The sequence below is a fragment of the Streptococcus sp. 27098_8_134 genome (assembly GCF_041431675.1).
GTDB lineage: Bacteria > Bacillota > Bacilli > Lactobacillales > Streptococcaceae > Streptococcus > Streptococcus sanguinis_R.
Genome location: NZ_JAPVYD010000005.1, coordinates 57,672 through 115,342 on the forward strand (window position 1 = coordinate 57,672; position 57,671 = coordinate 115,342).

Annotated in this window: 56 protein-coding genes (1 of these 56 only partly in view); 42 read left to right on the forward strand and 14 right to left on the reverse strand. The window is 43.3% G+C overall.

All coding sequences use genetic code 11. The features are described from left to right. Positions 1-122: 122 nt before the first annotated feature. A complete protein-coding gene (locus tag O3620_RS10795) occupies positions 123-272 on the reverse strand; it encodes a DUF4947 domain-containing protein (protein ID WP_002919995.1) in 150 nt (49 codons plus the stop codon). A 267-nt stretch (positions 273-539) separates the two neighbouring features. Here O3620_RS10795 and O3620_RS10800 point away from each other — a divergent pair, with 267 nt between their 5' ends. The 3 genes from O3620_RS10800 (at position 540) to O3620_RS10810 (ending at position 5,145) form a co-directional block, all read left to right on the forward strand. Beyond that, entirely contained in the window at positions 540-2,963 is a 2,424-nt protein-coding gene (locus tag O3620_RS10800) for a YhgE/Pip family protein (RefSeq protein ID WP_371601723.1), read from the forward strand. Positions 2,964-3,152: 189 nt separating this feature from the next. Continuing rightward, positions 3,153-3,866, forward strand: a complete 714-nt coding sequence (locus O3620_RS10805) for a polyphosphate polymerase domain-containing protein (RefSeq protein WP_061603039.1) — start codon at positions 3,153-3,155, stop codon at positions 3,864-3,866. Between the two features lie 19 nt (positions 3,867-3,885). After that, positions 3,886-5,145 (forward strand): carbohydrate-binding domain-containing protein, encoded by a 1,260-nt coding sequence (locus tag O3620_RS10810; protein WP_371601724.1) that lies wholly within the window; start codon positions 3,886-3,888, stop codon positions 5,143-5,145. A gap of 83 nt (positions 5,146-5,228) precedes the next feature. Here O3620_RS10810 and O3620_RS10815 read toward each other — a convergent pair whose 3' ends face one another. The 5 genes from O3620_RS10815 to O3620_RS10835 all read right to left on the reverse strand — a co-directional run bounded on the left by O3620_RS10815 (position 5,229) and on the right by O3620_RS10835 (position 8,918). Next, positions 5,229-5,882, reverse strand: a complete 654-nt coding sequence (locus O3620_RS10815) for an HAD family hydrolase (RefSeq protein ID WP_002919990.1) — start codon at positions 5,880-5,882, stop codon at positions 5,229-5,231. Next, entirely contained in the window at positions 5,875-6,828 is a 954-nt protein-coding gene (locus O3620_RS10820; RefSeq protein WP_002919989.1) for a S66 peptidase family protein, read from the reverse strand. Before O3620_RS10820 ends, O3620_RS10815 begins: the two co-directional genes overlap by 8 nt. Before the next feature lie 144 nt (positions 6,829-6,972). Next, positions 6,973-8,013: a DUF4097 family beta strand repeat-containing protein gene (locus O3620_RS10825; protein WP_002917996.1), complete on the reverse strand. Its 1,041-nt coding sequence runs from the start codon at positions 8,011-8,013 to the stop codon at positions 6,973-6,975. Beyond that, positions 8,006-8,605 carry a DUF1700 domain-containing protein gene (locus tag O3620_RS10830; RefSeq protein ID WP_002910970.1) on the reverse strand — a complete coding sequence of 200 codons (600 nt, stop codon included), beginning with the start codon at positions 8,603-8,605 and terminating at the stop codon, positions 8,006-8,008. Before O3620_RS10830 ends, O3620_RS10825 begins: the two co-directional genes overlap by 8 nt. Further along, complete coding sequence (locus O3620_RS10835) at positions 8,580-8,918, reverse strand: PadR family transcriptional regulator (protein ID WP_002913906.1); 339 nt, start codon at positions 8,916-8,918, stop codon at positions 8,580-8,582. Before O3620_RS10835 ends, O3620_RS10830 begins: the two co-directional genes overlap by 26 nt. A 258-nt stretch (positions 8,919-9,176) precedes the next feature. Here O3620_RS10835 and O3620_RS10840 point away from each other — a divergent pair, with 258 nt between their 5' ends. Genes O3620_RS10840 through O3620_RS10865 form a run of 6 tightly spaced genes read left to right on the forward strand, consistent with a single transcriptional unit; the run spans position 9,177 to position 14,165 of the window. Beyond that, entirely contained in the window at positions 9,177-9,308 is a 132-nt protein-coding gene (locus tag O3620_RS10840) for a teichoic acid D-Ala incorporation-associated protein DltX (RefSeq protein WP_002894209.1), read from the forward strand. Positions 9,309-9,327: 19 nt separating this feature from the next. Further along, positions 9,328-10,878 carry a D-alanine--poly(phosphoribitol) ligase subunit DltA gene (dltA, locus tag O3620_RS10845; RefSeq protein ID WP_002917993.1) on the forward strand — a complete coding sequence of 517 codons (1,551 nt, stop codon included), beginning with the start codon at positions 9,328-9,330 and terminating at the stop codon, positions 10,876-10,878. After that, entirely contained in the window at positions 10,875-12,119 is a 1,245-nt protein-coding gene (gene dltB / locus O3620_RS10850; protein ID WP_371601725.1) for a D-alanyl-lipoteichoic acid biosynthesis protein DltB, read from the forward strand. Before dltA ends, dltB begins: the two co-directional genes overlap by 4 nt. Before the next feature lie 19 nt (positions 12,120-12,138). Then, on the forward strand, positions 12,139-12,378 hold the full coding sequence (gene dltC / locus O3620_RS10855; protein ID WP_002894204.1) for a D-alanine--poly(phosphoribitol) ligase subunit DltC: 240 nt from the start codon (positions 12,139-12,141) through the stop codon (positions 12,376-12,378). Then, positions 12,371-13,639, forward strand: a complete 1,269-nt coding sequence (gene dltD, locus O3620_RS10860) for a D-alanyl-lipoteichoic acid biosynthesis protein DltD (protein WP_371601726.1) — start codon at positions 12,371-12,373, stop codon at positions 13,637-13,639. The genes dltC and dltD overlap by 8 nt, the downstream gene beginning before the upstream one ends. Positions 13,640-13,679: 40 nt before the next feature. Further along, positions 13,680-14,165, forward strand: a complete 486-nt coding sequence (locus O3620_RS10865; protein WP_371601727.1) for an N-acetyltransferase family protein — start codon at positions 13,680-13,682, stop codon at positions 14,163-14,165. Between the two features lie 30 nt (positions 14,166-14,195). On the opposite strand, the gene O3620_RS10870 is transcribed toward O3620_RS10865, so the two are convergent. The 3 genes from O3620_RS10870 to O3620_RS10880 all read right to left on the reverse strand — a co-directional run bounded on the left by O3620_RS10870 (position 14,196) and on the right by O3620_RS10880 (position 16,361). Beyond that, complete coding sequence (locus O3620_RS10870) at positions 14,196-15,023, reverse strand: Cof-type HAD-IIB family hydrolase (protein WP_371601728.1); 828 nt, start codon at positions 15,021-15,023, stop codon at positions 14,196-14,198. A gap of 32 nt (positions 15,024-15,055) precedes the next feature. Continuing rightward, positions 15,056-15,802, reverse strand: a complete 747-nt coding sequence (locus O3620_RS10875) for a DeoR/GlpR family DNA-binding transcription regulator (protein ID WP_371601729.1) — start codon at positions 15,800-15,802, stop codon at positions 15,056-15,058. Positions 15,803-15,965: 163 nt separating this feature from the next. Then, positions 15,966-16,361 carry a hypothetical protein gene (locus tag O3620_RS10880; protein WP_125357276.1) on the reverse strand — a complete coding sequence of 132 codons (396 nt, stop codon included), beginning with the start codon at positions 16,359-16,361 and terminating at the stop codon, positions 15,966-15,968. A 280-nt stretch (positions 16,362-16,641) separates the two neighbouring features. Between O3620_RS10880 and O3620_RS10885 the strand changes: the two genes are divergently transcribed. Beyond that, a complete protein-coding gene (locus O3620_RS10885; protein WP_371601730.1) occupies positions 16,642-17,223 on the forward strand; it encodes a DNA-3-methyladenine glycosylase in 582 nt (193 codons plus the stop codon). Between the two features lie 3 nt (positions 17,224-17,226). Further along, positions 17,227-18,489, forward strand: coding sequence for a S41 family peptidase (locus O3620_RS10890; protein ID WP_371601731.1), 1,263 nt, complete (start codon positions 17,227-17,229; stop codon positions 18,487-18,489). Between the two features lie 25 nt (positions 18,490-18,514). Here O3620_RS10890 and O3620_RS10895 read toward each other — a convergent pair whose 3' ends face one another. Both O3620_RS10895 and O3620_RS10900 read right to left on the reverse strand, forming a co-directional pair. Continuing rightward, on the reverse strand, positions 18,515-19,681 hold the full coding sequence (locus O3620_RS10895; protein WP_371601732.1) for a CynX/NimT family MFS transporter: 1,167 nt from the start codon (positions 19,679-19,681) through the stop codon (positions 18,515-18,517). A 38-nt stretch (positions 19,682-19,719) separates the two neighbouring features. After that, positions 19,720-20,241 carry a TetR/AcrR family transcriptional regulator gene (locus O3620_RS10900; protein ID WP_061603047.1) on the reverse strand — a complete coding sequence of 174 codons (522 nt, stop codon included), beginning with the start codon at positions 20,239-20,241 and terminating at the stop codon, positions 19,720-19,722. A gap of 169 nt (positions 20,242-20,410) precedes the next feature. Between O3620_RS10900 and O3620_RS10905 the strand changes: the two genes are divergently transcribed. From O3620_RS10905 to O3620_RS11020, 24 genes are all read left to right on the forward strand, one after another. Continuing rightward, complete coding sequence (locus tag O3620_RS10905; protein ID WP_371601733.1) at positions 20,411-21,292, forward strand: cation diffusion facilitator family transporter; 882 nt, start codon at positions 20,411-20,413, stop codon at positions 21,290-21,292. A 252-nt stretch (positions 21,293-21,544) separates the two neighbouring features. Continuing rightward, a complete protein-coding gene (locus O3620_RS10910) occupies positions 21,545-24,994 on the forward strand; it encodes an LPXTG cell wall anchor domain-containing protein (RefSeq protein WP_371601734.1) in 3,450 nt (1,149 codons plus the stop codon). Between the two features lie 1,237 nt (positions 24,995-26,231). Then, positions 26,232-27,914: a GspE/PulE family protein gene (locus O3620_RS10915; RefSeq protein ID WP_371601735.1), complete on the forward strand. Its 1,683-nt coding sequence runs from the start codon at positions 26,232-26,234 to the stop codon at positions 27,912-27,914. Between the two features lies 1 nt (position 27,915). Next, complete coding sequence (locus tag O3620_RS10920) at positions 27,916-28,980, forward strand: type IV pilus twitching motility protein PilT (protein WP_371601736.1); 1,065 nt, start codon at positions 27,916-27,918, stop codon at positions 28,978-28,980. Between the two features lie 3 nt (positions 28,981-28,983). Then, a complete protein-coding gene (locus O3620_RS10925; RefSeq protein WP_049553038.1) occupies positions 28,984-30,210 on the forward strand; it encodes a type II secretion system F family protein in 1,227 nt (408 codons plus the stop codon). 171 nt (positions 30,211-30,381) lie between these two features. Continuing rightward, positions 30,382-30,870 carry a prepilin-type N-terminal cleavage/methylation domain-containing protein gene (locus O3620_RS10930; RefSeq protein ID WP_049553037.1) on the forward strand — a complete coding sequence of 163 codons (489 nt, stop codon included), beginning with the start codon at positions 30,382-30,384 and terminating at the stop codon, positions 30,868-30,870. Between the two features lie 99 nt (positions 30,871-30,969). Further along, positions 30,970-31,428: a prepilin-type N-terminal cleavage/methylation domain-containing protein gene (locus O3620_RS10935; RefSeq protein WP_049553036.1), complete on the forward strand. Its 459-nt coding sequence runs from the start codon at positions 30,970-30,972 to the stop codon at positions 31,426-31,428. Between the two features lie 72 nt (positions 31,429-31,500). Continuing rightward, positions 31,501-31,995, forward strand: a complete 495-nt coding sequence (locus O3620_RS10940) for a prepilin-type N-terminal cleavage/methylation domain-containing protein (protein ID WP_049553035.1) — start codon at positions 31,501-31,503, stop codon at positions 31,993-31,995. 132 nt (positions 31,996-32,127) lie between these two features. After that, positions 32,128-32,622 (forward strand): hypothetical protein, encoded by a 495-nt coding sequence (locus O3620_RS10945; RefSeq protein WP_049553034.1) that lies wholly within the window; start codon positions 32,128-32,130, stop codon positions 32,620-32,622. A 19-nt stretch (positions 32,623-32,641) separates the two neighbouring features. Then, entirely contained in the window at positions 32,642-34,018 is a 1,377-nt protein-coding gene (locus tag O3620_RS10950; RefSeq protein WP_049553033.1) for a VWA domain-containing protein, read from the forward strand. A gap of 12 nt (positions 34,019-34,030) precedes the next feature. Further along, positions 34,031-35,494 carry a type II secretion system protein gene (locus tag O3620_RS10955; protein WP_002894181.1) on the forward strand — a complete coding sequence of 488 codons (1,464 nt, stop codon included), beginning with the start codon at positions 34,031-34,033 and terminating at the stop codon, positions 35,492-35,494. Between the two features lie 40 nt (positions 35,495-35,534). Beyond that, the gene (gene pilM / locus O3620_RS10960) at positions 35,535-36,947 is read left to right on the forward strand and encodes a pilus assembly protein PilM (RefSeq protein WP_048773764.1); all 1,413 of its coding nucleotides are present in this window, start codon (positions 35,535-35,537) and stop codon (positions 36,945-36,947) included. Continuing rightward, positions 36,947-37,528 carry a PilN domain-containing protein gene (locus O3620_RS10965; protein ID WP_002899352.1) on the forward strand — a complete coding sequence of 194 codons (582 nt, stop codon included), beginning with the start codon at positions 36,947-36,949 and terminating at the stop codon, positions 37,526-37,528. Before pilM ends, O3620_RS10965 begins: the two co-directional genes overlap by 1 nt. Continuing rightward, on the forward strand, positions 37,512-39,098 hold the full coding sequence (locus O3620_RS10970; RefSeq protein ID WP_002894176.1) for a hypothetical protein: 1,587 nt from the start codon (positions 37,512-37,514) through the stop codon (positions 39,096-39,098). The genes O3620_RS10965 and O3620_RS10970 overlap by 17 nt, the downstream gene beginning before the upstream one ends. 264 nt (positions 39,099-39,362) lie before the next feature. Further along, positions 39,363-41,099: an MFS transporter gene (locus O3620_RS10975; protein ID WP_371601737.1), complete on the forward strand. Its 1,737-nt coding sequence runs from the start codon at positions 39,363-39,365 to the stop codon at positions 41,097-41,099. 55 nt (positions 41,100-41,154) lie between these two features. Beyond that, positions 41,155-42,243 (forward strand): hypothetical protein, encoded by a 1,089-nt coding sequence (locus tag O3620_RS10980; RefSeq protein ID WP_343092188.1) that lies wholly within the window; start codon positions 41,155-41,157, stop codon positions 42,241-42,243. 7 nt (positions 42,244-42,250) lie between these two features. Further along, on the forward strand, positions 42,251-43,315 hold the full coding sequence (locus O3620_RS10985) for a hypothetical protein (protein ID WP_371601738.1): 1,065 nt from the start codon (positions 42,251-42,253) through the stop codon (positions 43,313-43,315). A 68-nt stretch (positions 43,316-43,383) separates the two neighbouring features. After that, a complete protein-coding gene (locus tag O3620_RS10990) occupies positions 43,384-44,124 on the forward strand; it encodes an A24 family peptidase (RefSeq protein ID WP_023917077.1) in 741 nt (246 codons plus the stop codon). 34 nt (positions 44,125-44,158) lie between these two features. Next, on the forward strand, positions 44,159-44,758 hold the full coding sequence (locus O3620_RS10995; protein ID WP_002894168.1) for a glucosaminidase domain-containing protein: 600 nt from the start codon (positions 44,159-44,161) through the stop codon (positions 44,756-44,758). A 162-nt stretch (positions 44,759-44,920) separates the two neighbouring features. Next, positions 44,921-45,835 (forward strand): hypothetical protein, encoded by a 915-nt coding sequence (locus tag O3620_RS11000; RefSeq protein WP_371601739.1) that lies wholly within the window; start codon positions 44,921-44,923, stop codon positions 45,833-45,835. A gap of 48 nt (positions 45,836-45,883) precedes the next feature. Next, positions 45,884-46,774 (forward strand): hypothetical protein, encoded by an 891-nt coding sequence (locus O3620_RS11005; protein ID WP_371601740.1) that lies wholly within the window; start codon positions 45,884-45,886, stop codon positions 46,772-46,774. Positions 46,775-46,826: 52 nt separating this feature from the next. After that, positions 46,827-47,861, forward strand: coding sequence for a SepM family pheromone-processing serine protease (locus O3620_RS11010; protein WP_032913030.1), 1,035 nt, complete (start codon positions 46,827-46,829; stop codon positions 47,859-47,861). A 197-nt stretch (positions 47,862-48,058) separates the two neighbouring features. Continuing rightward, complete coding sequence (locus O3620_RS11015) at positions 48,059-48,655, forward strand: hypothetical protein (protein ID WP_002919948.1); 597 nt, start codon at positions 48,059-48,061, stop codon at positions 48,653-48,655. Between the two features lie 2 nt (positions 48,656-48,657). Then, positions 48,658-48,882, forward strand: a complete 225-nt coding sequence (locus tag O3620_RS11020) for a helix-turn-helix transcriptional regulator (RefSeq protein WP_002919947.1) — start codon at positions 48,658-48,660, stop codon at positions 48,880-48,882. 103 nt (positions 48,883-48,985) lie between these two features. Here O3620_RS11020 and rpmG read toward each other — a convergent pair whose 3' ends face one another. Both rpmG and rpmF read right to left on the reverse strand, forming a co-directional pair. Further along, positions 48,986-49,135: a 50S ribosomal protein L33 gene (rpmG, locus tag O3620_RS11025; RefSeq protein ID WP_001265622.1), complete on the reverse strand. Its 150-nt coding sequence runs from the start codon at positions 49,133-49,135 to the stop codon at positions 48,986-48,988. 15 nt (positions 49,136-49,150) lie between these two features. After that, entirely contained in the window at positions 49,151-49,333 is a 183-nt protein-coding gene (gene rpmF, locus O3620_RS11030; protein ID WP_002894148.1) for a 50S ribosomal protein L32, read from the reverse strand. A 288-nt stretch (positions 49,334-49,621) separates the two neighbouring features. Here rpmF and ilvD point away from each other — a divergent pair, with 288 nt between their 5' ends. After that, the gene (gene ilvD / locus O3620_RS11035; protein WP_032909867.1) at positions 49,622-51,325 is read left to right on the forward strand and encodes a dihydroxy-acid dehydratase; all 1,704 of its coding nucleotides are present in this window, start codon (positions 49,622-49,624) and stop codon (positions 51,323-51,325) included. Between the two features lie 82 nt (positions 51,326-51,407). Here ilvD and O3620_RS11040 read toward each other — a convergent pair whose 3' ends face one another. Continuing rightward, positions 51,408-51,749: a metal-sulfur cluster assembly factor gene (locus O3620_RS11040; protein ID WP_002899327.1), complete on the reverse strand. Its 342-nt coding sequence runs from the start codon at positions 51,747-51,749 to the stop codon at positions 51,408-51,410. A gap of 180 nt (positions 51,750-51,929) precedes the next feature. Between O3620_RS11040 and hisS the strand changes: the two genes are divergently transcribed. From hisS to O3620_RS11070, 6 genes are all read left to right on the forward strand, one after another. Then, positions 51,930-53,210 (forward strand): histidine--tRNA ligase, encoded by a 1,281-nt coding sequence (gene hisS, locus O3620_RS11045; protein ID WP_002919931.1) that lies wholly within the window; start codon positions 51,930-51,932, stop codon positions 53,208-53,210. A gap of 127 nt (positions 53,211-53,337) precedes the next feature. Beyond that, positions 53,338-54,207, forward strand: coding sequence for a hypothetical protein (locus tag O3620_RS11050; RefSeq protein ID WP_002919928.1), 870 nt, complete (start codon positions 53,338-53,340; stop codon positions 54,205-54,207). Positions 54,208-54,343: 136 nt separating this feature from the next. Further along, positions 54,344-54,556 carry a hypothetical protein gene (locus O3620_RS11055; protein ID WP_002919926.1) on the forward strand — a complete coding sequence of 71 codons (213 nt, stop codon included), beginning with the start codon at positions 54,344-54,346 and terminating at the stop codon, positions 54,554-54,556. 170 nt (positions 54,557-54,726) lie between these two features. Continuing rightward, complete coding sequence (gene aspS / locus O3620_RS11060) at positions 54,727-56,481, forward strand: aspartate--tRNA ligase (RefSeq protein ID WP_268682459.1); 1,755 nt, start codon at positions 54,727-54,729, stop codon at positions 56,479-56,481. Then, the gene (locus O3620_RS11065; protein WP_002901837.1) at positions 56,468-57,403 is read left to right on the forward strand and encodes a YitT family protein; all 936 of its coding nucleotides are present in this window, start codon (positions 56,468-56,470) and stop codon (positions 57,401-57,403) included. Before aspS ends, O3620_RS11065 begins: the two co-directional genes overlap by 14 nt. A gap of 182 nt (positions 57,404-57,585) precedes the next feature. Beyond that, positions 57,586-57,671, forward strand: the beginning of a protein-coding gene (locus O3620_RS11070) for an MATE family efflux transporter (RefSeq protein ID WP_371601741.1). Its footprint extends 1,192 nt past the window's final position; the window shows 86 of its 1,278 coding nt (coding positions 1-86); it begins with the start codon at positions 57,586-57,588; the stop codon falls past the right edge of the window.

Below are 57,671 nucleotides of genomic sequence, written 5' to 3' on the forward strand. Positions count from 1 at the left end.
GGAAAAGAGTTAAATTCCGGAATTAAGCATAGATAGTCAAAATTTTATCTGATTCGGCTAAGTAGACTGGTAAAATAATAAAGCCGAGGCTTAAAGTAAAGTCTCGGCTTTTGTTATGAACATTATTTAAAGTAGAGGTAGTCAGGGTCAGGAGTGACATAAAGTAGCTCGCCTTCCTGTGAGAAGATAATAGAAATCTGTTCATTTTTATAAGAGTAAATTGTATAGGTGTTTTGTAATCTTAATGCTTGAGCAATGTCAACTGCACCCACTAAGAAAGCACGCGCTTGTTCGGTACTTATTTTTCTAACATAAAACTGATTTTCTGTGTACTTACCTATGGGAAAATACCTTTTGTTTACAGATTATTCAGGGATTAAAGACAGTAGGACTAACTTATTCCGCTTCCCTACAATCTTTTCAAACAAAATTAGACACGGTGTCCAATTTTTAAATAATAAACTTGTAATAATTTTTCGATTGGTGTATAATCAATTTTATTGAAATTTGGACACTGTGTATAATTTTAGGAGGTAGACATGTTAAGAGAATGGAAAGCTATTTTAAAAAAGCCGGCTTTTATCATTGTGATGTTAGGGGTCTCTTTGATTCCTGCCTTGTATAATGTTATTTTCTTGAGCTCCATGTGGGATCCGTATGGAAAGGTATCGGACTTGCCAGTGGCGGTCGTCAATCAGGATAAATCTGTAACTGCTAGTGGTAAGACCTTGTCTATAGGCGAGGATGTTGTTTCCAGCCTCAAGGAAAATAAAAATCTGGATTTTCACTTCGTCAGTAAAGAAGATGCTCAAAATGGTCTGGAAAAGGGTGATTACTACATGGTTGTGACGCTTCCAAGTGATTTATCTGAACGTGCAGCCAGTATTTTGACTGATAATCCTCAGCAAATGAAGATTGACTATCAAACGTCTAGCGGCCACAGTTTTATTGCTGGTAAGATGAGTGATTCAGCCATGACTTCTTTGAAGCAGACGGTGGCGCAAAATGTGACGGATACTTATACAAGCGTCATATTTAAGAATATGGGAGATCTAAAAACTGGCTTGGTGAAGGCATCCGATGGTGCTCAGCAATTAGCATCTGGCAGCCAACAACTAGGTTCAGGCAGTCAGACAATTGCAGATAATTTAAGAACTCTGAATCAAGCTACGACCAAATTATCGTCCGGTGCAGCTCAATTTAACACAGGACTACAGACTTATACTGGGAGTGTTGCACAAGTATCGTCTGGGCTGGGTAGTTTGTCAAATGGAATAAACACTTATGCTAATGGTGTAAGTACTGTGGCCACAGGTGCAAATCAGCTGTCAGGTCGATCAGCAGACTTATTGGGAGGAGTCCAACAGCTCACCCAGTCAGGAGATGGAGTTCAGGCCTTATCAACAGGTGTGACGAATCTGAACACTGGCTTGGCCACATTAAAGTCCTCGGTAGATACCACCTTAGCTAACAACCAGCAAAATGTGAATGATTTGGCAACTGGTTTGACACAGTTGAATGCTAGTATTCAAGCTGCAGCAAGCGACACAGCTGTTTCGACAGACAGCATTGAAGCTGCACTGACTAGCATAGCAGCATCCGCTCAGGCCATTATCAATAATAATCAAGACGCCAAGGCCGCAGCTTTAGCAGGTGTCCAAGGGACGAGTGCTTATCAAGGACTTTCTAGTGAGGCTAAGGCTGAGATTGATGCAGCAGTCGGTGCTAGTCAAGCGGGAAGTGACCAATCTGCTCAGGCGATTTTATCAGAAGTTGATACAATGAGGACCTCTCTTGAAACGATAAAAGGCGCTAGTCAAACAAAACTTAGTCAGTTAGAAGGTGCATCAAATCAAGTTCTGCCACAGGCAGCTAACATGATTAATGGCCTTTATAATGGCTTATCAACAGTGAGTACTAGCCTCGGTTCAGCAAGTGGAGGAGCCAATCAACTAGTCGCAGGTGTAGATACCTTAAATGAAAAACTAACGACTGGTGCGACAAAATTGGAACAAGGGGTGACAAGCTATACCAATGCAGTCGGTCAGCTATCTGGGGGGACATCAGCTTTGGCAAGTAAGAACCCTGATTTGCTAGCAAATACAACAAAATTAGCAAACGGGGCAGCCCAATTAACAGATAAATCGCCAGAATTGACCTCTAGTTTCGGGAAATTAGCAGATGGAACCAATCAATTAGCGAGCGGCACAGAGAAGCTGGCTGATGGCAGCAGTGCTTTAACAGATAATCTCTCTAAACTTACCGTGGGAACGAGCGATTTGTCCAATGGCCTTGTGGATGCAGGCGATAAATTGTCAACTGTTTCTACCAAGGAAGACAATGCAAAAACTCTAGCAGATCCTCTGACGCTGAGCAAGACAGATGAGAATAAGGTAGAAAAAAACGGCATTGGGATGGCGCCTTATATGATTTCAGTAGCTTTATTTGTGGCAGCTATTTCAACCAATATCATCTTTAGCACACTTCCATCGGGTCAAGAACCTAAGACGAAACGAGATTGGCTGAAGGCCCGTATAGAGGTAAATGGAGTCATTTCTGTCGTGGCGGGTGTTTTGGTCTATGGTGCTGTGCACTTGATAGGCCTATCTGCTAACCATGAGTGGGCAACCCTTGGTTTGATTGTCCTAGCCAGCATGACCTTTATGGCTCTTGTGACGGCTTTGGTTACTTGGGATAGCAAGCTCGGCGCCTTTACTTCTCTGATTCTCTTGCTTTTACAGCTGGCTTCTAGTGCAGGAACCTATCCGCTGGAGCTGACTAGTAAGATTTTCCAAGTTATCAACCCTTGGCTGCCAATGAGCTATTCTGTATCGGGCTTGCGCCAAACGATTTCTATGAACGGTCAAATTGGTAGTCAGGTGCTCTTCCTTACTTTTGTTTTAGTTCTTTTCATGGTGCTTGGTACTCTGGTCTATCGAACAGATAAAAAACAGCTAGCTTAGGGCTCGTACTTTTATGAATCTGTAAAAACTTAGATGAAAAGTCTATCTGTAATTCGTTTACTTTTTCTCTCATCAACATCTCCTGAAAAGGGAGATGTTTTGTTTTCTTTAAGTTTTCTTTATCTTTCTTTTAAGTTTTCATCTTTAAAATTGCATTACATTCAAGAAAGATAGAGAGGTGAGAAGCCAATGGCAGAAAAAAATTTTCAATATCATTTTCAGCGCTTTGAAACCAAATACATCATTTCCAAGGAAACCTTGCTGGATCTATTGCTAGAGTTTGAAGGCTATCTGGTGGAGGATGAGCGAGCTTATTCGACCATTAACAATCTCTACTACGATACGCCGTCTTATCAGCTCATTCGTGAGTCCTTGGAAAATCCTTGCTTTGATGAGAAAGTTCGCTTGCGAACCTATCAAGAGCATCCGGCTGAGGATAGTCAAGTCTTTTTGGAAATTAAGAAAAAGACGGAGAATCTGGTCACCAAACGCCGGCTTGCAGCAGATTTGCTGACAGCGGAAGCCTATCTGGACGGTGATTACAGTCAGCTGACTGACCTTCAGATAGATAAGGAAATGGCTTGGCTGACTCAACATTTTGGTCATATTCAGCCTATGATGTATATCGGCTACAATCGTTATTCGATGAAAGGGGTTGAGGATGAGCGGATTCGGATTACCTTTGATCACGACCTGACCTACCGTCCTTATGATTTGAGTCTCTTGGCTGGTCGCCATGGAGGTCATCTCCTGCCAGCCAATCACGTCATCATGGAAGTTAAGATTCCAGAAGCTTGTCCGTTATGGCTCAGCGAGATCATGGATCGCTACCAGCTGTCTCCAAGCTCTTTCTCCAAATACGGCTTTGCTTACAAAAAAGCAAACTGTATCAGCAGCAAATAAAAAAGATAGGAAAAGAAAAATGAAACAATCAAAATCAACCCTTAAAAAAATTAAATTGATGATTCCACTGGTCTTGATGACAGCAGTTCTAGGAGCATGCAGCTCAAACGCCAGCAGTTCTACAACTTCAAGCAACACCCAGGCTGCTAATGCTACAAGCACCAGTCAGACTAAAACCAATACTTCTGATTACTTTGCCTCAGAGGACTCAGACGCTTCTTATGATGAGTCTAAGGCGACGACTATCAGCTTGAGTGGATCCAGTGCCAAGACCTCTGGTGACGGGGCTAGTGTCTCTGGTTCCACTGTGACAATCTCAGAGGCTGGAACTTATGTCGTTTCCGGAACGAGTGAAAATGTGCAGATTGTCGTCAAAGCAGGTGATAGCGACAAGGTTCAAATCGTCCTAAATGGTGTAACCATGAGCGGGACAGATGCAGCTATTATGGTAGAAAATGCGGGTAAAACAAGCCTGACTCTGGCTGACGGCAGCCAAAACACCATCTCAGACTCATCAAATCACAGTAATACGGATGCAGATGCAGCTATCTATAGTAACTCTGACCTGACTCTCAATGGTTCTGGAAGTCTGACAGTTGATGGCAAGTATGAAACAGCGATTAAGTCTGAGCAGACCTTGCGGGTGACAGGTGGCACTTATACGCTCAAGGCAGCTAAGAATGGTCTGTCAGCTGCTTCAGCTATTAATATCAAGGACGCTACTATCGATATCACAGCGACAGAAGATGCCATCCATGCAGACAATGATGATGATACTTCTCTGGGAAATCTCTATATCCAGTCCGGCACCATCACGATTAATGCTGGTGATGATGGTCTACACGCTAGCAATATCGCTTTGATTGATGGTGGGACGATTACGGTTTCCAAGAGTGTAGAAGCTCTGGAAGGAACCAATGTTACCATTAACGGCGGTAAGCTGGACCTTTATGCGACAGATGATGGTATCAATGCAGCTAGTGATGTAACTGGAGCTGATATCTTTATCAAGATTACTGGTGGCGATATCAAGGTCGAGGTCGGTGAAGGCGATACAGACGCTATCGACTCCAACGGCGATGTCATCATGTCAGGAGGAAACTTGGATATTACTTCTACGGTATCTGCCTTTGACTTTGACGGAACAGCTACCTACACTGGCGGTACCATCACGGTCAATGGAGAAAGCCGAACAGAAATCACAGCAGACGGACCTGGCGCTGGTGGACCTGGTGGCGGCGGGACCCCAGGCGGCCAAGGCGGTTTTGGTGGACGATAAGAAAATAAGGCAGTTCAAATTGAACTGCCTTATTAATTTATGAAAAAGACGGGGATGCAGCTATGTTTCTGCAAAGTAATCTTTTATAGGAGACTTAAGAGAGACGATAAATTTTCTATAGTGAAATCAGGTTTTTCTTCTAGTCGTTGGGGTTGGTAATAAGCACTAAAACCTTGTTTTAACCAGATAGTTGTCATTCCTAGTGCTTTAGCAGGTATGATATCATTGTCTATTCGATCACCTATCATAACAGCTTGTTGAGCAGGGCAATGAGCTTTCTCTAAAGCTAAAGTGAAAATGGCAGGGGAAGGCTTGGCAAGTCCGAACTCTGCAGAAGAGACAACTAAATCAATCCATTGATATAGTCCCATTTTTTTCAAACGTTCTTTTAGGCCAGGTAGTTGGTTGGCGATGATTCCGATTTTATATCGGTTGTGCAATTCTTTTAAGACCACTTGGGCATCTGGGTATAATTTCTCCAAATTAGAGTTCCAAATGGGACGTTCTAAGTTAAATTCTTTTATTGTCTCCAAGTCTCCCTTTTTGCCTTCTTTAAACAGTTCAACCATACGAGCATAAAAAATATCGTAGTTAATATTTGTCCCTGTAATTGCTCTCCTAATTCTATCTTGATAGGCTTCTTTTTCATCAATCAAAGTAGAGCCAATGTCAAAAAACAACCATTTATGAGCTGACATTTTACTACCTCCACAGTAATTATGATATGTCTTACTCATCTATCTTAATCAACATCTTTTCCGTATCCACGGTCACTTGAGCACCGATGGTAATGGTAAAGAGTGGCTGAGTATGAGCAAAGTCCAAATCATAGAGGACGGGAATCGTCTTTAGAATAGGATGTTTATCCAAGATATAGAGGAGCAGCTCCTCTGTCATCTGACATTCTTTTGGAAAGCGACCGATGAGAAGGGCCTGCGGGTTAGGATAGGCCTGAAGCAGGGCAGCTAGATTGCGGTCAAATTCCACATAATCATCTTCCTCTGCCTCTTCAACAAAGAGGACATAGTTTTCATCTGTTGGGGCATAGGGAGTGCCACGCAGGAGTGAGAAGGTGGAGAGATTGCCGCCGATAGCAGTGGCTTGGGCTTGCCCGTGGTGATAAACTTTCCACTCCGTCTCATGGAAGGTCAGTGGGGTATCAGGCAGATACCAAGCATTGTCGCCCCATTTTTCACTAGGAGTCAATTCATAAGAAGTCTGGCTGACGGCCTTGAGCCAGCTCTCGGTCTGATAGTCCTGCAGGGCATCCATCTTAAAGCTGGAGTAGGACGGTCCCATGTAGGTTTTCATGCCGGTCTTGCTATAAATAGCGTTGAGCAAGGCTGTTGTGTCTGAGTAGCCGCAGAAAATCTTAGGATTTCTAGCAATCAACTCAAAGTCCAGATAGGGCAGGAGCTCATTGCAGTTGAAACCGCCGATAGTGGCCAGAATGGCATCAACGGACTCATCTGCGAAGGCAGCATGAATGTCTGCCACGCGGCTTTCGATGGAGGCAGAATCTAACATATCATTTTCCAGATAATGTTCCGAAAAAGACACGGTAAATCCTAACTTTTCCAAGCGCTCCTTGGCGGATAGATTGGCCTCAAAGCCACCGATGTGTTCGATTGACGCCGAGGGGCTGACGATTCGAATGTGCATACCAGGTGTGAGTTTTTTCATAGGGACCTCCTTATGATAAATTTTTATAGAATATCATAGCATAAAGGCCAAGGCCTGTAAAGCAATCTTAGGGCATTACGGGAATTTTTATCAAAAAAGGGAGCCACTGAGGACTCCCTGATTGTATATATTCTTTTCTATGATTTATTCGCTGAGCTTAATGCTGCCGCTTTGGGCGCTGGCAGTAAGTGTAGTTGTCGGATTTTCGACTTTACGGATGGCAGAGCCGCCAAGTTCATCGCCTTTGGAGTGCTCTACATTTATACCACTAGGGATATCAATTTCACCTAGATCCGTTTTCAGATCAAAGGATAACTGCGACAAACTGCCAGAAACCAGATGCAGATTAATATCACCTAGCTCGTCAGTGATAGAGATTGTACCAGCTAATTCCAACTGTTCAGAGTTCAGTGAGCCGCTTGAGATTTTCAGAGCGCTGTCGGAGATTTTGCTCGAGTTTAGATTGACCTCTCCCAGAGAGTTTGCTATTTCGCCCGATGCAAACTGGCTGTTGCTCAGAGTGATGGTACCCGAGGAAGCATTGATTTTTCCAGAGTTAATCTGACTGTTATTAAAGGTAATCTCTCCCAGAGAGTTCTTGAATTTACCAGATGCGAACTGGCTATCATTCACAGTCAACGAGCCATTGGAGAGAGAAAAGTCAGCATTTTTGGCTGATAGATTGGACAGCGTAACATCTCCTAATGACGAACTGCCGCTGAATGTCTCAAGCTTGGTCCCCTTAGGCAGGGAAAGTTGCACAGTGCGCTTTCCTTGAGATTCTTGGTCAAATAAGCTGAGTAAGGAGCGGATGCCAGCGCTTATGTGGAAGGAGCCTGCACCATCTTCCTTGATGTTTAAGTTTCCGTTTTCAGAACTTGTCGTGATTTTTCCAAGCGAACTTCCATCAATCTGATAGTTACCATCGCTTTGGTAATAGGTCAAGTGAGCCTTGTCATCAGGAGATTCGCTGATGACGAGGTTTCTAGCCGCTAAGTTAATATTTAGGGAAGAAAGATCAGAGAAGCTTTCTTCTTTTTTCGTGAGTTTTACCTTGCTTTTGGCAGAATTGACCAAGTCATTGACACCGCCTGTCATGGAGCCAATAGTTGTCAAGGCTCCACCAAAGAGGCAGGCTAAAATAGCTGCAGATAAAAGAGGTTTTTTCAATTTGATGTTAGCCATGACGTGCTCCTTTCTTTGCGAAAAGTTGAGCTAGTTTGACAAAGCCAGCCTTGCCAAACTGAGTAACAGGAGAAATGCCTGCGTAGAAGATGCCAGACAGTCCCAGAGCTAGAACACTGAGCCCCAGAGTGAACAGGAAGGCCGGGATAGATGTCGTCAGTCCCACTGTCAAAGTGTCCCAGATCAGGCTGATGCCAAAGATAAAGAAAGCAAAGGCACCTATAGCCATGACGAGAGCAAAGATAAAGACTAAGAGGAAGAAAACGAAAGTCAAAAGTGCTGCTACTATAAAGAGCGGAATAGCCAAGGGTGCTGCCAAAATGGATAGGATAGCAATCTGGACGATGTTCTTAGTGTTTTTTGATGAACTGCTGTCTTGATTATCTTCCTCGACTTTTTTGTCCAAAAGATTCAACATAATCTCGTGGGCTGCTTCCTTAGGGCTGCCTAGATCAGCAATAGCCGCTGCCTCGCCCTCTGGGCCTACCTCGTCGAAGTACTCAGTGAAGTAATCCATAGTTTCTTCATAGTCCTTGCGTGGCAGTTTTTTTAGATATTTTTCTAGCTCAGCTAGATACTCGGTTCTTGTCATGACGGATGCTCCCTTCTATGATACCGCTGATGGTCGTGGTATAAGTTTGCCACTCTTCTTTGAGAGTGAGTAGATGTTCATGCCCGTAGGCAGTGAGTGAATAGTATTTTCGTTTTCGTCCTTGGTACTCTTGCGAATAAGTCGTGAGGCAGTCATTTTGCTCCAGCTTCTTCAGAATGGGGTAAAGTGTTGATTCTTTGATATTGGCAATCAGCTTGATTGTCTGGCTGATTTCATAACCGTAGGAATCGTCTTTTTCAAGGATGGCTAAGATGAGAAACTCAATCAAAGCCGATGATGTGGGGAAAGACATAGGACCACCTCCTTGTGTAAAATATTTATATATAATCTTTCTATATATAGTCTACAACCTCTTAGGAAAAAAGTCAAGCAAAATATATAAAATTTTTATATATTTTTTGAAAAAGTCTTTTAATGGCTGTTTATAAGGCACATCAAAGTACCTTTCTTCCTTACAAGAACTTTACATCTTCCTTAGCTTTTGTGTTGAAAACATCTTCCATAAAATGGTAAAATGGTGTAAGTCTAACTAAAAATATAAGAGAGATCAATGAAAAAACATCAAACCCTATATAAATTTTTGGGCCAAACCCTACTATATTTTGTTATCTTTCTGGCCTTGCTTTATTTCTTTAGCTATCTAGGTCAGGGTCAGGGTGGCTTTATCTATAATGAATTTTAATGTGAGAGAGTAGGAAACAATGTCAAATAAAGTGATACATGATATGATTGAAGCGATTGAGCATTTTGCTCAGGTGCAGCCGGATTTTCCGGTTTATGATATTTTAGGTCAAGTTCATACTTATGGTGATTTAAAGAAGGATTCCGATTCACTGGCGGCTCAGATTGACCGTCTGGGACTTCCTGACAAGTCTCCGGTTGTGGTCTTTGGCGGTCAGGAATACGAAATGCTGGCTACTTTTGTGGCCTTGACCAAGTCTGGTCATGCCTACATCCCTATCGACAGTCATTCAGCCTTGGAGCGCGTGGCAGCGATTGTGGAAGTTGCTGAGCCAAGCTTGATTATTGCCATCAATGATTTTCCGCTGGCAGATGTAGCAGCTCCTATTTTCAGTGCGGAGCAAGTTCAGACAGCCTTCAGAGAGGGAGCATCCTATGAGCTTAGCCATCCGGTGCAGGAAGATGACAACTATTACATCATTTTCACATCGGGAACGACTGGCAAGCCTAAGGGGGTGCAGATTTCCCATAATAATCTGCTCAGCTTTACGAATTGGATGATTACGGATAAGGAGTTTGCGACTCCGGAGCGTCCTCAAATGTTGGCTCAACCACCTTATTCTTTTGACTTGTCAGTCATGTATTGGGCGCCGACTTTGGCCTTGGGAGGGACTCTTTTTGCCCTGCCTTCGGCTGTGACTCAGGATTTCAAGCAGCTGTTTGAGACGATTCTCAGTCTGCCTATTGCTATCTGGACTTCGACGCCTTCCTTTGCGGACATGGCCTTGCTGTCGGATGACTTTAACAGCCAGAAGCTGCCTCAGCTGACGCATTTCTACTTTGACGGCGAGGAGTTGACAGTCAAGACAGCTCAGAAGCTGCGCGATCGCTTCCCTCAAGCTCGCATTATCAATGCTTACGGTCCGACTGAGGCAACAGTGGCCCTGTCTGCAGTAGCAGTGACAGATGAGATGCTGCAAAATTGCAAGCGCCTGCCGATTGGCTATACCAAGGCGGACTCTCCTACTTTTGTTATTGATGAAGAGGGGCAGAAGGTGCCGAATGGCCAGCAGGGAGAAATCATTGTCTGTGGTCCAGCCGTATCCAAGGGCTATCTGAATAATCCTGAGAAGACAGCGGAGGCCTTCTTTGAATTTGAAGGTCTGCCAGCCTATCATACAGGAGATGTCGGCTCGATGACAGATGAAGGTCTGTTGCTTTACGGCGGCCGGATGGACTTCCAGATTAAGTTTAATGGTTTCCGTATTGAGCTAGAGGATGTGTCTCAAAACCTGAACAAATCGAAATACGTTGAGTCTGCGGTGGCCGTGCCCCGCTACAACAAGGATCACAAGGTCCAAAATCTGCTGGCCTATGTCATTCTCAAAGACGGTGTGGCTGAGCAGTTTGAGCGGGAAATCGATATTACCAAGGCAATTAAGGAAGATCTGCAGGATATCATGATGTCCTACATGATGCCGTCCAAGTTCCTCTATCGAGAGACACTGCCTCTGACTCCAAATGGCAAGATTGACATCAAGGGGCTGATTAGCGAGGTCAATAAGCGATGATGGATTTCTTGAAACAGCTGCCTCACTTGGAACCCTACGGCAATCCAGTTTACTTTGTCTATATCGTTCTGGCAGTTCTGCCAATCTTTGTCGGACTTTTCTTTAAGAAACGCTTTCCCCTTTATGAAGCCTTGATCAGCTTGGTCTTTATCGTCCTGATGTTGACAGGTCCCAGTCTGGCGCAGCTTTATGCTCTGCTGGGCTATGTCATTTGGCAGATAGTCTGGGTTTATTCATACAAGCTCTATCGCAGGTCGCGGGACAGCAAGTGGATCTTTTATCTGCATACCTTGCTGGCGGTTCTGCCGCTTGTGCTTGTCAAGGTAGAGCCCGCGATCAGCGGTCATCAGTCTCTCTTTGGCTTTTTGGGAATTTCCTATCTGACCTTTCGCTCGGTAGGGATGATGATTGAGATGCGCGATGGGGTTCTGACAGAGTTCACGATCTGGGAGTTCTTGCGTTTCCTGCTCTTCATGCCGACCTTTTCAAGCGGTCCTATTGATCGTTTCAAGCGTTTCAATGAAGACTATTTGAACATTCCTGAGCGCGATGAGCTGCTGGATATGCTGGAGCAGTCTGTCAAGTATATCATGCTAGGCTTCCTTTATAAGTTTATCCTAGCACATATCTTTGGACATCTCTTGCTGGGTCATGTCAAGACATATGCTCTCTATACCGGCGGTTTCTTTAATCTGGGAACTCTGGGCGTTATGTATGTCTTTGGTCTGGATCTCTTCTTTGACTTTGCCGGTTATTCGATGTTTGCGCTAGCTATTTCCAATCTCATGGGAATCAAGAGTCCTATCAACTTTGATAAGCCTTTTCTCTCTCGTGATTTGAAAGAATTTTGGAATCGCTGGCACATGAGTCTGTCCTTTTGGTTCCGTGACTTTGTCTTTATGCGGCTGGTCATGGTCCTGATGCGCAATAAGGTCTTTAAAAACCGCAATACGACCTCTAGTGTGGCCTATCTGATTAACATGCTGATAATGGGCTTCTGGCATGGTGTGACCTGGTACTATATCGCCTACGGTCTCTTTCATGGAGCTGGTCTGGTCGTCAATGATGCCTGGCTGCGCAAGAAGAAAACTTTAAACAAAGAGCGCAAGGCTAAGGGGCTTCCGCCTCTGCCAGACAATAAATGGACCCAAGCTTTGGGGATTGTGGTGACCTTTCACGCAGTCATGTTCTCATTTTTGATCTTTTCGGGATTTTTAAATGAGCTTTGGTTTAAAAAATAAAAATGAATGAGGAAGAAAAATGGATATAAAAGCAGAAGTAATTGAAATTATTGAAGAACTATTTATGGAAGATGTGTCAGACATGATGGACGAGGATTTGTTTGATGCTGGTGTCCTAGACAGTATGGGAACGGTCGAACTGATTGTTGAGCTGGAAAACCGTTTTGATATCCGCGTGCCAGTGTCAGAGTTTGGCCGTGATGACTGGAACACAGCCAATAAAATCGTTGAAGGCGTGACGGAGCTTCGCAATGCTTAAGCGACTTTGGCTGATTCTGGGGCCGGTTTTCTGCGCTATGGCCATGGTTGCCCTGCTCTTTTTCTTCTATCCGCTTGATAAAAAGCATGATATAGAAGCAGAGAAGCGCTCGGCAGTGACCCTGACAGCAGAAAACTTCAAGAGCCGCAGCAAGAAGGTGACAGCCTTGACCGATAAGAAGATGCGCTTTGTGCCCTTCTTTGGATCTAGCGAATGGCTGCGCTTTGATAGCATGCATCCGGCAGTGCTGGCTGAGAAATACGATCGCTCCTACCGGCCTTATTTTCTAGGCCAGCGCGGGGCGGCATCATTTAATCAGTACTTTGGTATGCAGCAGATGTCCTCTGAGCTGGAGGGACAAACGGCGGTTTATGTGGTGTCGCCCCAGTGGTTTACCAAGACAGGCTATGATGCTTCGGCCTTTCAGCAGTACTTCAACAGCGATCAGCTGACGGCTTATCTGTCTCAGCAGCAAGGAGATGCGGCGGCGCAATATGCAGCCCAGCGCCTCCTTCAGCTCTATCCAGATGTCGCTATGGCAGAGAGCGTCCAGAAGCTGTCTGAAGGTAAAAAACTGAGCAGCTTTGAAGAGCGTCATATTGAGATGATGGCTCATCTTAATGAGCGCCAAGATGCTTTTTTCAGCAACTTTGCTGCCCTCAATAATGAAAATTATGACCAGCGAATTTTACCTTATATGGCTGATCTGCCAGATACCTTCTCTTATCAGGCTTTGGAAGAGATTGCCACAGCAGAGGCTAAGAAGAAGACCAGTAACAATCAATTCGGCATAGACAATCAATTTTACAAGACCCGTTTGGCTGGTAAGGTTGCCAAGCTCAGAGGTTTTCAGACCAAGCAATCTTATGAAAAATCCCCTGAGTACAACGACTTGCAGCTGGTTCTGGATCAGTTTGCCAAGTCAAAGACTAATGTCATCTTCATCATTCCACCGGTTAATTCTAAGTGGATGGAGTATACAGGACTCAGTCCAGAAATGTACCAGCGGACAGTGGCTAAGATTCGTTACCAGCTGGAAAGTCAGGGTTTTACCAACATTGCTGATTTTTCTAAAGACGGCGACAAGCCTTACTTCATGCAGGACACTATCCACATGGGCTGGAATGGCTGGCTGGCTTTTGACAAGGCGGTTGATCCTTTTGTAGCCAATCCACAGCCGGCGCCAAACTACCAGATCAATGACCGCTTCTTCACTAAGGAATGGTCTCAGTATACTGGCAAACCAGAAGAATTCAAATAAGGTTGGGACTTTCCAGCCTTATTTGTATAAAGGAGGAAAGATGAAAATTCGTTTGTCCCAAATAGAAGATATCCCAGCCATTATGGCGATTTATGATGTAGCCCGTCAGTTCATGAAAGACCAGGGCAATCCGACTCAGTGGGATGGAGGCTATCCCAGCGCGGGCTTGATTGAGGGAGACATAGCGGCTGGCTACTCCTTTGTTGTCGAGGAAGATGGGCAGCTAGTTGGCACCTTTGCTTTTATCATTGGAGAAGACCCGACCTATCAGGTCATCGAAAAGGGGGCCTGGCATTTTACGGAGCCTTACGGCACCATTCACCGCATCGCTTCAAATGGCCAAGTCAGAGGCCTGTCCCGTCAGGTCTTTGATTTTTGTTGCCAGCAGCTTCCCTACTTGCGAATCGATACCCATGCGGACAATCAGCCTATGCAGGCAGCTGTGCTGAACTACGGCTTTAGGGAGTGTGGCATTATTTATGTAGCTGACGGCAGTCCTCGCCTAGCTTATGACTATCATCAATAAAAAAATCTGCCCTTGAGCAGATTTTTTGCGTTATATCAAAACATACTTTTCTACAGCTTCTGCGACCCCGTGCTCATTGTTGCTTTTGGTGACGGCTTTTGCCTCGGTTTTGACTGTTTCGGGGGCATTGCCCATAGCGACTCCAAGTCCAGCCAGCCGTAGCATAGGAAGGTCATTGAAGTTGTCTCCGATTGTCATAACCTGCTCTAGTGGCACTTGGTAGTGCTGGGCAATTTCGTACAAGGCTTGCTCCTTGGAAACATGCTTGGCCGTGACTTCCATGTAGTTGTCCTTAGAGAGATAGAAGGCTGTCTTGGGAAAGTCTAAAGTCTGTAGGTAGTCGTGAAGTTTCTGGATGACAGGCGGTTCATTGATAAGAAGTAGCTTATGGATAGGGATTAGCATATCCAGCACTGGCATTAGTACATTCTGAATCATCGGCTGTTCACCTGTAATATTAGCCTCTATCTGCACCCACTTATCCAGACGGTCAGCAATCCAATCCTTACCAGAATAGAGATTGATGGAAACGCTAGGAAATTCAGCCTTGACAAGTTCCAGAAAAGTGCGGATTTCTTTCTTGTCCAGAGGGTGCTCGATAATGGTCTCATAAGCTTGCGGGTCGCCCTTGATGACTAGAGCGCCATTGTAGCAGGCCAGCGGATTATCTCCCAGTCCCAGATCACGCGCAATCGGATCCATGCCTAGAGGAGAACGTGCGGAAGCAAGGACGAAAGGAATCTTTCTCTGACTGAGCAGAGGAATCCTATCCTTGAGCTCAGAATCTACTTGGTGCTGGTCGTCCAAAATCGTGCCGTCAATGTCGCTGATAATCAGGCGAATCGTTTGTTTTGTCATAGCTCTTCCTCCTTTGTGTCTAATGGATCGATTTAATAAATTATTTTAACCTTGTCTCCGATTAATTCTTGGACTTTAGGGCTGGGCTCTTGGTCCGTAATCCAGTAGTCAAAGTCGCTGACAGGCCCCAGGATGTACTTGGACTCTTTCTGCCATTTGTCTTGCTCGGCCAGCAGGATTTTAGTCTTGGCGTGCTTCAAAGCCAGTTTTTTCAGGTGAGCATCAGCTTCGTCTTCAAAGCTGACTAGGCCATCAGAGACACTGGCTGCCCCGATAAAGGCAATGTCAAAGGAAATTTGCTGCAACAGCTCTGCTTCATTGAGCGCGTAGTAGAATCGGTTTTTGGGATAAAATTTTCCGCCTAAGAGGTGAAAGTCTACTTTGTCCTGACTGCTCAGCATGATTGCATTATCTAGAGAATGGGAATAGATTGTCATAGGCTCCTTGATGCGCTGAGCCAGATGGAGAACGATGGTTGAAACATCAAAGAAAGCAATCTGCCCCGGCTTGAGAAAGTCATGGGCCTTCTGGGCAATAGCCTTTTTTTCTTGACTTAGTTGGTTGATACGGTCGTTAAAGGAGGGGATTTGCCGGCTAGTGTCCAGCGGGATAATACCTCCGTGGGTGCGTTGCACAAGCCTACGCTCGCTCAAAATCGAAAAATCTCGCCGAATAGTATCTTTAGAAACCTGAAAATGCTCAATCATATCCTTGGCTGACAGCTGTTTTTTCTCAGCCAAGAGCTCTAAAATTTCAGCTAAGCGTTGTTCTTGGTACATGCTTGTCCCTCCTTACTTTTCTAAATAGAGTATAACACAATGAATAAGTTTTTAAAAGTATTTATAATCTTTTATAAGTCATCAAGAATTACATTGGAGAAAATCAAAAAACCGAGCAAAACTCGGTTTTTATTATTTATAATAATCGAAATATGTTTTTCAATTAAGGTGTTTGGATATTGACAGATCCATCGCTGCCGACCTTAACATCAACGCCGCCGCCTTGAACATGAACGCCATCTTCATTAACGCTAACACCAGCGTTGTCAGTTTGTACATTAGCACTACCGTCTCCGTTAGTTTCAACAGAAGCATCTCCGCTTTCGTCATCGCCATTTACATTAACGCTAGCATCTCCGCCGTTTACGTTGACTTTGGCACTGCCGCTTTCTTCAGATGTGCTGCTAGAGCTTGTCTTAGCCTTAGATGAAGAAGATACGCTTGAGCTGGAACTTGAGCTTTCTTCAGTCTTCTTATCTGCAGAATTTCCGCAAGCTGCCAAAAAGAAAAGTGCAATTAGTGGTAATAAAAATAAAGAAATTTTAGATAATTTTTTCATCTTACCCCTCCTTCTAGTATAATATTAAACAAATATTTCATTTGAAGCAATGAAAAACTGGATTGATACATAAATAACATACTCTGTTAATAAAAATGTTACAAAATATATGCAAGTTAATTAGACAATACATAGATTTTATAAGCTTTACCACGATTTTCCGCTTATTTAGCATGTAATTGTTTTGTAACAAAATTCTTGTCTGTGAGAAGAAGAAAAATAACATTTTTGCAACATTTCTTTTCCTCTGTAAATGGAGAAATCATGCTATAATCAACCTATGTTATCAAGAGATTTTCAGAAACTAATCGAGGCAGATACGGTTGCAGCAGCGCGAGCTTTGCTAGGTATGCAGTTGATTCTAAATGGCCAGAAGTTAGGCCGGATTGTCGAAACAGAAGCCTATCTAGGAAGTCAGGACAGCGCCTGTCATTCAGCTAGAGGGCGCCGCTCCCCTAAGAATGAATCCATGTATCTGCCAGCTGGTCACTGGTATATCTATCAGATTCATGGCCATCAGATGCTGAATCTGGTGACCAAGGCTGAAAATGTGGCCGAAGCCGTATTGATTCGAGCCTTGGAGCTACCGGATGGCCGTCATTTAGCTAACGGCCCTGGCAAGTTAACCAAGTATGCTGGGATTGATAAGCGCTTTGATGGACAGAGTTTAGCGACCTCCAGTCTGCAATTAGCCTATGACCTGACTCCCAATCAGATTGCTAGTCGTCCGCGGATTGGCGTGACTTGCACAGATGCCTGGCGGGAGGAGCACTTAGGCTTTTATGTGGCTGGCAATCGTCATGTCTCAAAAATGCCCAAGCGAGGCCTGCTGGATGATGAGGCCACCTGGAAGAAGGAGTAAAGGATGAAGAAAACAGAGATTTTTGACCAAGTCGTAGAAATTATGCGAGAGGATTCCTCTACAAAGAAAGACATCAAGGGTGCAAATCCCGAAGAATATCGAGCGCGTATCACAGACCAGATGAGCCAAGAGGACTTTCTTTACCAGATGCATTGTTATATAGCCAGTTTTGGGATTTTGTCTCATGTTTGGTTTGGGCTTAAGGAAACGCAACTGCCCGGCTTTAAAGTGAGATACTATCAAGACTGCCTCTACGTCCTGCAGGCAAATAGCGATACAGAGCTGAAACGTGGAGACCAGATTCTAGCCTTGGATGGGAAAGTTTTATCCCAGGTTTATCAAGAGCACAAGGATTATTTTGTCAGTGCCACACCAGAGCGACAGCACAAGGAGTGGGCTTACTTTGTGGAGCATGCCGGAGAAGTTACGGTGGTACGCAATGGCGAGGAAGAGCAACTGCATGTTCAGCCAACCGCGCACCCAAAGAAGCCACCGCAGTTTGAATGGCGCAATCTTTCTGAGGACATCGTTTATCTCAAGTTAGAAGATTTTACGGATGAGGTTGCTATCAGCCAGCTATATGCAGACAGCCAAGCAGCTATTGAGCAGGCCAAGTATTTAATCATTGATGTTCGAGTCAATTATGGCGGGACGGACTCGCTTTATTATCCACTTTTCAAATATACTCTCCCTCAGGGGAAGGCCTTCAGTGACTTAGATTTGCCAAACGATGATGGGATGGAGATTCTCTATACGGATAGAAATGTTGATTTGCGTCAGCAACTGATGCAAAATATCCTAGAAGATCCAAACTTGTCAGCAGAAACTCACCAGATTCTCAAAGAATTTCTAAAAGAGTTGGAAGAGAATCGGGGGAAAGGGTATGTCCTTTATGGCGATGAGGACAGCAATCAGAACTTTTTGCCAGACGTTCTAGGCCTAGCTCGCCCTGAAAAAGTCTTTGTGCTAGAAGATGTGACCTGTGGGTCTTCAGGTGATAATTTTGTTGATACCATGAAAAAGATGCCCAAGGTTACGGTTCTAGGGCGTCCGACTATGGGAATTCTAGATTATTCCAATTGCTGCGTGAAGGATTTTGGTGACTATGAGCTCCTGTTTCCCACTTCACGTGACACTAGGATTGATCAAGGAAAGGGCATGAATGATAAGGGAGTTGAACCGGATATCTTGATTCCTTGGACACCAGAGCACTTAGAACGGGATGTGGACCTGGAAGAGTGCCTCAACTATTGCAAAAACGCTTAGGATTTCTAAGCGTTTTTCGTCTTTATTATATCTTGTCAAACTTCTCAATGTAAAAGAGAGTTAGTGTCACGATGGCAGCCAAGCCAATGAGAATGAGGATGGCTGGAGTCCAGGAATGGAATAAATCAAAGCTGTATCCAAAGAGGCTAGGACCAAAGGCGGCCAGAATATAACCACCAGTCTGGGCTAAGCCAGATAGCTGAGCGGTTTGCTCAGGAGTACTGGTTTTCAGCGAGAAAGTAACCATAAGGTAAGGGAAGAGGGCGCTGACAGACATGCCGATTAGCAAGTTGAGGATGAGCCAGTAGACAAAGGAATCTGTCTTGACCAGCAGCATGCCCAGACCAACCATACCAGTTACAGAAAAGAGAGCAATCATCCCCAAGCGTTTTTTAGCGGATAGACGCGTTGTCAGACTAGGTATCGTCATAGCCAAAGGAAGGCTGATAATTGAAAAGATAGAGGCTAATAATCCAGTAACATCATTGGAAAGTCCTGCCAACTGACCAAGAGTCGGCAGCCAAGTGATAGCCGTATAAAAGAGTAAGGACTGCAGGCCACCGAAAACAATCAGAGCCCATACTCTAGGATTTGTTAGCAGAGAGCCCATTTGCTGCTCGCGGCTTCTGCTAGTCAGTTTGTGATTGTGACGGCTGTTAGGCAGCCAGATTAAGCAGGCCAGTAAGCAGATGAGGGTCAGGACGAGAATTAAGCCTTTCCAGCCAGCTAAGCGGACAATAGGCGCAGCCAAGGGAGACATGACTGAGATAGCTAGTCCCATAGAAGTGATATAGAGCGTGGTTAGAAATCCAATTTTCTCTGGCTGATTAGCCTGAATGACATTGGGCAAGAGCACATTTAAGACAGCGATGGCAGCCCCTAACATGATTGTACCTGCGTAGAGTAGAGGCAAGTTAAAGATACGAATAAAAGAGCCCAGAGTCAGCACAATCATGGCTATGGTAAAGAGCTTTTCCAGACCGACCTTTTGAGCCAGGCGTGGGGAAAAGGCTGAGCAGAGGGCAAACATGATCAAGGGCAGACTAGTCAGCAGTCCCAGAGAGTTGACGGGAACTTGCAGTCCCTTAGCAATATCGCCCAGCACAACAGGTAGCACTGCAAAAGGCGCCCGTAGGACAACCCCCACCATCAGAATACCTGGAAGTAAAAATGTTGAATGTTTCTTTTTCATAAAGTTAAGTTTCCTCCTATATAAATATCAAAATAAAATCAGTCCATCAAATCCAGAAAATACTGGCTGATAACTGTTTCTGGCAATATTTTCTTTTGCTGGAGCCACCAGCTGACCGTCTCCACAAAGGTAGAGGTCACGTAATTTCTCAAAAAAGGCTCCGGCAGCTGAGATTTTTTCTGCAGGAGCTGCTCCTGAATCATCGGAAAGAGATAGTTTTCCAGCTCAATCTTTAAGCGATTGGTGAAATAGATATTTTTCGAAAGCAGCAAGGTCGCAATCTTGTCCTGATTCTTTTGAAAATGCTGGAAAATATGCGTGGTTGCTTCAAAGAGATCCTTGCCGTCGTCGCGCTCAAGAAAGGTATGCTGAAAGAGGTCTTGGCAAACCTCCTCTAGCAAGGCTTCCTTAGTATCGAAATGGGCATAAAAAGTCGACCGGCCAACGTCTGCCAGGTCGATGATTTCTTGTACCGTGATGCTTTCATAGCTTTTTTGATGCAGCAAACTGATAAAAGCTTGGTAAATAGCTGCGCGTGATTTCTTGACTCGTCTGTCCATAGCATTTCGGAACAAAAGAGCAGGATTGTTCAGTAACAGACAAAGCCCCTCAATTGCTTCTTGTTTCCTTTCTGAGAATAAGGGATAATAAAGATCAAGAAAACTGAACAAAGTGTTCCGTTTTGATTACATTATACTATAAAATTTGCTAAACTGAAAGGAGGCTGCCGTGAAATCTAGTAAAAATATGACTATTGCCTTTCTATTAAACTTTTCCTTTGCCATTCTTGAGTTTATCTTTGGCTTTATGTTCAATTCCAGCGCTGTACTAGCCGATGCTGTGCATGACACAGGAGACGCGATGGCCATCGGACTCTCTACCCTTTTTGAAAAAATTTCTAATAAAAAAGAAGACAAGAAATACACTCTGGGCTACAAGCGCTACAGCCTTTTGGGAGCCCTGCTGACTTCTGTCATTCTGTTAGTCGGCTCGACCTTGGTGATTATCGAAAATGTACCCAAGGTTTTTGCGCCTGAAAAGGTCAATTATGACGGCATGCTGGTGCTGGGTATTTTCGCCATTATAGTCAATCTAGCAGCCAGCAAGGTGGTCGGTCATGGACATAGCCATGGACACAGTCATAATGAGTCTATTCTCAGTCTCCATTTCTTAGAGGACATTTTGGGTTGGGTGGCTGTTATTCTAGTCTCTATTGTTTTGCGCTTTACCGATTGGTATTTTCTAGATCCGCTGCTCTCCCTGCTCATTGCAGGCTTCATCCTCAGCAAGGCCCTGCCTAAGTTCTGGGAAAACATCAAGATCTTTCTGGATCACATCCCAAGCGATATTGATTTGAGCCAGCTTTATCAGGAAATTCTGGCGGTTGAAAACGTTCAGGCTATTACCCAGCTCAATGTCTGGACCACAGACGGTTTGGAAAAATTTGCCATGATCCATATCTGTCTTGAAAATCCAGACCTGCTGGCCGAGACCCAGACTACTCTGCGTCAAGAACTGCAAGCCTATGGCATCACCAAAATCACTATCCAGACGGATAGCAGTTTGGAAGAGCATGAAGAGTGGTGCATAGGTGGAGAGGCAGTGGACTAAATCTTATACTAAAGTATTTTTTAGACAAAAACAACAAAATGGATATATATAATTAATAATATAAAATCTAATATCAAAACAAACTTTAGAATCTAACTCAATATATAAAAGCAGTTCTTAAGAGCTGCTTTTATTGTGCAAAAACATAGTTATTATAATCAATAAATTATAATATTGACAAATATATTACCTAATACTATACTTAGCATTGGGAAATTCTGCCTTTCCCTATAAAATAAAATAGGAGGTAAAATGAGGAAAAAACTGTTTAGTATCTTGTTTTTCTTAGCAATGATATTCGGGACTGGCCGAATTGCTTTCGCTAATGAACAAATTAGCGCGGAAATTAGTGGCGATGGTCAAAATCAATTATCAGTAAAAGTAAGAAATTCAAGTAATTCAGAGGTAAATGATGTTAGCTATCAGCTAAATTTGCCACAAGGTTATGAAGTTGATGGACATTTGCCTACATCAGAAAGCTTAAAGTCTGGTCAAACTCATGAGTTTAAGGTAAACATTAAGCAGAGTCAAGCAGGAGTTTTACCAAAAACAGGAGAAAAAGCACTCATTTTTTCAGTTGCTGGTTTTATCTTGCTTCTTCTAGGGTTCTTCTTGTGGAGATATACCTACTCAAGAAAATTGTTATTATTTTTCTTAGTGATTTCAGCTAGTGTTTTTGGTGCGGCACTCGTATCAGCCGATACTTTGGTTAGTTCTCTAGTTGAGTTTACTCAGAATGTTCGGCTCTTTGATAAAGATGTCCCTGTTCGGTTGACTGTTTATTATCGCTCGGTTGAAAATCCTCTTCTTGAAGAGAAATCTAGCCTGACTAATCAAACTTCTGTCAATCCTGCTACTGCGGCACACGTAGGTTCATCTACCATGCCAAGTCAGACGGATACGCAAGGAATATCAGGGAATGGTAGCACGTCACCAGTTGATATTGGGACGCCAGCCTATTCAAGTTCGTCTTCAGATGGTAGTGCAAGTACAGGGCTAAATTCAGATTCACCAGTGACACCGGTAGATACCATTACTGTGACGTCACCGTCTGATACTGGGTCTTCGCTTGGTAGTCAATCATCACCAGGGACAGCTACTCCATCTCCATCTTCGGATGGAAGTGGTTCAAGTCCGACAGTTTCAAGTGCAGATTCACCAGTGACATCTGTAGATTCAGGAACTGTTCCGACAGCGTCTGACAATGGGGCAGTAGTCACCAATCCGTCACCAAGTGTGGATACTCTGACTCCGCCTTTGGATAGCGGTGCTTCAGGTGTAGTTCCAAGTCCAACTGTTCCGGATTCATATCCACCAGTGACATCTGTAGATTCAGGAACTGTTCCGACAGCATCTGACAATGGGGCAGTAGTCACCAATCCGTCACCAAGTGTGGATACTCTGACTCCGTCTTTGGATAGTGATGCTTCAGGTGTAGTCCCAAGTCCAACTGTTCCGGATTCAGATTCACCAGTGACATCTGTAGATTCAGAAACCGTTCCGACAGTGTCTGATACTGGATCTTCGGTTGGCACCCAACCATCAACACCAGTGAATCCTAATCAATCAACGAATCCTGACACTCCATCCTCGGAGAAAAATAGCCAAGGGGATGAATTAGGAAATAGTTCTGATAGCCCAAAACAAGGGTCAGCAGAAGAAGTTCTACTTTCAGGTCACGCTTTTTCAAATCTAACAGGCAGAGGTATAGAATTTGGAACCGTTACTCTGAAAGAGAATGGTAAAGAAATTCAAACGATTGAAACGGATAGTGATGGTTATTTCTATGTTCATCTGACTAGAGGAAAAACCTATACCCTTCATGGGAAGGATTTTGAAGCTAGTATTACTGCAAATGGAAATAATGATTTCCAAGTTCACAATATTCTTGGTCAATTCTCCCCAGGACGTAATAACTCAGATGCTATGGGCAAGGTTGTTCTGAATCCATCAGTTGTTCAACTAGATGTTGTTGATTATCAGGTTGATGAAAAGGCTGGTCAGGTCATCCTGCCCGAGGAGAAAAAACTAAAACTAGGTGATGTTATTGTTCTGCCGGCAAGTGGAAATTATCCTACAGGTTTTGCCTTTAAAGTGGTTTCTTCAAAGGTTGCTGATGGGAAAACCGTTCTGACTGTCACAAAGGCTACTTTAGAAGAGGTAGCCAAAGAGATTAATGTACAGACAGAGTTTGATCTTGATGGAGGAACCTTTACTCCTGCTGAAGGCACGAGTGTAGAAGAAGATAAAGGAGATGACCTCAGTAATAGAGCCTCAGTCTCTGCTTCTGCTGCTGCTAGAAAGACATGGAAGAAGAAAATCAAAGGTGTTGATGTTGGCTTGAAGGTTACCGGAAAGGTCGAGGCTAAGCTTGACTGGGCTCCAGGACGTTCTCCACATGTCTTTGTAAAACCGTCTCTTAACTTTAAGTTGACGACTGATTTCAAGAAAGAAGCCAGCTTCGAAGAGAAGGTGAAACTAGTAACGGTCAATTTTTCATCTTATTACGGTGTTGTAGTGAGCGTAGACATCTATGTGTTCCTCAATGCTGAAGGAAAGTTTAATATTAGTACAGAAAGCAATTTTGATGTAGCAGCTGAATTAGGTGTCAAAAATCAGAAAGCCTACTTTGATCAAAATGTTCAATTAAGCAATAAGTTAGACTTAAACATTTATGGTCAAATAAAAGAGGGACCTATGGCAGTCTTTAAACCAGGATTCCTTAATCTATCTGTGGCATCCTTTGATGTTGCGGTTGGCCTCGGGTTAGAAGGTGAACTGAATGCACAGGTCACTCAGAAAAATCTTGATTCGCCTAAATTAGAAAAAGCCAGTGGTCGTGCTGTTCTCTTTGCGGACTTAACCCTAGGTTATGAAGTGGGCTTCTCTGGTCTGAAGTTGGAAGGAAAATTCTTAGACAGTGAGCGTTTCTTTGAGCGTCTGATGGCTAAGGGAGAGTACAAACCAAACAGTGGTAAAAGAAAGCTCAAAGACGTCAAGCCATTAGATGAATCTGATGAAACTAGTTCTGATGATGATGCATCTGATAGTTCCGATGCTGAGAATACTAGTACTGAAGGAAATATCATAGCTCCGGTTGGTTTACAGCAAACACGTAGAATTAGAAATATTAAAATTGGTAAATTGTTGTATGATATCAATAAGTACCCATGGATTAAGTGGGAATTGGCAGCTGGTCCTTATGAGTCAAAGATACCTATGGAATCACCTAATTTTCATTTTTTTGGTAGCGCAATTCCTTCCTATTATACTTTATATGATGCTAATAAAGATGGCAATCCAGAAGTATACTATTTATTAGGTGGGGAAATTGTGGCAACAGTTTGGGCTCCTCTTCAGGGGTTGCAATGGTCCTCAGAAGCTGATACTAAATTTTTAGATAATGGAATAATCAGGGTTTTTACTGGAAATAGCTATGATATTAATAAGTATAAGTATACTGAAGATGCTTATAACTATTACATAATTGCATCATATGAAAGGATAGGGAAATCTAGTCGTTTCCGTAAAAGATACGAGGATACAGGGAAGTCAATTTCAATTAGTGAACTAGAAAAAGCCTACTTGACAGCTCCAGAAATTGACTGGGAAAGCCTTCCTTGGCAGCCTTTTGTGAGGAGAGAAGATTGGATAAAGGAACCAGAAGTGGCTGATTACATAAAGATATATGGTATGTTTTAACCAACTAGAATAGTACCCTTGTGTAGGATTTTTCCGAATTAAAAAGATTTTGAAAAATAAAATTGATAAAGCTACTGATATAGAGATTTTTGGAATTTAGCTATGTATTTTAGTTATAAAATCTCCAATTTGCTTATGTCTGAATCTATATTTAAACTTGAATCCTTTTAGGTTTATAACAATTAAGAGAACTAGAAATTTGAATTTCTAGTTCTTTTCTTCTTATTTAATTTCTTTATTTCTCTGTCTGAAAATTCTAGCTTTTTGATTTTGTGGTTTTTCTATAAAAAATAGACAAGCTGAGTACATTGTGCATTTTTAGATAGGTTTTACATCTAATAAAATGCAAATGCATTGACAATGCTTTTTCTTTAGCATATACTATTGGGTAGGAAGAAACAGGCAAAGCTTGCTAAGCCTTGTCCTGAAGCGCCTTTCCTAAGCATATCGACTACCGATCAGAAGAGGACAGATGCTGTCACACTGTCCATCTGAAGGTTGAAAAAGAAGCAGTAAAGGGGAAATTTCCTTAAAAAAATTTGCTGTTTTTTTATCCTCGAAGTAAAAAAGCGCTTTAAAAAAGTGTCAAAAAGCTTGATATAACAAGGTTTTATCAAAATTAAACATTTTTTTAAATGCAATCATTTTTTTCGAGGCAAACCTGTTGACAAGATGTCAATTATGTCATATACTGTGATAGGTAAATGTTTTTTAAAGCAAATAAAGCTTTTGTTCCTAGCATTTCCTACCAAAATATGCATATCGGTAAAAAGAAAAGCCATAAGACAAGAATTCTTATCTTATGGCACTGGCTGCTTGATGATTCGGGTTAAACCAACTTCACACACACACGGTTTAACCTGCATCTCAAAGCATGAGAAATTTTGCAAGAGAACTTGCTTTGTATAGTATTTAAGAACGCAAGAACAAATGTTTTTGGCATCTGCTTTTTTGCGCCCCTTTTGACAAAATTAGAACGCCCCTTATCAATCCTAGGATTGACTTAAGGACTGTTTACTAGGTTTATCAAATGGAGATACTGCTCAAAGCATCTAACTTAAAACATTAAGTTTGGTTCTATTGGTAAATTTTCCATGTACTAGCCTAACTTAAAAAGCTTAAAGAAACCTTAAAGAAAACTTTAAGCGAGGGAGATTTTTTTAAGAAAGCTGTTATCTATTAACGCATAGAAAGAATTGAAGGATTTTTACAAAAAAATCACAGACAGGAGAAACAAATGGCACTAATCGCTATATTGGTTCAATTCAATCTGATAACGGCAGCTCAAAAAGAAGAAATTCTTCAAGATATGCCACAATCAAACATGCAGTTAGAGAGATATCTAATCAGCAAGGGCTATGTGACAGAAGAAGATATGCTGAAAGTCATGAGTTACTATTACCGTGTACCTCATGTCAATCTATCACAGTTTGTGATAGAAAAGGAAGCTGTCGAGAAGGTTTCAGAAAAAGTTGCTAAACGTCATGGATTGATTCCGATTGCCTTCACCGATGGAGAAACGGATGAAGAACCGAAATTAATAGTTGCAATGGCAGACCCAAGCAACTATATCGCCCTAGACGATGTTAAAATCGTTTCTAAGATGGCGGTAGAACCTTATGTAACTTTTCGGGATGATATTGAGAAGTATATCGATCAATACTATTCTAAAGGAAAAGAAGCCCAACAGGCAGCGACCGAAATCGAAGGTTTTAATGTGGATGAAGAGATCATCGAAGAAGATCTCGAAATCAAAAACGCTCCGGTTGTACGTTTGATTGACTCGATTATCAGTCAGGCAATCAAGACGCGGACCAGCGATATCCATATTGAGCCCTTTGAAAAAGTTGTTCGTGTACGTTTCCGGGTTGACGGAACCTTGGTGGAAAACATGCAGTTGAAAGCCAATGCTCACTCAGCCATTGCGACACGGATTAAGATCATGAGTGGTCTGGACATCGCCGAGCGACGGATTCCTCAGGATGGACGGATTGAAACAACCATCGACGGCAAAGAAGTCGACATGCGGGTTTCAGTCTTGCCTACTGTATTCGGTGAAAAAATCGTTATTCGGATTTTGAGCCGGAATGCAACCCTCCTCAGTAAAGAGGAACTGGGATTCTCGCCAACCAACCAGAAGCTCTTTGAAGATATTCTTAAGGCGCCAGAAGGCATTATCTTGCTGACTGGTCCTACAGGAAGCGGAAAGACAACCACTCTCTACACAGCGCTCCGTGAGCTCAATGATGTAGGAAAAAATATCATCACTGTTGAAGATCCGGTTGAGTACCGATTGGAAGGGGTCAACCAAGTTCAGGTAAATAATAAAGCTGGACTGACTTTCGCGAGTGGTTTGAGAAGTATCCTGCGTCAGGACCCGGACATCGTTCTCTTGGGGGAAATTCGGGATGAAGAGACAGCTAGTATCGCGGTTCGGGCCGCTATCACTGGTCACGTCGTTCTCTCGACTATCCACACCAATGACACAGCTAGTACAGTCAACCGTTTGGTCGATATGGGCATCAAGCCTTATCTGGTCTCAACGGCGACTGTCGGTATTATCGCACAGCGCTTGATTAAGCGCATCTGTCCTAAGTGTAAGACTGAATACACTGTAGAAACAAATGAACATGCAGGTATCGGTATTCACAAGGGAGACACCTTGTATCGCGGACGCGGCTGCAACTACTGCAGCGGTACGGGATACTATGGACGTATAGCTATCCACGAAATCATGGCAGTGACAAGGGAGATTAAGTCACTAATTAATGATGGTGGAACAACAGCACAGCTTCGAGCAGAAGCTAAGAAAAATGGTATGCGAGACTTGGCGGAGGAGGCCATTGATATCGCAAAACAGGGGACTACAACGATTGAAGAAGCAATGAAGATTGCCTTTAGTCTAGAAGGGGAAGTTTAGGATGAATTTGGATGAGTTAATTAAGCAGGCGATTGAAGCGGGTGCATCAGATATCCACTTCACGGTTGGCGCTGAGCCAACCATGCGTCTGCACGGGAGGTTAACACAACTCAACAATACAATTTTGACCAACGAAGACACGGTTCGCTTCACCAAGCATATTTTAAATGAGAAGCAGATTGCTCATCTTTTAGAAGTCGGTGAAGTGGACTGTGCCTACGAGGTCGATAATGGCTATCGCTTGCGGGTCAATATCTTTAAGCAGAAAAACAACTGCGGGATTGCCTTGCGGGTCATTCCCAAGGATATTCCATCTATGGAATCTCTGGGATTGCCACCAGTTATCAAAAAACTGGCTGAGAAACGCCGGGGTCTGATATTGGTTACCGGACCAACAGGAAGCGGAAAGTCAACGACCCTGGCAACCATGATCAACTACATGAACAGCTTGCGGGATGAGCACATCATCACGATTGAAGATCCGATCGAGTACATGCATACGCATAATAAGTGCTTGGTCAACCAGCGTGAGCTGGGAGCAGATACGCAGAGCTTCGGAAATGCTCTCCGTGGTGCCCTTCGTCAGGACCCGGATGTCATCCTAGTCGGTGAGATGCGGGATAAGGAAACGATTGAAATTGCCCTGCGTGCGGCGGAAACAGGTCACTTAGTTCTGTCAACCCTCCACACGGTCGGTGCAGTAAACACCATGGACCGGATTATTGACGTATTTCCAGCCGAGCAGCAGGAGCAAATCCGTGTACAGCTTTCAGCCGTTATGGAAGGCGTTGTATCGCAGCAGCTTATGCGTACAGCGACCGGCAAGGGTCGTGTAGCTGCCTTTGAAATCATGCTGGGAACACCCGCTATTCGCAACCTCATTCGCGAAGGGAAAACCCACCAGCTGCTGACCCCAATCCAAACAGGGGCTCAGCTAGGCATGATTGCCATGGACACTTCGCTCATGGGACTCTACCGTCGCAATGTCATCGATCAAAGAACTCTGCTGTCCTACTCAGTGGACCGTGCTCAAGTTGAAAAATCCCTAGGAATAGTGGGGTACTAGAGCATGACAGTATATGTTTGTAAATACTTAGACACTCGGCAAGGGGTCGTCACACTAGAGGTGGACGCTCCTAACCGGACAGACGCCGTCAATCGGATCCGTCTCAAAGGGAAGCCAATCAGTGTCGAAGAAAAGGTCATGGGCTCTAAGGAGATTGTCCTTTTCCAAAGCAAGAAGATCAAGCTCAAGGATATATCGCTCTTCTGTAAGCAGATGTCGGTTATGCTGGAGTCAGGGATTCCCCTCAATAACGCAGTGGATATCCTAGAACAACAGGCTACTTCAAAGAATCTCAAGTCTAGCCTTAAAATCGTCAGCAAGAGCCTAAAAGAAGGTAGTCAGCTGTCCAAGGCCATGCTAGATCAGGAAGGGATGTTTCCCGATCTCCTGATCCGTATGGTGCAGGCTGGTGAAAAGACTGGTAAGCTGGACGAGGTGCTGGAAAAGATGTCTGAGCACTACACTAAAGAGCTCAAGACCAGCCGCCAGATTCAGGGAGCAATGATTTATCCCGCAGTCCTAGCCTTTCTGGCTGTGGCTGCAGTCTTGGCCCTGCTCTATGTCGTTATCCCAAGCTTCTCAGGAATCTTTGAACAAAGTGGGATGGCTATGCCGCTGCCAACGCGTATCGTACTAGCAGCTAGTAACTTTGTCCGATCTTCATGGTACATCCTCTTCGGTGTGATAGGGATTCTGGTCTTCCTCTTCTTACGCTATCGCAGTACAGAGGCAGGCCGCTACCAACTGGATCGGCTCAAGCTTAATCTGCCGGTCATCAAGGGGCCAATGCAGAAGATTGTCACTGCTCGCTTTGCTAGCACCTTGGCTATCCTGACCAGTGCGGGTATCCCTCTGGTTGAGGCCATTGAGTCTGCTGCTGCAACGACCAACAACGCTGTCGTCATTGAAAAGATGAAGATCGCTAATGAAGGTCTGCAAAAAGGGGAACGTCTGACAGGGATGATTACCTCAACCGGTCTCTTCCCGCCGATGATGCTCTCGATGGTCAAGATCGGTGAGGAGTCCGGGTCTCTGGAGTCCATGCTGGTCAAGACATCAGATTATTATGAAGAAGAACTTGAAACAGCTATCAAGCAGTTGCTCTCACTCTTGGAGCCAGCCATGATCATCGTCATGGGGGTTATCATCGGAGGTATCGTTGCCTCTGTCATGCTGCCAATGTTTGAGCTTGCTCACGCTGTGGATGCAGGTTCTGGAGTTGACCAGTAGGACGGCACCCCAGAAAAAGTTTAGGAGATAGTAGAGCGGTTGCTCTGCACAAAAAGTTAGGAAAACCGTTCTGATGCTGGGAGTTTGTAGGGTCTCCCAGCTAGGAACAAAACAAATGCCCCTGTGGGCGAAAATACTAAAAAATTGTGAAAAAATAGGAGATCTATTCAAATGTTAAACAAATTGCAAAAGTTCCGTCAGGACTTGAAGAAAAAAGGTAAAGGCTTTACCTTGGTTGAGTTGATCGTGGTAATTATCATTATCGCTATCATTGCAGCTGTAGCTATCCCAGCTATCACTTCCTTCCAAGATAACGCTCGTAAGAGCCGTATCCAGTCTGAACACCGTGAATTGGTTTCAGCTATCCAGTCTTATATCGGAGCACAAGATGATCCGTCTAATGTGACAGAAATTAAACTTGAGCAACTGGCGCCATACATTTCTAAAAATGCCAAAGGTTCATCTAGTCTCACAGAAGCTTTAGCTAAAAATGGTACTAATTCAGCGCATAAAATCGAAGGTACAGAATTGATTTCTACTTTTATTCCTTCTGGTAAAAAAGCTGGTGACGCAGGTCAGAAAGAATGGAAGTATGATTGGACATCTAAAGGTGTTAACACTGCAGCAGCAAATAATAATGCTGGTGGAGCTAATCCATAATCATCAAATCATCTATAAAATGATGAATTAAAACCCTACATTTGAGAGATATTAAAAGGCTGTTCAGTAGCCCTTATGAAAAAGAATTAGGAGAAGTTAGTGCTCAGTAAATTGCAAAAATTTCGTCGTAATTTGAAGAAAAAAGGCAAAGGTTTCACCTTGGTTGAGTTGATCGTGGTCATTATCATTATTGCCATCATCACAGCTGTAGCGGTTCCAGCCCTCACTTCTTTCCAAGATAACGCTCGTAAGAGTCGTATCCAGTCCGAACACCGTGAGTTGGCAACTGCTATTCAGTCTTATATCGGATCACAGGATGATCCAGAAACTGTTAAATCAATTACAATGGAGCAACTGGCCCCATACATTTCTAAAAGTTCCAAGGGTGACTCAACTAAAATTGTAGATGCTCTAGCGAAGAATGATAAGGAGCCGGCACATAAAATTGATGGAACAACCTTGGTTTCGACCTTCCATCCCTCAGGAGCGGGAACTGATAAAACCAAGGACAAAACCTGGCTTTACGATTGGAGATATAGTGGTTCAAATACCAACTAGCCCAATTAAATTTAAAACTAAGCTGGTATTCAGCAAAAAATAAAGATAAAAAGAAAATAGGAGATTATTTTAATGTTAAACAAATTGCAAAAATTCCGTCAGGACTTGAAGAAAAAAGGTAAAGGTTTCACCTTGGTTGAGTTGATTGTAGTAATCATCATTATCGCCATCATTGCAGCTGTAGCGATTCCAGCTATCACTTCCTTCCAAGATAACGCCCGCCGTTCACGTATCCAATCCGAACACCGTGAGTTGGTATCAGCTATCCAATCTTATATTGGCGCGCAAGATGATCCATCTAATCCAGGTGAGATTACACTTGAAAAGCTTGCGCCATACATTTCTAAAAATGCCAAAGGATCATCTAGCATTACAGAAGCCTTGGCTAAGAATGGTACTACATCAGCTCATGAAATCAATTCAAAAAACCATACTCTGACTTCTACCTTTAAACCATCAGGTGCTAAGGATGATAAGAATAATAAAGTTTGGACTTATGATTGGTCAGCTAGTGGTGTCAACACGGCAGCCACAGCAAATAACAATGCTGGTGGAGCTAATCCATAATCATCAAATCATCTAAATATAGAGATTTCTCTACTCCGACTGCTAAGGCAGTCGGATATTACCAAAGTAGTTGTCAGACTGTGACAACTATTTTGGCAATATCAAAAGTAGAAATATTAGGAGAATACTATAATGAAAGGACAAAAAAGACAGGGTTCTACTCTGCCCATGGTTATCGTAACCATTGTGATTCTGGTTGCTATGATTGGGATTTTAGCTTCTATCGTGGATACAGGGCAAAGCCAGACTCAACGCATGTATAACTATCTCAAGGCCAAGTACACAGCGACTTCTGGTACACAGTTGGCATGGGGTGCTTATCTAGACCCTGTTGACGGAAATCCGTCATCAGTTTATGAAGAGTTTGATAAACGAGCGCGTAGCATGGATCCTTCAACAGAGCCGATTAAGTCAACCCATACCTTCAAAGATGGCAGTGTAGCAGAAATCGAGATGAATGGACAGCTTGTAGATGGTCTGACTGGTCCAGAAAATTATAATATCACGATTAAATCGAAGTCAAAATTAGCTGGCAGTAATGACTATTACGAGCATATTGTAACCTTCAACTTTGATACAAAAGGAATTCGCTCGGAAGAAGGACATTTGAGATCGGCGCAGAAGTAAAAAATATAAATAGGTAGGAATGATGAAACAAATACAAAAAGGTTTTACCCTAGTCGAGATGGTTATGGCTATCATGTTGATGAGCATGATAGCACTCATCATTGGTATTATATTTAAAACCATGTTTTCCAGCCGAGAATTGATCGAGCGTGAAGCAAGTATCCAAGCAGAAATGCGAACCTCTATGCAGTATGTGGATCGAACCGTTAGTAAGGCAACCTCAATCTTTGTCTTGGATGACAGCAAGTTCAAAGGTTCCAAGCAAGGACTAACTAGGGAATGGAGCTACATCGGCCTATCTGCTGATGGCAAGAAGGTTATGAACTATGTCTGGAACAAGGAAAAACAGGACTGGGATGTCAGCGAGCTGGGAACCAAATCTCTCTATAATATGAAGTTGGACTTGGAGTTTAAGACAGAGGGCGCTTATCAGGACAACCGCTTGATTAGCTATAATCTGACAGGGAAATATCCAGATACCAATAGCAAGTTAGGTATTGATACGGCTATATCAGCTCTCAATACTAAGCAGGTCTTCTCTAAAGTTGCTAAAGGCAAGAAAGGGATTGCTATTGCTTATCGAACTGACCCTATTCAAGGTCAGATGAATATTGCTGTTTCTTTTGTTTTTGATATTTCTGGTTCTATGAAGGGTGCGTTAAATGGAGCAAATCCTACTTCGAACAACCCTAGCAGAATGGATATTTTACGTGATAAAGCTGAGATAATGATAAATGAGCTTCAAAGCGTTGGGAATGTGAGTGTTAATTTAACAACTTTTTCAACTACTGGAAGTTATAAACAAGCAGCCTTCTCTCAATTAGATAGAGAGGCTGGTACGATAAAAGAAAGTATTAAAAACTTGAAGTCAGACGGTGGGGTGACCAATCCTGGAGATGGGCTTCGCTATGGGATGGTCAGCTTACAGAAACAACATGCTCAGCTTAAATATGTGGTGCTGTTGACTGATGGAGTGCCAAATGCTTATTTGGTTAACCAACAAGGACAGGCTGGAGGCCTTGAAATGAAGAGAGAAGGAATTCAGCATTTTAATAATGTTTTATTTGAACTTTCGTCAAATGTTCCAGCTAGTTTTAATTATGGTCGTTTAGGATATGATTATACATCGAAAATTCCTGATATTCGAGATGCATCAATAGACTATGCTGGTGCAGTTTCTAAAGCCTATGGTGTTGGTGTTAAACGGGTTAATGTCATTGGTTTTTCAGGTTTGGAACATGAAATCGCTTATGGTCAAAATTTGACAGATAAAATCGGAGAAGGTGGTATGGAGACTAAATATGTGTCAGCTACGAATAAAGAAGCCTTGCAAAAGACCTTTTCTGATATTAAAAAGCAGATTCAGCAGGATTTGTGGTTTGTATCAGGGCCGTAGAAGGGAGCAGAGATGAAAAGATTAAAGAGACACAGAGGGATTACACTGGTCGAAGTCTTGGTTTCTCTGATTCTGATTGGAGTTATTGCGGCAGGGTTCTTGACCTTCTTTTCTGGGAGTTTTAATAATATTCTTCGTCAGCGAAGTCAGAATGCTATCAACTTTGATATTCAGGAGTCTTTCGAGAAACAACTGGCAGAAAGCAAGAAACACGAAGGTACAGGAACAGATATTGAAACCTTTACTTACCAAATTGGTAATGGAACCAAGCAGAGTATCGATGTAAAAGGTACAAATCTGTCTTATAATGATAAAATCAAAAAAATTCATCTTTTTGCAGCGAATGCAATCGAGACTCCGTTAGGGATTCCTGATATGAAAGTTAGCATACCTGGTGGGAAAAGATATTATTATGCTGGTAAGGGGATAACTACTCCTGGAGGCAAGGTAGATACAGCTGATATTCAGAAAAAAAGTAAAGCTCGAATCTATACAGAATCTGGCTGGTTCCTCAGTGATCGTAGCATAGGTACAAGTTCATCTGGTATTGTTCCTGTAGGAACGATAGGAAAAACTGGTGATGGCACTGTATCTCAGCTGGTTCTTCCAGAGATGCCGACCGACTTCCAACCGTTATCAAAATTAGAGACTGGTATTTATATTACAGATGATATGAGGGGGAAGTACCTGACTTTTGCTGCCCGAGCTATTAACTCTTATGGACGGGTAGGAAATTATCAGGAAGCTGATCGCATCTGGATTATGGGGCTGCCGGTTACACAGAATGTACGGCTTCATACGGATGCTGACTTGGCTCTGCTAAAGAATAGAAACTCTACAGCGATTATACCAACTGACAATCAGCCTCACACAAATACAGAAGTAAGAGATTATTTTAATGATGTTGCTTATGGTGCGACCATCCCTGTTCTGAATTACAAAGAGCCTGCAATTAACCAAGCTCGGCAGTTAATTGCACTTGACGGTCGTACGATGCAGTTTAGTAATCATAATTTTAATAATGGCTATACGACTTCTGTATTGATTGGGAATCGTCAGCAGACTGGACCGCTTCTAACTTATAAGTTGGATAATACTCTGACTTGGGGGATTAATCTGGAAAACGATGGTAGAATTGCTATTAAAACAGTCGATACAACTACAGCTAATAACGGTGGTCAGGAATATATACAAAATGTTAAATTAGACTACAGTAATGATAATTCCATACAAGTGCGCAGTGCTGCGAAGAATGGCGCTTTAGGTGTTGAAATTTTTATCAATGGACAATCAGTCTATAATAAAACTGTTGCACTAAACAGAGGCGGGGTAACCCATAATATTAGTAGTGGTCAGATTATCTTTGGTGGCAATACTTATATTAATGAGTTTGCAGTTTATACTGAAAGTCTGAATAACAGCAATATACAAAAACTTGCTGAATACTTCCGCGATAAGTATAAGGCGAGCCAATAGGGAAATAGTTTTTAGGAAAAATAAGGGAGATTAGGAGATTATGGCAAAAAATATGTTTTCGTCCAAGGGGCGCAGAAGAGCTCTGGACGAAGAAGATAATGAGAAAAAAGGCTCATTTTTAGGAAAATTAAATAAACCGCTCTTCTCATCAAAAGGGAAACATAAGGAACACTTATCTATTCAAGGAGTTCAGATCAAGTCAGATCGTCAAGAAGACTTTGACGATGAGGAAAAGTCAACGGCAAAAGGGAGCTTCTTAACCAAGCTCAACAAGCCGCTCTTTTCTAAGAATAGTGGCAGTGATGACATGCCTGCTAAGTCTGGAAATCGTTCGCTCTTTGCTAAGAAAGGCAGTGGTGCGGCGAGCCAACCGGTTACTAGAATGCATGCACCTTACACTATGTTTGGTAAACCAATCAAGGGCAATCTGATGGCCATTGACTTCACTGACGAATCAGTCTATCTGGTTGTTGCTAGACAGAAGCGCAATGAGCTGGAGATTATCAAAATGGCGTCTGCCAATCTGCCAGAAGGTGTTGTACTGAATAGTGAGATTATCGACCCGATTACTCTCAAAAACATTATCAGCGATCTGATGGAGCAGCATGCGATCACTGCTAAGTATGCATTCTTTGCACTTGGCAATACCAATATCATCGCCCGTTCGGTTGATGTGGCAGCTAGTGTGCAGAATGATGAGGATATTGAGGGCTTGGTATCTTACGAGCTCCAGCAATATCTGGATATTGATCCGACTTCTTATGTTATTCAATTCCAAGAGCAAGAGTCTAATTCAGCTTTTCCGCTTGATGAAGATACTCGCTCACTCATGGTCTATGCTGTGCCAAAAGGCGTGGTAGAGCAATATCTGGGCTTGGCTGAGAATTTGAAGCTGACACCTTATGTCTTTGACCTTCAGTCTAATACCTTTGAAAAATGGCTGGAACGCGTTCAGGCGGTTAACAATCGTGCTAAGAAGCTGACCAAGGAAAATGTCGGCATGGTACATCTGAGCAAGAGCTTCATCGGTGTTTATCTCTACTCAGAAGGCAAGTTTGTGACCAGCAACTATCTCAATCGTGGCTACAAGGACATTCTGAGCTATGCAGACGATGCTAGTCTTTTGCAAAAGCTTCCAGCAGTGGCTTCAGATGATCTGGATACAGGTCTCTTGAAGAGGGCCTTGGATGAGTGGGTGGCTGATGCTAAGAACCACATTCTCAATACTGAAAACTTCTTTAGCGGGTCAACCGGTCTCAACATTGACAGTTTCTATGTCTTTGGGGACCAGGACATCTGTTGGCAGTTGGCATCTATTTTGAAGCAGAACATGAATCGGGAATTCATCTCAATTGATAATGTAGATTATGAGAATGTACTGTGGGAAGGTTCTGCCGAATTTAATGCGGAGTTCATTCCGGCTACAGCCATGTTGATTAGGAGAGCAAACTAATGCGGAGAGATTTAAACTACTTTTCAAAATATCATGTGGCACCGGCTAAAACCAGTCCACTGAAACTTGCTGCTATTTCCGCTTTTGCTGGGATTGCAGCGATTATGATTGTGCTGATTGGCTTCTTCCAGTTTAGCGCTATGCACCTCCAGGGCGAGATTGACCGAGCGGAGCAGACACTTAAGAGTCCAGAGATGGCTCAAGAGCTGAAGGCAGTCTCTGAGACTGAAGATAAGATTGTTACGGTCAAGAATGACGAACTTCTCTTTACCAGCCTGGAAGGCGACTTCCGCCGCCTGCACCGAGTAAACAAAGCCTTTATGGACTTCCTTAATAAAAACGTGACACGGAACCTGGTCTTTGACGATATCAAGATTAATAACGACAATGTAGAAATCAATGGTTCGTCTCAAGAGCATCTTTCTATCGCTAAGTTTGAGGAAGAGCTTCGTAAGTCTGAGAAGTTTAACCATATTTTTGTAGATAACATTACTCGCGAGGAAAAGGATAACAATACAGTGTACAAGTTTAACATTAAAATTTTGACGAAGGATGTAGATTTCAATGAAGAGCAAAAATGAGAAAGAAAAGAAAAAAATCCTGAGTAATTTAAATGAGCGTGACAAGAAATTGTTAGCCTGTGTCGGAGGAGTAGCGGTCCTTGCTGGTGGAGGGTATCTGGTAACAAATTCTTATACACGGATGGCGCAGTTAGCTGAAGAGCATGCGACTATCTCGACAGAGTTGGAAGGCAAGAATGCCAAGATTAGTCAGAGAAAGTCTCTTACCAAACAGCTCCAAACTTTGAATGCTAAGACTCTGGATCAGGCTAAGAAATACTATGGTACGACCAATCAAGGGGAGTTCATTTTCTTGATTGATAAGTTGGTCAACGAAAGCGGTATTAAATTCAAGTCTGTCAACTACACTGAGAGCACAGAGTTGGAACTCCAGCAGGAGGGATTGGCTGCGACTTCGTCTAAGGGTCAAAACTCCAACTCTTCTGGTACGACTAGCAGTTCAAGCTCGAGTGAGACGTCTTCTTCATCCAGTACGACCTCTAGCTCTTCTGGTACATCGTCCTCGTCTTCATCTAGCAGCAGTTCTTCATCAGATGCGAATACTGCAACAACAACTGCAGCTAATACAGCGACACCAGGGAACGGAACGACCAATAATACCAACATCACTCAGATGACAGCGGACATTGAGTTCGAAGGAACTTATACACAGGTTCTGAAATTATTGGAATTGATTGATGGCAATCAACAAAAAATCGTTTCCAGCGAACTGGAATTGGGCGGAAAGAAAAGCCTGTCTAGTACAGAGGAAAACAAAAACCCTGATCTAACCAGCGGTAAAATCAAGCTGCGTTTCTATCAGGTTAAAGATGTCGAGCGCTATGTGACTCTGGAGAGCAATGTCGATAAGACGCCTATTCAATTTGCCAACTGGGAGTCTCCATTTGCGATTCCGACTTGGCAGGCAGGCTCTATATCTGTAACAACAGCTGGTGGCGGCACAGATGCAACCGGCAATAAGGGCAGTTTGGGGGCTGCAACAACCAATACAACTAGCAGCGCGAATGCTAACAGCAGTACCAATCTAGCTCCGTCTTATCTGGAGCAGCTTAGCACTCAGTCTAGTCGGAACGATGGTCTGTCAGCTTATTACAATTCATCAACTATCTACCGCTTTGAATCACCACTGAAGCTGATTCAGTCAGGCGGCAGCAATCAATATGATGTGACGGTTGACAATACGGACTTCCTTGAGGGTTCAGGTTCCAATGTGGTTAAGATTCCAGCAACCAAGTCTTCTACTATGTATGAAATGGAATTTGCAGCACCGTATGTATCCTTGAACAATAAGCCGGATGCTATCAGCTTCTCTCTATCTCTGTCTAATCAATGGCAGGGTAAGATTGGCTTGATTGTCAAGAATGCCAGTGGGCAGAAAATTTACCTTCATGTCATTCGTCCAAACAGCTGGACTGGCTGGCGCGAAGTTAGCTTCGATCCTGAAAACATTCCAGGATTCAGCTATCCAATGACTATTGTAGGTTACTACTTCGAAACTCCAAGTGGAGAAAGCCCTGAAACGACTATGAAGCTGGATAACCTATCTGTGAATAACTTGGTAGTTAGCTAAAATACTTTGAAAAAATACCAAATAAGTCTATGGTTTAAAATTTCAAGAGCATGTGTAAATTTTTCTTAAAAAAATGCTAAAAACCAAGTTATTAGACTAGTATTCACGGTGCATTTATAGTAAACTAAAACATAGAGATATTTGAAGTATAATACAAGCAAACTCAGAATAGACGCCCGAGTCTATTTTGGGTTTTAATGGAGTTTATGGAAAAACAAAATCAAGACTGGTTTTGCATTGAAAAAGTTTAATATCATTTAGAAAGTGGGGGGTGTCGAAAATATTCAAATGGCATATTTTTTACCTTTTGGAGCAGGGCTTATAGCGCTGCATACGATTAGCATTTTATTTGTTTCTAGGATTTCATTAATAAAGCGCCTTTTTCTCGTAGTATGGGTCATGCTATTTGCGATTGGTGCTCCATTCCTCTTTCAACAAGTTCCCGGCATAGCCTTTGTTGGACTCTGTGCCTTGGCCTTGGCTGTCTATATGGTGCTGCTCTTTTCACAGGAGCTAGCTCCAGTCAAGAAGAGAGCAACTGCTTCAGCGCGAAGCAGAAGCCAGAAGCATGCCAAGAGCTCACACAAGAAAGCGGAAGCGACGAGCGCAGGCTTGTCATCTGCTAGAGATTTGAACTTCTCCAATGCTTCAACCGGTAGGATGAGAAAGGAAAGTAAAGAAAGGGTTCAGGCTGAGGAAAGTCCGGCAAGGCAGAGAGCATCTGCTTCTGGTCGCACCCTAGCAGACCGTTCTATCAAAAAGGATATGACAAGATTTGAGAAAGTAAAACCTCTCTACCCTGTTGATAACTTGGCTACAGCTCCTGCATTTGGAGAGTACGAGCCAAACAGTCAGCTAGCGGCAGCTGAGGTCGGTATGGTGGGTATGGATCACAGCGCACAAAAGGCCAATGATGAATTTTTGCAGTCCCTGCTTCATCACCGCAAGGGCTCTACTAAGATTAAGGTGGCCAACTCTCTGATTCAGCCTACGGAAGCAAATGCAGCCGGCAATCAAGGCTATACAGATATAGATGATCCAGCCTTTGAGACTGCTGTTCTGTCTAAGATCAGACCGATGTCCTATACGGAGTCTAGCTATGGCAACTTCAGACCGCAGACGGTTGAGGTGACAGGTGTTGTTTCTCAAGATGAGGAAGAATTCTTCACTGAGCAAGAACAAACTCAGCAGCCAGTGGCAGAAGAAGTAGGCAACAGCCTGGAAGATGTTTTTGCTGCTACGGGAGATATCAAGCCAGTTAGAGCAGAAGAGTCGAGAGCAGCAAACAGCTTAGAATCTCTCTTCTTTGCTGACTCGGGTGTTGAACCACAAGCTAAGATGGATTCCGCCTTCAGTCAAGCAGCTGCAGAGCCAGAATTTTCTGCTACTGAAGAGTCTATGGTTAGCCGTGATCGAGCTGATATTCAGGGTTATCAAGATATTCTCAGCCAGATTCAGCATGATTTGCTGGGATCTGAAGAGGAAGATTTAACTGCTGAAGTGGCAGAGACTTGGGAGGAAGAAAGTAACTTCGCACCTGCAGCAGAAACGTTTGAGTTTGAAGCAGCTGCTGAACCAACAGTTGTTCAATCAGTTTCTGAAGACGCTCTTTGGACACAGGCTGAGCCTGTCCAAGAAGCAGTTGCAGATGAGACAGAAGAAGACCTGCTCAAGGGAATTGCTGACATCCTCAAAGCTGAGGATGCACAAGTCAAGGCAGCTCCAGTCGTTCCGGCTGTAGATGAAACAGAAGAAGATTTGCTTCAGAAAATCACTGACATCCTCAAGGCTGAGGAAGCGGCAGAAGCAAGACCAGCTGCAGCAACAGCGGGAGATAAAGAAGTCTATTTCCAATTCCTCCTACTGGAAAGTCAGGAATTATTGGCTTCAAATGCAGTTCAAGAAGCTGAGAGCTATCTGAAAGAAATTGTCCAAGGCAGTTCAGATCAAAATCTTCGTCAAGAAGCGTTCAACATGCTGGACAAAATCGTGAAAAATTAATACTATATAAACATACAATTGATTGTAATCAATTAGAAGGGTTTTAGGGGAAATTATGAAAAGTTGTAAAACAATCACAGGGACCGTTGTCATTGAGATTGAAAAAGGGATGGGACTGGGTGAAGTCCATGAAGTCTTTGTTGACGAGGGGGTCAATCTGACTTTTGTTATTAAGTCAAAGCAGTCTGAACAGCCTTTTGCCTTGCTGTCTAGCAAGAACATCCAAGGCATCGGTGACTTTGCGGTCATGGTAGAAAACAGCTCAGTCTTTCAAGAGCTGGAAGAGGCTGATCTGAAGGTCTTGAACGACAAGCAGGGTAGCGTCTTTGACGAAATTGTCATCACAATTGATGGAAACAAGGTGGGAACTGTTGTTGACTATCATATTGATGAAAAGAATGAAATTGGTTACTTGGTGGTTAATTCTGAAGATGCCAGCGAGGAAATTCAGATTCCTAAATCACGCATCTTGATGATTGGTAAAGAGTATATCATCCTCAATGATGAAAAAAAGACAGCTCCTCATCTTGAAGCAGATGTAGAGATGGGCCGTCTGGCTGCAGCAGATCTGCTTCATGAAACTGAAGCTGCAAAACCTGCCGAAAAAATTGAGGAAGTAGTTGCTGAAGCGCCTGTATTTGAGCCAGTTGTAGATGAAAAAGCAGATGTAAAAGAAGAAGCTGCAACAGATTTGACAGAGGCCTTGGCTGCTGTAGGTCTGGGAGCTGCTGCTCCTGAGTTGGAGTTTTCTGAAGCAGTCGTAGAGACAGCGGAAGAGCCAGAAGTCCAAGACTTGGTACAAGAAGCAACAGCTCCAGCTGAAGAAGAAGTTGAAGAAACAGATGCAGCGCTGAGTCTGGATGCTGCTTTGGAAGAAGTATTGGCAGTCCCTGCTGAGGAAGTAGAAACAACTATCAGCACAGCGCCAGTTGCTGAAGAAGAGTCAGGAGCAAAGAAAGCTGTTAACGACTTTATCGATCGGCAAAAACGTCTTCTAGTGGGCAAAACACTGCAAAAAGATCTTGTTAATGCAGATGGAGGAGTTATCCTGAATGCCGGAGATACTGTTTCAGATGACATCATTGATTTTCTTCGCCGTATCGACCGTAAATTCCTTATCCGCTTAGCTGAATGCGTAGTATAAGGTTGGGATGAGATTCATGTCAAGAAGAAAAAGAAAGGTTTCATCAAAATATCAAAAACTACTTCCAGCAGCGACACTTGCTGCCTTTCTGCTGGGTAGTTTATTTTATGTCATTTTTGTCTTTAATCCAACGATTGACCTGAGTATCAATGGCCGCCCCTCTATGAAGGTTCGCTCTCGGAGCGAAGCTGAGATTGAAGTTTACAGAGAACTGCCCTATAAGGCTACATTTCAGCTGTCTACAGGGCAACACTTCTCTGTAGATATGCGCTTTTTAGGACTGAGCTATTTCACAGAAGAAGAGCTCAAGCGGCTGGATAATATCTCAGCCAAGACAGTTTGGGATAAGTTTACACCGTTTTTCGATACCAAGGAAAACCTGCAGATTTCCATCTATCCCAATCGACTCTTTTGGCTCAGACCTTTAAATGATGTCTTGGCTGCCCATCCTGATGTTCTCAGTCAGCTTCCAACGACCAATCATCTGGTCATGGACGGCGAGTCTAACGTAAAGGTGGGAGACAAGTCTAATGGCTATAAGATTGACCCTGCTGCTTTTATCCAAGCATCTGAGGAGATTGCCAAGACTGGTAAATTTGATGATGTCAAGGTTGAGAGCACGCCTGTTGAAGCAGAAGATCAAAGTGAGCTTCTGAGCCAATATACGCACTTTATAGAGCGTAAGGAAGTACCTCTGCCGACTAACGCTGCCCAAGCTCAAAACATGAAGACAGCTTTTTACAAGCTGCAGAATGTTTACTTGGCTCCTGGTGAGACCAAGTCTATCTCAGAATTGCTGGGCGCTTTGAATGCGGAGTCTGGCTATCTGCCAGTCAAGGGCAAGGATAATAAAGAAGTTTACGGTCAGGGTGCTGAGCAGATTGTAGATGCCATTCAGCAGCTCGCCTTTTCACGGACCAATGTTATTTCCTATCGAGGACAGTATTTCAACATCGGGACACCTGCTGAAGGTTTGACCGAATTGACCATTCAAAACAATACAGAAACAGATATGGTGTTTTCATTAAGTTTGGAGGAGGGGCAAGTATCCGTCATTTTGGCATCTAAGTGATACTCAAGGAAAGTCGAAGTTTGCCATAGTCACCTGAGATTTTCAAAGAGTATAAAAAGGGAAAAATTATGATTGCAAGTTTAGTATTTATATTAGGTGTCGTATTTGGGAGCTTTTTCAATGTCGTCATCTACCGTGTACCGCTGGAAAAGAGCATTGCCAAAGGTCGGTCTATGTGTCCGTCCTGCGGTCATGTCTTGACTTCGGTGGAGCTGATTCCGGTTGTGTCGATTATCATGCAGGGCTTTAAATGCAAGCACTGCAAGGAGCAGATTTCACCGCGCTATCTCATTGTGGAGCTCCTGACGGGTCTGCTCTGGTTGGCTTCTTATCTGATCTTTCAAGATCAGGGGCCATGGATGGTTGTTTCAGCCTGTCTCTTGGTGTCGCTTTGTCTCATTATTGGTTATATCGATTTTGATACTCAGTACATCTCGGACTCGGTTCTGCTGGTTTTCTGGCTGGGCCGCATGGCTGTTACGTTTTTTACCAATGAGTTTAATTGGGAACTGCTCCTTTCACTGCTAGTCGGCGCTGGCCTCTACTCTCTCATTTATTTTGGGGCCAAGGCTTATTACAAGAAAGAGGCTTTCGGGATGGGAGACATTCTCTACTTAGCTGCTCTGAGCAGTTGGTTTAGCCCCTTGAATACGCTGATTTTGGGATATGGTTCTTTCTTTGTGGCTGGAGCGATTCTCTTAATCGCAACCATCTTTAAGAAATTCAAATTTAAGTTGAAAGAAGAAGTCCCTTTTGGTCCTGCTATGAGTATCATGGCGGTCGTCCTATATTTCTGGGGAGGAATCTAGGAAACCAAAAGCGACATAGAAATGGATAGAAAAAATGTTTAGGAAGAAAAAAGTTATCATAGCATTAGCGACAGCTACTGTCCTTTCAGGCAGTGTACTGCCTGTCAGCCGCCTAGCGGCAAATGAAAAGGCCAGTCTGGATCCATCTTTAGTGCAGGTGTCAGATCAGTTTCAGGCCAAGAAAACAGGAGCAGTCGTCTTTTCAGAAGATGTAACAGTGCCAAGCACAGTGTCAGCCGATTTCATTGATAGTCGTCTGGCTGGCACGCCGATGGCTGGATTGGGAAAAGCTTTCAAAAAAGCAGAGAAAGATCATGGAGTTAATGCAATTTTTCTCGTAGGGCTGGCTATTCACGAATCGGATTATGGCCGTAGTCAGATTGCTCAGGCCAAGCACAACTTGTTTGGTTTCATGGCTTATGACTCCAGTCCTTTTTCCAGTGCAGGAAATTTCGCAACATTTGACGATGGTATAGATACCGTTGCCCGCTATCTCAGCGAGCACTATCTCAAGCCTGGCGGCCAGTTCTACAATGGTAAGAGCATGGCTGCTATCAATGTAAGATACGCATCTGACAAAACTTGGTCAAGCAAGATTATGATTCGTATTCGAAATTTTTTGAAAAAAGGTTAAGGAGGCTGGGACAATCGTGTCTCAGCTTGCTTTATTATAGAAAGAATTTCTTGGTGAGGTGAGTGATGGAGTTTTTGCTGCTCTCAGGGGCTCTAAAAATTTATCATCATCACGGGACTAGAAAATATAAAAATTGCTTCTGCGACATCTACATCGTCTTTTATGGCGAAAAATGACTTAATTAGGGGATTTATGAAAAAAAAGTTTGACGTAAGCGATGTGTTAAAGGAAGCCTGGGGACTGACTGTTGATTACTTTTTTGTATGGACTGCAGGGCTTGCTATCATTCAACTGCCATTTTTTATTCTGGGGCTGTTAATTCTATTTTTTTCTCCATTTACTTCTTCATTTGTTCCAAGTATGATTTTCTTTGGATTTCTGTGCTCTTTTATGATTGCTTATATCCATAAGTTTTCTTTGACCATGGTTCGTAATCCGCAGATGGTGCGAAGGAACTTCTGGAGAGCTGTTGGCTACAGCATTTCTGACGGCTTTTTTGGGCGTTTGCTTTCTGTGTCTATTTATGTCTTCATGTTTGTCTTGGCTATGTTACTTCTTTTTGTATACTTGAATCATATGTGGGTGCCTGGTTCAAATGTTCGGGAAATCTGGCATGCTTTGGCTATTTGGGCTGTAAATAATCGAGAAAAAATGACAAGTATGCTCTTCCTGATTTTTTTGATAGCACCAATGTTTAACTTGTTGTTCCATTTATTTTACAGCTATTTTGTAGCCTCTCACTTCTTCTTATTGCCCTATATTATTCAGGATACCAACTCCTCTGACAACCTTTTGCGTCCTCTGTCAGCTTTTGGCTGCTTGGGCAAGTCCTTTTCTCGTATGAATGGTCAGAGAGGGCGTTACTTACTGGTAGAGCTTGTCTTAAAGCTTATTCCTGTAGTATTGGGTCTAATAGAAGTTTTGAGTTTACTTTTTGACGATGGCGTATCTAATGTTGTGGGAATGATTGCTAGCCTGATTAATGGCTTTTTGCTGATTTATACCTTGGCAGCCCGCTCGGTTATGGCTGATATCCTGATGTCTTATGATCGGGAAATAGTTAATTTTGGAGATTAATATTTATGAAAAAATTAGAAAGGGTTTTAGGATTTAGGATAATGAACGATGAATGATGTAAAAGTAACAAGGGTTTTCAGAGAAGCTTGGATTTTTGTTACAGAGTATTATTTTGTTTGGCTGAAAGGCCTTTTGCTGGTCGGAATCCCGCTTGCAACACTGGCTTGGTTTCTTTTTCCGCTGGTTTCGAGTTGGTCTTACCGGTCCATTTTAGTCTTGACCTGTTTGGCTTTTATAATTGCTTTCGGTTTTGCTTACGTCAATAAATTTGCCTTGACAGTGATACGAAATCCGCAGATGGTTAAGCTCTATTTTGGCTACGCGGTTTGGTACAGTATCTCAGACGGCTTGCTTACTCGCCTCTTTTATTCCTTCATTGTCAGTGCAGTTCAGGTTCTGATTCTGTACATGGGTTGGTCGGCAATCGGCATCAATCTTGGGGTGGCTAGTCTCTTTGCCTTTTATCGGAGGGCAGTAAGTCCAGAGGCCATTGTGATTTTCCAGTTTCTTTTTCCTTTCTTGTTCATGGTCTTTTACTTGCTCTTCACTTATCTGATTGACTCGCACTTCTTTTTGCTGTCCTATATCATTCAGGATACTAGCTCCAGAGACAATCTAGCCAAGCCGCTTTCTTTTTATGGCTGTCTGAGAAAGTCAGTCCTGCTGATGAAGGAGCGCAGGGGTCGTTATGTTCTGCTCAGCTTTTTTCTAGCTTCTTTTGGTGGGCTGATTGGCTTGGGGACTCATCTCCTGATGGATCTGATAAGGCAGTATATAGGTCCCTTGCTGGGTGAGCTAGATGAGTTACTTGGTCTGATCCAGATGATTCCTGTCCTGGTTTTCAGTAGCTTTTACTGTGTATTTGTTCTGGCTGTGCGGACTGTTTTTGCCAACGCCCTGATGGAAAATGACACAGAGGTGGTGGATTTTGGTGATTAAGTCAGGGAGTCGTAAGTCCGGACAATAACTTTATAGAAACAAGAGGAAGGATATGAAATCCGTAACAAGAATTTTAATAACAGCTTTGGTGCTAACTGGGATTGGCTTTATCCCCCTGCCTTATCAAGTGGAGACCTTGAGGCCGGCTTTGAATGCCAAAGACTTTGTCCAAGTTCAAGGAGGAACTAGTCAAGGAAAAGGTCAAATCTATGTCATGGCTGTCGGTGTTTCCGATGCCCGAGTGTTTAGTCTCTTTTTGACTTTGCTGCCTAATTACAGGCTAGAAACAGAGTATGTCTCTGTACCTGAAAACTATTTTGATAAGGAAAAGGGACGGGAAGAGCGAGAGAACAGCACTATGGGGTCTTCCCATCTCAATGCCTTACAGGTAGCTTATCAAGCAGCTGGTCGTACTGTTGAGATTAGACATAAAGAGATTTTTGTGGATGCTGTCAGCCAAGAGACGCCGTTAGCTACGGAGCTGCAGAAAGGTGATGTGATTTTAAAGATTGACAATCAGAGTTACACTAGTCCATACGATATTGTCGATCAGATGGAGCAGCGGCCAGTTGGCGATGTGGTATCAATTGAGTACAGCCGTAATGGTGTAATCGGTTTGGCTAGCGGTCCTGTGATTGTGGATGAGACAACTGGTAAGCCTGGTTTGGGGATTGCATTGGGTTCTAAAGCCAGTGTTGCCATGAATCCTCTGACGAAGTTTAAGAGCAACGGTGTAGCAGGTCCCTCTGGTGGACTCATGTTCAGTTTGGAGCTGTACAATCAGCTTGTGTCTGAAGACATTACCAAAGGAAAAACTATTGCTGGTACTGGAACGATTGACCACAAGGGAAATGTTGGCAGGATTGGTGGGATAGAGATGAAAGTTATGGCTGCCGATAAGGCAGGCGCTGAGATTTTCTTTGTTCCTGATGATACCATTGACGCCGATATTGCCCAGTACAATCCCAAGCTGCGCTCTAACTACCATGAGGCACTTCGTGCTTCTATCAAAATCAAGAGTAAAATGAAAATCGTCCCTGTCAAAACCTTCAACGAAGCTTTGAACTATCTCAGAGAGATGGAATAAGAGACCTTACTACTCTATGAATAGTCAATAGAAACACAAGCTCTTGCTAGTTATTTATCTGGCGAGGGCTTTTATTATAAAATTTTTTCAAATAATTGCCACCTTGGCACATAAATTCTTGCTTTCCAAATTGAAGTGTGATATATTTATAACATAAAGAGTGTTAAATATTTCTAACACAAGGAAAGGAGTCTATCATGAAAAAAAGTCAAAAAACGGGTGGCTTCATTGCAATGATTGCCGCAGCTCTCTTTATTGATTTTACTGTTTTATTTGGTTCTAATCTTAGTTGGGGACCCAAGTTAGTTATTGCTGGTATTTCAGTGTTAGGTCAGATTGTAGCTATTTGGGGCTGGCTGCACATGAAACCATGGCCTCATAAGAGTCAGAAAGGTAAGGGAAAGACTATTTTTGACTTGTCTGCTAAGCTATACACGATGCTTTTGTTTGCAGCAACCATTTTTTATACAGTAGGGATTTGGGTTGCGACCCCAAGCGTAAGATCTGGCATTAAAGAATGGATTTTGGGAGTTGGCCTCGTTATTGAAGTGATTGTATTTGGTTTTTTCTCTTTGAAAAATGTCAAGGAAACTCCAGACGAACGCTTCTATGCGAATCTAGCTAAGGCAGCTAGCTTGATGTTTGTCTTTATACTAGGCGCACTGATGATCCTAGCAGTTATCATTGGATACATGGGGTCTCTCACTCTTTACATGGGCCAGATCTTTATTAGCATAGCTGCCTTGATTTGCATCTTTGCAGTTGTCTATCTTATCTCAGAACGGAGAGGATAATCATGGCTAGAGAAAGCAAGATTATCACCAATCTAAAATCCGTCCGTGAATCCATGGGCATGACCCAGCAGGAGCTAGCCGACCGCATCGGCATGCGACGCGAGACAATTCTGCACTTGGAAAATAACCGCTACAATCCTTCGCTGGAAATGGCTCTCAAAATTGCTCAAGTCTTCAATCTAAAAGTAGAAGACCTCTTTGAACTCAGACAGAATGAGGAGACATAATTCTTTTCGAGATCTAGTATTGAGTTTGTTGTTCAGCTAGGGCTTGAAGCAAAAAGAAAAAATCCTTTGAAACGTTGATTTCAAAGGATTTTTGTTATATAAATTATTTAACTTCTGTAAACACAACGTGCTTGCGAAGTTTTGGTGAGTATTTCTTCAATTGAAGACGGTCTGGTGTGTTGCGCTTGTTTTTAGAAGTAAGGTACAAGCGTTCACCAGATTCTTTGTGTTCAAGTGTAATATTTACGCGCATGGTAGCTCCCTTCTATTATTCTGCTGCAGCAGCTTTGGCAATCTTACGGCCCTTGTAGTATCCTTTAAGGGATACACGGTGAGAGCGTGAGTAATCACCAGTAGTTTCGTCAAAAGTTACAGTTGGAGCTGTCACTTTGTAGTGAGTGCGGCGTTTGTTTTTCTTCGCTTTGGAAGTGCGACGTGCAGGTACTGCCATTGTTTGTTTCTCCTTTTAGTTTATGAATTCGATTCAATTTGATGATTTTCATCAACTTTAATAGTATAACAAAACTTTTTTGTAAAGTAAAGTTACTTGACAGATTTTTTCTTCTTTTTGAGAAAAAACTGAACTTCTAGTTTTCTTCTTTTTGCTTGATAGGAAAAAGTTTCAAATCCGCCTCTATATTTTCCCAATCTTCTGAAAATTTAAAAATTTTCCTCTGTAAAATACAGCCTAAGTGTGGTATAATAAAGCACAAAGATTACTGCAATGAAAGGGAAAGCTATGACAGATAAGGATATTCGTCACAGAAGTAAGATTTATGACAGTATGGTTAAATCTCCTAACCGTGCCATGCTTCGCGCGACGGGGATGACTGATAAAGATTTTGAAACGCCTATTGTTGGGGTGATTTCCACTTGGGCGGAAAATACCCCCTGTAACATCCATTTGCATGACTTGGGCAAGCTAGCCAAGGAAGGTATCAAAGCAGAGGGAGCTTGGCCTGTCCAGTATGGGACTATTACGGTTGCGGACGGGATTGCCATGGGAACGCCGGGCATGCGTTTCTCTCTGACCTCACGCGACATCATCGCAGACTCCATCGAGGCTGCCATGGGCGGGCATAATGTGGATGCTTTCGTAGCTATTGGGGGCTGTGATAAAAATATGCCGGGCTCTATGATTGCTATTGCTAACATGGATATTCCTGCTGTCTTTGCCTACGGCGGAACGATTGCGCCAGGGAAGCTGGACGGCAAGGACATTGACTTGGTTTCTGTCTTTGAAGGAATCGGGAAATGGAACCATGGTGACTTAACGGCTGAGGAAGTGCGCCGCATTGAGTGTAATGCCTGTCCTGGTCCTGGTGGCTGTGGCGGTATGTACACGGCCAATACTATGGCGACGGCTATTGAAGTTCTGGGCATGAGTTTGCCAGGTTCCTCTTCTCACCCTGCTGAGTCCAAAGATAAGCAAGAGGATATCGAAGCAGCTGGCCGTGCCGTCGTGAAAATGCTGAAGATGGGGCTGAAGCCGTCTGATATTTTGACACGTGAAGCCTTTGAAGATGCAATCACAGTGACTATGGCTCTGGGTGGTTCTACAAATGCTACTCTGCACTTGCTAGCCATGGCTCATGCGGCCAATGTTGAGCTGACGCTAGATGACTTTAATGTCATTCAAGAGAAGGTGCCACATTTGGCTGACTTGAAACCATCCGGTCAGTATGTCTTCCAAGACCTTTACGAGGTTGGTGGAGTACCGGCTGTGATGAAATATCTCTTGGCGAACGGCTTCCTGCATGGTGATCGCATCACTTGTACAGGTAAGACGGTGGCAGAGAATCTAGCAGAATTTGCTGATCTGACACCAGGTCAAAAGGTCATTATGCCGCTTGAAAATCCAAAACGTGCAGACGGTCCGCTTATCATCTTGCATGGTAATCTAGCTCCAGACGGCGCTGTTGCTAAGGTTTCTGGTGTTAAAGTACGCCGTCACGTCGGACCGGCCAAGGTCTTTGACTCAGAAGAAGCTGCTATTGATGCGGTACTGGCCGATGAAGTGGTCGATGGCGATGTGGTTGTAGTTCGCTACGTTGGACCAAAGGGTGGCCCTGGTATGCCAGAGATGCTGTCACTTTCGTCTATTATCGTAGGGAAGGGACAAGGAGACAAGGTGGCTCTTCTAACAGATGGTCGCTTCTCAGGTGGTACTTACGGCCTGGTTGTCGGACACATTGCTCCGGAAGCTCAGGATGGTGGCCCGATTGCCTATCTTCGTACAGGCGATATGGTCACGGTTGACCAAGATACCAAGGAAATTTCCATGGCAGTCTCTGACGAAGAGTTGGCGAAACGCAAGGCAGAAACGACCATCCCACCGCTTTATAGTCGCGGGGTACTTGGTAAATATGCTCACATGGTATCCTCTGCCGCTAAAGGTGCAGTTACAGACTTCTGGAAACCAGAAGAAACTGGTAAAAAATAGCTTATATATGACAAAAGAACCCGCTAGTTTTTCTAGCGGGTTTGATATTTTTATTTTAAATACTGATAAGTTAATTATCTTCTTATCTAGGACTGATTCCCAAAGCAATGCGGCCGAAACGGCTGATACGGGTGATTTTCCAAGCAGGAGACCAAGTAACTTCGACAGAGGCACTTTCAATCTCATCTATTTTTTTAAGAGAGTCCATAATGGCGATGGGCAGGCTCTCAGCACAGTCACAGGCTGTATCGGTAAAGGTCATGACAACCTTGCAGTGGCCGTTTTCGTCTAAGTTGATTTCATAAATCAGCCCTAAGTTATAGACATCCAGCTCTACGTCCGGATCGTAAATGCGCTCGAGCTTCTCCACCAATTTATCCTGAATGGCAGCTGCTCGGTCATTGATTTTGATATCGTCTCTCATGGCTATCCCCTTCTATCTGAGTTGAATTGTTTTTATTTTCTCACAATTCAGACTTATTTTCAAGTTATTTTGGAACATGAAAACGTATTTAGTTCTTCCAAATGAAAAATCCCTTTCAGACTCCTCAAAATGGCGGACTTATGATAGAATATAAGTACTAAAGAAGGCGGAGGTCAGAAGATGAAATTACAAAAACCTAAAGGAACTCAGGACATTCTTCCTCAGGAATCAGCCAAATGGCAGTATGTAGAAGACTTTGCCCGCAAGACATTTAGAAAATACAATTACGGTGAAATCCGCACGCCAATTTTTGAGCACTATGAGGTCATCAGCCGCTCGGTCGGGGATACGACAGACATTGTGACCAAGGAAATGTATGACTTCTATGACAAGGGCGACCGCCATATCACGCTGCGTCCAGAGGGGACAGCACCCGTGGTGCGTTCTTATGTAGAGAATAAACTTTTTGCTCCTGAAGTGCAAAAGCCTGTCAAAGTCTATTATATGGGCTCTATGTTCCGCTATGAGCGGCCTCAGGCTGGCCGTCTGCGGGAGTTTCACCAGATTGGTGCAGAGTGTTTTGGATCCAGTAATCCTGCTACAGATGTAGAAATGATTGCCATGGCGGCTCAATTTTTCAAGGATATTGGTATTACTAATGTCAGCTTGGAGCTTAACTCGCTGGGGAATCCTGAGAGCAGAGCTGCTTACCGCCAGGCCTTGATTGATTATCTGACTCCACTGAAGCCTAGCCTATCAGCAGATAGCCAACGTCGCTTGGAGGAGAATCCGCTGCGCGTGCTGGATTCTAAAGAGCCCGAGGACAAGGCGGCTGTAGAAGGTGCTCCGTCTATTCTGGACTATCTGGATGAGGAGAGCAGTACCTACTTTGCGGCCGTTCGTTCCATGCTAGAGACCTTACAGATTCCTTATGTCATCAATACCAACATGGTCCGTGGCTTGGACTACTATAATCACACAATTTTCGAGTTTACGACAGAGGTGGCTGGCAGTCAGCTGACTATTTGTGCTGGCGGCCGTTATGATGGGCTGGTGGCTTACTTTGGTGGCCCTGAAACGCCAGGTGTTGGCTTTGGTATGGGCTTAGAACGTTTGCTTCTCGTACTTGACAAGCAAGGAGTAGAGCTGCCGATTGAAACCGCTCTGGATGTTTATGTAGCTGTTTTAGGAACTGGTGCCAATGGCAGAGCTTTGGAGTTAGTGCAGGCTCTCCGCGCACAAGGATTTGCGGCAGAAAGGGATTATCTAGACCGCAAGCTCAAGGCTCAGTTCAAATCCGCGGATATCTTTAAAGCCAAAACTCTTATCACCTTAGGCGAAAGCGAAGTGGAAAGCGGTCAGGTGACTGTTAAGAACAATTATAATCGTGAGGAGATTACTGTTAGCCTAGACCAAATCCAAGAAAACTATCAGCTTATTTTTGAGAAATTGGGGTTTTAAGCAAAGTATGTAATTTTTGTTTCACAAAGAGAATGTTACAGTTTTGTTACAAGGATATGATATAAACTAACAAGTGGATAATATTTTGGTATAATGGTCATATTCTATCAATTTAAAAGGAGAAACAATGAAAAAAATCCTTAAATTTGGTGTATTGCCTGCTTGTGTTCTTTTGCTTGGAGCTTGCTCAATGCTACCAAAGTCAGAGAAGAAAAAATCAGAAGATGTGAAGACAGAGCAATCATCTTCATCCTCATCTGAGAAAGAAACGAATGAAAAGCGAATTGAGAAAGATGCTGATATCATTCTGCGAGCAGTCTTTACAGATCATTCTTCAGGTTTTACAACCTTAATGGGGACTTCTGTTGACAAATGGAAGAAAGGAATTTCTCAAGCCTACGTAGACGAAAACATATCCAAATATACGCCAGAAGAAGATTATACTATTGATTTAAAGACTGAATCATTTACTCCATCAAAAACATTAGAGTTGTTTGATCAGGCTCGCTTTAAAGTCTTGGCAACTATTGGGGATGACTTTGAGATTACTGGTGTTGAGGATGATGAAGAGACTGCAACAGTAACATTTAAGTCTCGTGCTATTGCAACCCGTGATTTGGCAAATGTGATTAATCTTGCTAAAGCGAGTCTCTTTGAAAATGGGATTGAAGATGTAAAAGAGTTGGAAGATTCGACTAATCCGGATCTTGAAAAACGTCTAGCTCTGCTTAATAACTTCCTTTTCTACTATGCCTTTGATCGTATGAATGAGGACTTTGGTTATATTGAACCACGTGAGTTTACAATGGAGTTAACTAAAACCAAAGAAGGTCGCTACATTCTTACTGATGAAAGCTTCCTTGAATTACGGAAATCTATTTTTGTGAATGAGTATTCGTCTAATGATGCTGCAACACGTAAAGGTAATAAAACAACTGATTCTGGGTCAAAATCTGACTCAAGTTCATCTTCATCATCTGATAAATCAAAGATTTAATTTATTTAGCTAAGGATTCTCCTTAGCTTTTTGAATCCAGCTCTGATGTTAGATCTATTTTTAGGTTTCTATAAACAAATTTGTTTATAGAAATCCAGATGGCTTATGCTATAATAGTCTATAGAAAGTCGAGGGAATGATGAAGAAAATATTATTGGTGGTTGTGGTGCAGGGTTTGGCTATCTTCGTGATTACAGGTCTGCTTTGTTATTTTATGCGGGGAGATTTTTTCTTCCGTGCTTTGGCGCCGATCTTTGGTTTGGCAGCGGGAGGATTTCGCTTCGTGACGGCCATGGTGACAAAAGCATTTGCGCCTAGTCTCTATGAGGATAGTAAGAGAAAGGAATAATCTATAGAGTAGACAGTAGGTCTGGGGTCGTTTGCCTCAGGCCTTTTGACATAACTATCAGCATTAGTCATGTGAAGCTTTAATATTTTTCAGAAAAAGAACGGACAGAAGGGCTTTCTTAGGCGCTTTGTGGTAAAATAGTAACAGAATTAAAAATTTGGAGAGTAAAGATGAAACGTTCTATGTATGCTGGGCGTGTTCGCAAGGAGCATGTTGGTCAGGAAGTCACTTTGAAGGGCTGGGTAGCCCGCCGTCGGGATTTGGGTGGTCTGATTTTCATTGATTTGCGCGACCGCGAAGGCATTATGCAGCTGGTCATCAATCCTGAGACTGTGGCTGCAGAGGTCATGGCAACCGCAGAAAGCCTGCGCAGTGAGTTTGTGCTGGAGGTGACAGGCAAGGTGGCTGCGCGGGAGCAGGCCAATGACAAGCTGACAACAGGAAGCGTGGAGCTGCATGTGGAGAGTCTGACGGTTTTAAATACAGCCAAGACGACTCCTTTTGAAATCAAAGACGGCATCGAGGTGAATGACGATACGCGCTTGCGCTACCGTTATCTGGACTTGCGCCGACCAGAGATGCTGGAAAACTTCAAGCTCCGCGCCAAGGTGACTCACTCTATCCGCAACTATCTAGATGAGCTGGAGTTCCTTGATGTGGAAACACCTTTCCTATCTAAATCAACGCCAGAAGGAGCGCGTGATTACTTGGTGCCTAGTCGGGTTCATCAGGGGCATTTTTACGCTCTGCCCCAGAGTCCACAGATTACCAAGCAGCTCTTGATGAACGCTGGTTTCGACCGTTATTATCAGATTGTTAAATGCTTCCGTGATGAGGACTTGCGTGGTGATCGTCAGCCAGAGTTTACTCAGGTAGACTTGGAAACTTCTTTCTTGTCTGAACAGGAGATTCAGGATATTACAGAAGGCTTGATTGCTCGTGTTATGAAGGAAACTAAGGGCATTGACGTTGAGCTGCCTTTCCCCCGCATGAAGTATGATGATGCTATGGCTCTTTATGGTGTTGATAAGCCTGATACTCGATTTGAGATGTTGTTGCAGGACTTGACAGAGCTTGTCAAGGGAGTTGACTTCAAAGTCTTTTCAGAGGCTCCAGCTGTCAAGGCAATTGTGGTAAAAAATGCTGCAGATAAATACTCTCGCAAGGATATTGACAAACTGACAGAGCAAGCAAAACAGCATGGTGCTAAGGGGCTTGCTTGGGTGAAAGTGGCTGATGGTGAGCTGGCTGGTCCAGTTGCTAAGTTCTTAACAGACTTGACAAATCCGTTGACAGAAGCTTTACAGCTTGAAAATAATGACCTGGTGCTCTTTGTGGCTGATACTTTGGAAGTGGCAAATGCAGCTTTGGGAGCTCTTCGGGTGCGTTTGGCCAAAGAGCTGGACTTGATTGATCCTGATACATTTAACTACCTTTGGGTGGTGGATTGGCCCATGTTTGAATGGTCAGAAGAAGAGGGCCGCTACATGAGTGCCCACCATCCTTTCACCCTGCCTCAGAAAGATTCCGAGCAAGAGCTGGAAGGCGACCTGAGCAAGGTACGGGCTGTGGCCTATGATATCGTCCTTAATGGTTATGAGCTAGGTGGCGGCAGTCTTCGGATCAATCAAAAAGCCTTGCAGGAGAGGATGTTCAAGGCGCTTGGTTTCTCAGCTCAAGAAGCTGCCGAGCAGTTTGGCTTCCTTCTTGAGGCTATGGACTATGGTTTTCCACCGCATGGCGGCCTAGCTCTAGGCTTGGACCGCTTTGTGATGCTGCTGGCTGGTGAAGAAAATATCCGCGAAGTCATCGCCTTTCCAAAAAACAACAAAGCTTCTGATCCAATGACACAGGCACCAAGTCCAGTGTCGGTCGCTCAACTAGAGGAATTAAGTTTACAAGTGGAAGCACATGAAGAAGACTAATTTTTACAAACTCTTTCGCTATTATGTCCGCAGGTTTGCTTATAATTTTAAGATTTTGCGGTCCTTAAAGAGTATCTCGCGTGAGAAGTACGATGAGAAGATTTCTGCCTCGCTTGTCTATGGCTTTTTGTCAGCTGTCGCAGTCAATTTCTTCTTCCAGCCGGGGCATGTTTATTCCAGCGGTGCGACTGGTCTGGCGCAGGTCATTACTGCCCTCAGTACTCGTTTCTTTGGTTTTACCATTCCGGTTTCTGTGACTTTTTACGCCATCAATATTCCACTGATGATTCTGGCCTGGTACCAGATTGGGCATAAATTTACCATTTTCACCTTTATCACGGTTACGATGAGCTCGCTTTTTATCCAGTTTGTGCCGGAAGTAACCTTGACTGATAATCCTATTATCAACGCCCTTTTCGGCGGTGTGGTCATGGGCACGGGGATTGGCTTTGCCCTTAAGTCCAGTATTTCAAGCGGTGGGACTGATATTGTCAGTCTGACTGTTCGGAAAAAAACGGGCCGGAATGTCGGGAATATTTCCTTGATTGTCAATGGGATTATTATGCTGATTGCGGGTTTGACCTTTGGCTGGGAATATGCGCTGTACTCCATGATTACTATTTTTGTATCAAGCCGAGTGACGGATGCTGTCTTTACCAAGCAGAAGCGTATGCAAGCCATGATTATCACCAGTCATCCAGACAGAGTGATTGATAAGATTCACAACAAGCTGCATCGCGGGGCGACAGTGATCCATGGCGCCGAGGGAACTTACAATCATGAGAAAAAAGCTGTTCTAGTAACAGTTATTACCCGAGCTGAGTTTAATGAATTCAAGCAAATCATGAAGCATACAGATCCAGCTGCCTTCGTTTCCGTCGCAGATAATGTCCATATCTTGGGACTCTTTGTGGAGGAGTGAAGATATTCATTAAGCTTGGGAATGTAAAGCGGTATAGTGTGGTAGTTTGTGTTTAAAACGAGCTTTTATGATAGGAGATTAATATGCGGTAGGACAATAGTCCCACCGCTTTCTATTCTCTATGGTGGAGAGTAGATATTGCAAGTAAGAAAGGATATACAAATACAGGAGATTTTCAGATTATGACGACTTATAAAAAAATCATGAATATCGCCTTGCCGGCTATGGCGGAGAACTTTTTGCAGATGCTCATGGGAATGGTCGACAG

Excerpts from the sequence above, each read along its gene's own strand:
- O3620_RS10800 (WP_371601723.1), top strand. The coding sequence starts at position 540 with ATGTTAAGAGAATGGAAAGCTATTTTAAAAAAGCCGGCTTTTATCATT.
- O3620_RS10805 (WP_061603039.1), top strand. The coding sequence starts at position 3,153 with ATGGCAGAAAAAAATTTTCAATATCATTTTCAGCGCTTTGAAACCAAA.
- O3620_RS10810 (WP_371601724.1), top strand. The coding sequence starts at position 3,886 with ATGAAACAATCAAAATCAACCCTTAAAAAAATTAAATTGATGATTCCA.
- O3620_RS10815 (WP_002919990.1), bottom strand. The coding sequence starts at position 5,882 with ATGAGTAAGACATATCATAATTACTGTGGAGGTAGTAAAATGTCAGCT.
- O3620_RS10820 (WP_002919989.1), bottom strand. The coding sequence starts at position 6,828 with ATGAAAAAACTCACACCTGGTATGCACATTCGAATCGTCAGCCCCTCG.
- O3620_RS10825 (WP_002917996.1), bottom strand. The coding sequence starts at position 8,013 with ATGGCTAACATCAAATTGAAAAAACCTCTTTTATCTGCAGCTATTTTA.
- O3620_RS10830 (WP_002910970.1), bottom strand. The coding sequence starts at position 8,605 with ATGACAAGAACCGAGTATCTAGCTGAGCTAGAAAAATATCTAAAAAAA.
- O3620_RS10835 (WP_002913906.1), bottom strand. The coding sequence starts at position 8,918 with ATGTCTTTCCCCACATCATCGGCTTTGATTGAGTTTCTCATCTTAGCC.
- O3620_RS10840 (WP_002894209.1), top strand. The coding sequence starts at position 9,177 with ATGAAAAAACATCAAACCCTATATAAATTTTTGGGCCAAACCCTACTA.
- dltA (WP_002917993.1), top strand. The coding sequence starts at position 9,328 with ATGTCAAATAAAGTGATACATGATATGATTGAAGCGATTGAGCATTTT.
- dltB (WP_371601725.1), top strand. The coding sequence starts at position 10,875 with ATGATGGATTTCTTGAAACAGCTGCCTCACTTGGAACCCTACGGCAAT.
- dltC (WP_002894204.1), top strand. The coding sequence starts at position 12,139 with ATGGATATAAAAGCAGAAGTAATTGAAATTATTGAAGAACTATTTATG.
- dltD (WP_371601726.1), top strand. The coding sequence starts at position 12,371 with ATGCTTAAGCGACTTTGGCTGATTCTGGGGCCGGTTTTCTGCGCTATG.
- O3620_RS10865 (WP_371601727.1), top strand. The coding sequence starts at position 13,680 with ATGAAAATTCGTTTGTCCCAAATAGAAGATATCCCAGCCATTATGGCG.
- O3620_RS10870 (WP_371601728.1), bottom strand. The coding sequence starts at position 15,023 with ATGACAAAACAAACGATTCGCCTGATTATCAGCGACATTGACGGCACG.
- O3620_RS10875 (WP_371601729.1), bottom strand. The coding sequence starts at position 15,802 with ATGTACCAAGAACAACGCTTAGCTGAAATTTTAGAGCTCTTGGCTGAG.
- O3620_RS10880 (WP_125357276.1), bottom strand. The coding sequence starts at position 16,361 with ATGAAAAAATTATCTAAAATTTCTTTATTTTTATTACCACTAATTGCA.
- O3620_RS10885 (WP_371601730.1), top strand. The coding sequence starts at position 16,642 with ATGTTATCAAGAGATTTTCAGAAACTAATCGAGGCAGATACGGTTGCA.
- O3620_RS10890 (WP_371601731.1), top strand. The coding sequence starts at position 17,227 with ATGAAGAAAACAGAGATTTTTGACCAAGTCGTAGAAATTATGCGAGAG.
- O3620_RS10895 (WP_371601732.1), bottom strand. The coding sequence starts at position 19,681 with ATGAAAAAGAAACATTCAACATTTTTACTTCCAGGTATTCTGATGGTG.
- O3620_RS10900 (WP_061603047.1), bottom strand. The coding sequence starts at position 20,241 with ATGGACAGACGAGTCAAGAAATCACGCGCAGCTATTTACCAAGCTTTT.
- O3620_RS10910 (WP_371601734.1), top strand. The coding sequence starts at position 21,545 with ATGAGGAAAAAACTGTTTAGTATCTTGTTTTTCTTAGCAATGATATTC.
- O3620_RS10915 (WP_371601735.1), top strand. The coding sequence starts at position 26,232 with ATGGCACTAATCGCTATATTGGTTCAATTCAATCTGATAACGGCAGCT.
- O3620_RS10920 (WP_371601736.1), top strand. The coding sequence starts at position 27,916 with ATGAATTTGGATGAGTTAATTAAGCAGGCGATTGAAGCGGGTGCATCA.
- O3620_RS10925 (WP_049553038.1), top strand. The coding sequence starts at position 28,984 with ATGACAGTATATGTTTGTAAATACTTAGACACTCGGCAAGGGGTCGTC.
- O3620_RS10930 (WP_049553037.1), top strand. The coding sequence starts at position 30,382 with ATGTTAAACAAATTGCAAAAGTTCCGTCAGGACTTGAAGAAAAAAGGT.
- O3620_RS10940 (WP_049553035.1), top strand. The coding sequence starts at position 31,501 with ATGTTAAACAAATTGCAAAAATTCCGTCAGGACTTGAAGAAAAAAGGT.
- O3620_RS10945 (WP_049553034.1), top strand. The coding sequence starts at position 32,128 with ATGAAAGGACAAAAAAGACAGGGTTCTACTCTGCCCATGGTTATCGTA.
- O3620_RS10950 (WP_049553033.1), top strand. The coding sequence starts at position 32,642 with ATGATGAAACAAATACAAAAAGGTTTTACCCTAGTCGAGATGGTTATG.
- O3620_RS10955 (WP_002894181.1), top strand. The coding sequence starts at position 34,031 with ATGAAAAGATTAAAGAGACACAGAGGGATTACACTGGTCGAAGTCTTG.
- pilM (WP_048773764.1), top strand. The coding sequence starts at position 35,535 with ATGGCAAAAAATATGTTTTCGTCCAAGGGGCGCAGAAGAGCTCTGGAC.
- O3620_RS10965 (WP_002899352.1), top strand. The coding sequence starts at position 36,947 with ATGCGGAGAGATTTAAACTACTTTTCAAAATATCATGTGGCACCGGCT.
- O3620_RS10970 (WP_002894176.1), top strand. The coding sequence starts at position 37,512 with ATGAAGAGCAAAAATGAGAAAGAAAAGAAAAAAATCCTGAGTAATTTA.
- O3620_RS10980 (WP_343092188.1), top strand. The coding sequence starts at position 41,155 with ATGAAAAGTTGTAAAACAATCACAGGGACCGTTGTCATTGAGATTGAA.
- O3620_RS10985 (WP_371601738.1), top strand. The coding sequence starts at position 42,251 with ATGAGATTCATGTCAAGAAGAAAAAGAAAGGTTTCATCAAAATATCAA.
- O3620_RS10990 (WP_023917077.1), top strand. The coding sequence starts at position 43,384 with ATGATTGCAAGTTTAGTATTTATATTAGGTGTCGTATTTGGGAGCTTT.
- O3620_RS10995 (WP_002894168.1), top strand. The coding sequence starts at position 44,159 with ATGTTTAGGAAGAAAAAAGTTATCATAGCATTAGCGACAGCTACTGTC.
- O3620_RS11000 (WP_371601739.1), top strand. The coding sequence starts at position 44,921 with ATGGCGAAAAATGACTTAATTAGGGGATTTATGAAAAAAAAGTTTGAC.
- O3620_RS11005 (WP_371601740.1), top strand. The coding sequence starts at position 45,884 with ATGAATGATGTAAAAGTAACAAGGGTTTTCAGAGAAGCTTGGATTTTT.
- O3620_RS11010 (WP_032913030.1), top strand. The coding sequence starts at position 46,827 with ATGAAATCCGTAACAAGAATTTTAATAACAGCTTTGGTGCTAACTGGG.
- O3620_RS11015 (WP_002919948.1), top strand. The coding sequence starts at position 48,059 with ATGAAAAAAAGTCAAAAAACGGGTGGCTTCATTGCAATGATTGCCGCA.
- O3620_RS11020 (WP_002919947.1), top strand. The coding sequence starts at position 48,658 with ATGGCTAGAGAAAGCAAGATTATCACCAATCTAAAATCCGTCCGTGAA.
- rpmG (WP_001265622.1), bottom strand. The coding sequence starts at position 49,135 with ATGCGCGTAAATATTACACTTGAACACAAAGAATCTGGTGAACGCTTG.
- rpmF (WP_002894148.1), bottom strand. The coding sequence starts at position 49,333 with ATGGCAGTACCTGCACGTCGCACTTCCAAAGCGAAGAAAAACAAACGC.
- ilvD (WP_032909867.1), top strand. The coding sequence starts at position 49,622 with ATGACAGATAAGGATATTCGTCACAGAAGTAAGATTTATGACAGTATG.
- O3620_RS11040 (WP_002899327.1), bottom strand. The coding sequence starts at position 51,749 with ATGAGAGACGATATCAAAATCAATGACCGAGCAGCTGCCATTCAGGAT.
- hisS (WP_002919931.1), top strand. The coding sequence starts at position 51,930 with ATGAAATTACAAAAACCTAAAGGAACTCAGGACATTCTTCCTCAGGAA.
- O3620_RS11050 (WP_002919928.1), top strand. The coding sequence starts at position 53,338 with ATGAAAAAAATCCTTAAATTTGGTGTATTGCCTGCTTGTGTTCTTTTG.
- O3620_RS11055 (WP_002919926.1), top strand. The coding sequence starts at position 54,344 with ATGATGAAGAAAATATTATTGGTGGTTGTGGTGCAGGGTTTGGCTATC.
- aspS (WP_268682459.1), top strand. The coding sequence starts at position 54,727 with ATGAAACGTTCTATGTATGCTGGGCGTGTTCGCAAGGAGCATGTTGGT.
- O3620_RS11065 (WP_002901837.1), top strand. The coding sequence starts at position 56,468 with ATGAAGAAGACTAATTTTTACAAACTCTTTCGCTATTATGTCCGCAGG.